The organism is Gluconobacter sp. DsW_056 (assembly GCF_002153595.1).
In the GTDB taxonomy this organism is placed as follows: domain Bacteria; phylum Pseudomonadota; class Alphaproteobacteria; order Acetobacterales; family Acetobacteraceae; genus Gluconobacter; species Gluconobacter albidus.
Window position 1 is genome coordinate 1 of sequence record NZ_JOPF01000007.1, and the last position, 57,671, is coordinate 57,671.

Genomic DNA, 57,671 nt, shown 5'->3' on the forward strand with positions numbered 1-57,671 from the left:
ACATTGGGGTCAAACCCCATCAGCAGCGGCCCCACAACGGTCGATCCCGTCATCGCAAGGACATGCTGACCGCCGAGGAGGATCGTCTGCCCCACGCCCGGATGTTCGTCAGGCGCGATCATGTCCGTCCGTTGTGCCCGACGCCAAACCGGAAGCCAGCGTTCACCCATGCTCAATGTCCTCCGTTCGCACGGATCTGAGCACGGAGCCGGGCCACATGGGCCTCCAGATCCGTCCATTCGGAACCGGCTTTACGATTTCCACCTGAAAGCTGCAACGACACGGATGACAGAGCCCACGCCTCCACAGCCGATTTGGGAATACGCGCGCATCGTCATCAATCCTGCCGCGAAATTATCATTCCATTAAAACAACAACCAAATACATGAACAAAGGTTGAACAAAATTAAAATACAATACCCCACTTCGAAATTATAAATTTCCATAATTTCGGTAATAACTTCCGTTTCATTTCGTAACAAATGACCAGAGTCAGGTTTTCATGCAACACAACGATATTAAATTTATATTTAATACGTTTTGGCCCGACTCTCCAGTTCTTCAGTCAATAAAGCCAAGCTATCAGATCATTATGTTATTTTTACGGAATGACATCACCCGGTAACGAATCCCCAAGTTTTCTCTCCCAGCGTGAGGATTGTGTTTCTATGAAAGCCAGATCAGCACCACGTCGAAACATCATGCTTTTCGCCTTTTCCGCGCTGACCGGGGCCGCTGTAACAGCACCCACCGGCTCGGCGCAGGCCCAGGCCGTCAGCGCCTCACAAGACAGCACTGCCGTTCCGAAACAGACCAAGCCCCAAAGCCGCACTGCCACGGGAAAAGCCTCGGCAACCACATCATCCCGCAAGGCCACGCTGCAAAAAGCCGCCGCAACAGGCGTCAATTCAACCCGTGCGGAAAGTGTTGTCGTCACGGGAACGCTGTTCCACGACAAGAACCTGAGCAGCGCGTCCCCGATCGAACAGATCACGGCCAAACAGCTCCAGCAACGCGGCATCAAGACCGTGACCGATGCTCTCCAGCTTCTGTCATCCAACGGTTCTGGCAACCTGACCAACGCTTTCTCTGCAAATGGCGCCTTCGCGGGCGGCGCGTCTGCCCCCTCTCTTCGCGGCCTCCAGACCTCCGCAACACTCGTGATGATGGACGGCATGCGCCTGTCCTATTATCCCGCAGGCGATGATGGCGCGCGCAACTTCGTTGATACGAACTGGATGCCGGCGTCTCTGGTGCAGACCATCGACGTGCAGCAGGATGGCGGCTCCGCACTGTACGGCGCTGACGCCGTAGCCGGCGTCATTAACATGATCACGCGCGAACAGATCAAGGGCTTCGAAGGCAACGCCGAAGGCGGCCTCAATCAGGGCGGCTATGGCGGCCACCAGCGGCTCTACGCCAATTACGGCGTAGGCGATCTGGAGAAGGACGGCTACAATTTCTATGTCAATTCGGAATACCAGTCCGATGACATGATCACCAACAGCCAGATCGGCTATCCCTACAACACCAGCAACCTGACAGGCATCGGTGGCGGCAACGCGGATGGAAACATCCTCGGCTCGGACGGCACATTCAGCAATGCCGTCACGCAGACCACAGGCGTCGTGGCCAAGGCCGTCGACAGCAGCGGAAAATCCCTCAGTGGCTATCAGTTACTCAATCCGACCTCGGGCTGCAACGGTCTGTCTGGAGCGCATTCGGGCTATGTAACCGGCACGCCAACAGGGTCCGTCAGCAGCCTGTGCCAGCAGGACACAGTCTCGAAATACAGCGTGATCTCACCGTATGACCGCCGTGTGGAAGCCACCGCGCATCTCACGGTCAAGCTCGGCCCGCGCGCCAAGCTCGTCAGCATGTTCACCTACTCCCAGAACCTGTCCTCCTACAGCGGCACACCCAGCGCGTTTTATGCCAACACACAATCACAGCTCGGAACGAGCAAAGGCGTGCTCGCCCCGGCCTATCTGCCGGACGGTTCGCTGAACCCGAACAACCCCTATGCATCCCTCAACGAAAGCGCACAGCTTTACGGACGCTTCATCGACCCCACGGAAGTCACGCAGTTCTCACAGAACTACCGCGGATCCATGCATCTGACAGGCTGGGAACCCTCAAGCTGGGGCGGTGACTGGAACTATGATTCCAGCATGGTCGGCATGAATACCGATCTTTCGACAAAATACGGCAACTACATCAATATCGGCGATCTCAATAATGCGATCGAGAACGGCACCTATAATTTCGTCGACCAGAGCGCCAATTCCACGGCAGCAAAGAACGCCATCGCGCCGACAGAAATCGTCCATTCCAAGACAGAAGAATATTCCTGGCAGGCCTCCGTCACCAAAGGGCTCGTCCGACTGCCCGGCGGCATGCTGAACCTCGCGATCGGAACAAACGTCCGCTACGAAGGCTTCAGCGCCCCTAACGCCAACCCGGTCGACACCACTGACGTCAACAACCAGTACGAAAGCATCAACCCGTTCAGCGCGATCGGCCATCGTTACGTCTATTCGGGCTATTTCGAACTGAACGCGCCCATCGTGAAAATGCTGAACGCCGACTTCCAGGGACGTTACGACTCCTATTCTACGGGTTTCAGCCATTTTTCTCCAAAAATCGGCGCCACCTTCAAGCCGAGCAAAGAGTTCATGCTCCGTGGCACCTGGTCGCAGGGCTTTCAGGTTCCGAGTTTCTATGAAACCAACGGCACCACCATTGGCTATACGTCCTACGGCCCGTCGAACCTGACCTGGATCAACCAGCATCTGGATTCCAACGGCAGCAAGGACAGCTACGCACAGGCCTATAGTCTCGGCGGCCAGAGCGTCGGCAACCCGAACCTCAAGCCCATGACAAACAACACCTTCACGGGTGGCCCGGTCTTTCACCCCTTCCCGTGGATGACGTTCAGCGCGGAATACTGGTACATCCGCGAGAAGAACGTCATCGTCTCCAACCCGACCCCGGCAGCAACCGTGGCGGCAGCCTACGAGGCCATGAACACCAACCAGACGGTCATGATCGACGGCAACACCGTGGTCCCGGACATTGCGGACCCGCTGCATCCTGACGCACCCCGCCGTGCAGGCATCATTGAATCGTCTTACATCAACGCCAACAGCATGATGACCGACGGCGTTGACCTCAACCTGTCGATCACCCATCGCCTGCCCGGCCCGCTGAAGATGATCAACTGGTACAGCAACGGCCATGCAACATGGGTCCACCGCTTCAACCAGACCATCCCCGGCGTAGGCGTCGAACGTTTTGCCGGAACCGAAGGCCCGTGGAACACGACCTCAGCCTCGGGAACGCCCCGCTGGCGCGCCAACTGGCAGAACACCTTCACCTGGAACAAACTCTCGACGACTTTCACGGTTTATTACACCAGCGGCTATCACGGCACGGCAGAAGACAATGACGGCCCGGGCACGGCCGGAAACTGCAACTACGCCCTCTATCAGGATGTCAGCAGCTTCTATCCGTCCCAGTGCAATGTCCGCCATTTCTGGGATCTCGACATGACCGTGAACTACCAGTTCAACAAACAGTGGGCCGGCTACGTCAACATCTACAATCTGGCCGGTTTCAAGGCGCCATATGATTTTGGCACCTATGGGTCCTATCTTTACAACTCATCCTGGGCGCAGAGTGGTGCCCTGGGGCGGGCCTTCCGCTTCGGAGTTACGGCAACACTGTAAGGCGTGATGCACCACACAATCAGGCGCTCCTCTTCGCGCACGGCATTCCTCATGGCGATGATCGCCATGGGGGTGCCCCGAGCCTTTCCGGCACCCCCCGCGCCCTCCGGCAGAACGGAGGCGCCTGTGCCATTCACCCTCCAGCCGGGCTCCGGCCCGGACTGGAGCCTGACCAGTGCAGACGGCCCCACGAAAGACGAAGTTCTAACGGCCCGTGCCGGAAGCGGCCTGACCAACCTCCGAACCCTTCGCCTCGACACCACTGCAACAGACCTGCGGACGGTCATCGCAAAACCCGGTTCCGCCTTTCGCATCGCCCGACAGTCGCACCTCACCTACACCATCTTCCCTGTCGCCGACCCGCTCTCCCTGACGGACGACGCCACATACACCAGCCTCGACATCCTGTTCACCGATGGCACCCGCGCCTCCACACTCGGCGCCCATGATCTTTCCGGCGCCGACCTGACAGCACAGGGTCAGGGCGCAGGACGCGCACTCTACCCCAACCAGTGGACGCTCGTGGACGTGCCTCTCGGCAACATCGCCGCGGGCCGGACTGTTGCAGCCCTCGAACTGACGTCCCACGCGCCAAATAGCACAACACGCCGCGTGTATCTTGATGCAGCCTTCATCACCAATATCCCGGATCAAACCAGCCTGACGCCCGCCGACCTCGTGGACACGCGGCGCGGCACCAATGCGAACGGCCATTATTCGCGCGGAAACAACTTCCCCGCCGTGGCCGTGCCGCACGGGTTCAACTTCTGGACACCCGTGACGCGGGGCAATTCCAACTGGCTTTACCAGTATCAGGAACGCAACGGCCCCGATAACCATTCGCGCCTCGAAGCCCTGTCCCTCAGCCACGAACCCAGCCCGTGGATGGGCGATCATGATACCTTCCAGATCATTCCAGCCCTCGGCCCAGACACGCCTTCCGCAGACCGGACCGCACGCGCCATCGGCTTCACGCACGACCACGAAACCGCCTTGTCCTACCGCTATGCCGTCACACTGGATAACGGAATCGCGGCAGACATGTCCCCGACCGACCACGCGGCCATCCTGCGCTTCCGCTATCCCGGCGGCACAACGCGCGGACAGATCGTGTTCGACAACATTACCAATCAGGGCCGTCTGAAAATCGCTCCGGACGGACGCAGTGCAGACGGCTACACGGATGTCGCCAGCGACCTCTCCACCGGCGCAAGCCGGATGTATGTCCATCTCGAATTTGATCGCCCCGCCGTCGCACAAGGCCGCCTGACCGGCCAGAAACGCGACGATGTGCAAGTCTGGGCCGCGTTCGACACCACAGCCAACCCCACGGTCACGGTCCGGATTGCAACCTCGCTCATCAGTCTCGATCAGGCGCGACACAATCTTGCGCTCGAACTGCCACACGGCGCCACACTGGAAACAGTCGCACAGGCCGCAAAAGCCGCCTGGAACAGCAGGCTGAACCGCATCCAGATCCCCGGCGCACCTCCGGATGAGCAGCGCACGCTCTACGGCAACCTCTACCGCCTCTATCTCTATCCCAACAACGCGGCTGAAAATGTCGGCACAATGGAGGCACCGCATCTGCGACATGCCAGCCCGTTCCAGCCGAGACAGCACCCCGACGGCCCAACGCAGACCGGCGCTCCGGTTGTGGACGGCCCGCTCTACGTCAATAACGGTTTCTGGGACACATACCGCACGGCATGGCCCGCCTATGCACTGCTGACACCCGAAGAAGACGGTCAGTTGATCGACGGTTTCGTCCAGCAATACCGCGAAGGCGGCTGGATCGCGCGCTGGTCCTCGCCCGGCTATGCCGACCTCATGACCGGAACAAGTGCAGACGTCGCCTTCGCGGACGCCTACGCCAAACATGTCCGCAACTTCGATGCCGCGGCCTTCTATCGCGCAGGCCTGAAGGACGCGACCGTCATGCCTGACAATCCGGGCGTGGGCCGCAAGGGCCTCAACCGTTCCATGTTCAGAGGCTACACCGACACCGATACGGACGAAGCCCTGTCATGGTCCAATGCCGCCACGCTCAATGATTTTGCTCTGGGTGAAATGGCGGCCTCCCTGTCCGCCTCCACGCCCGATGCGACAAAAGCCGATTACGCGGCGGAAAGCTGGTATCTGCACAACCGGGCCCTGAACTACGTCCATCTGTTTGACCGGGATGTCGGGTTTTTCGTCGGCCGCCGCCCGGACGGACAGTGGAGAGCCACGAAAGAACAGTTCGATCCGCTCGCCTGGGGTGGCGACTATACCGAGACAAACGCCTGGACCATGGCCTTCGACCCCGTTCAGGACGGGCAGGGACTTGCCAGCCTCTACGGCGGACGCGACGGACTGGCGCGCAAGCTGGACGCCTATTTCGCAACGCCCGGCGTCTATCACACCGGCGCCTATGGCGGCGTAATCCACGAAATGCGGGAAATGCACGACATCCGCATGGGCCAGTACAGCCACAGCAACCAGCCCGCACATCATATCCTCTATCTGTACGACACCGCCGGCCAACCCTGGAAAGCGCAGGACAAAATCCGCGACGTCATGAACCGGCTGTATCGCGGCACGGCGATCGGCCAGGGCTATCCGGGCGATGAGGATAATGGCGAAATGTCGGCCTGGTGGATCTTCAGCGCGGCGGGGTTCTATCCGCTGCGCATGGGCACACCGACCTACGCCATCGGCGCGCCGCGCTTCGAGACCATGCGGCTGACGCTCGGAAAAGGACATGTCCTGACAGTCCGGGCGCCCGGTATCAGCGACCGCAACCGCTTCGTCCAGTCCGTCAGCCTGAACGGCAAACCGCTCACGCGCTGGTGGCTGGGCCATGACGACATCGCGGATGGAGGCGACCTGCTGTTCCGCATGGGGCCGCATCCGTCGCACTGGGGAACCGCGCCAGAAGCGTCGCTGCCCTCCCTGACCCCGGCCGGACACAGCCCTGACCCCGCGGTCGATCTGGCCGATATCGTCGGGGCAACCCATACCGGACCGGACGCGCTGTTCGATAATGACGCTCTGACCTCCGCTTCCCTCAAAGGCGCAGATGTCATGGTCACACTCCCCGCCGCAGCTTCCGCGCTGGCCTATACGCTCACCTCCACCGACATGCCCGGCCATGCCCCGTCCGCATGGGACGTACTGGCTTCGGATGACGGAAAGACATGGCAGAAAATCGACCATCGCGAGAACGAAACATTCCCCTGGAAACACCAGACACGCCCGTTCCTTCTACCCGACCATACGCCGCACAGACTGTATCGCTGGCATGTGCTCCAGCCCGCTTCTGCCGAGGCCGGAGAGTTTGAACTGCTGGGCCACGCTCACCCCCCGTCCCCCTGACCGTTTATTTCCCGGAGTCCCAAGCCCTTATGTCGCTTTCCACACTCGCCCGAAGCCTTCTGGCCGCAACCCTCCTGTCCGGAACGGCTTTCCTGCCCGTCCATGCCCAGACCACACCGCAGCAGCCCCCAAAGCCGGACGCCTCTCCCGCCTCTGCTGTAGATCCGCGCATCGGAACCGGAGGCGCCGGACATACCTATCCCGGCGCCACCATGCCATTCGGAATGATCCAGCTCTCCCCCGATACCGCGATGACGGATTTCCATCACGCCTACGCCTGGGCGGCGGGCTATCAGTATGACGATCCGACGATCCTGGGCTTCTCGCACACCCATTTCTCGGGCGCAGGCCATTCCGATCTCGGCGACGTTCTGATGATGCCGATTACGGGCGACGTACGACTGGAGCCTGGCGACGCCGCCGTGCCGGAAAGCGGATACCGCTCCCGCTTCCGCCACGCCACGGAAGTGGAAACTCCGGGCTATTACGCCGTCACGCTCGACGACTATAAAATCCGCGCCGAACTGAGCGCCTCCCGCCGTGTCGGATGGCACCGCTATACGTTCCCTAAAGGCAAACCCGCCCATCTGCTGCTGGACCTGCGACCCAGCATCTACGACTATCCGGGCAAGGTTCTGTGGGCGCGCCTGCATGTTGCCACCGATGGCACGGTCTCGGGCTGCCGGACCACGCGGGGCTGGGCGCCGGGGCGGACCCTGTGTTTTGCCATGCGTTTTTCAAAACCCATGACGGAACGCACACTGTATAACCGCGAAACGAAAGTGGCCTATCGCGGCTTCGGCGGCCCCGGGAACCACCCTGTCGATCATGAGGCCCAGAATGGCCGCGAACTGGAAGGCGTGTTCGATTTCGGACGCCTGAAAGAGCCGCTCCTCGTCAAAACATCCATCTCCCCGGTCAGCGAGGAAAACGCCGTCGCCAATCTCGACAGCGAAGGACAGGGCTGGGATTTCGATGCACAGCACAACAAGGCCCTGGGCGCATGGAACAAGGCCCTGTCAGTCATCGACATGCAGGGCACGGCGGAGCAGCGGACGCAGTTCTATACCGCGCTCTATCACGTCATGCTGGCCCCCACGCTCAGCATGGATGCCAACGGCGACTTCACCGGCCCGGACTATCAGCGCCACCGCGCGGATGGGTTCGAGTTCTACTCCACATGGTCAATGTGGGACGTCTACCGCGCGCAACAGCCGCTTCTGGCCATCCTGCGCCCCGATATGAGCTCACATTTCATCCGCTCGCTCATCGCATCCCAGCAGACCAGCCCGTTCGGCCTGCTGCCGGTCTGGGCGTATCAGGGCCTCGAGACCTGGTGCATGATCGGCTATCACGCCGTACCGGTCATTGCGGATGCGTATCTGGCGGGCGTGCGCGGCTTTGATGCCGAAGCCGCGCTCAAGGGCATGATCCGCAGCGCGACCTACGGACCCTACGGCGATCTGACCGACTACATGAAAATCGGCTACGTCCCGATCGACAAGGAGCCCGAGGGCGCTTCCAAGACACTGGAATACGCCTATGACGACTGGGCACTGGCCCGCATGGCGCGCGCGATGGGCAAAACCGACGTGGCGCGCACGTTCGAAAAGCGCTCCGACAACTGGCGGAAAGTCTGGGACCCCGAAACGCGCTTCATGCGCGCCCGCACATCCTCAGGCGCGTTCCACACGCCCTTTACCCCCGCCGCGGCCGCTTATGGAAGCGACTATACCGAAGGCAATGCCTGGCAGTATTCGTGGTATGTGCCGCAGAATATTCCGGGCCTGATCAAGGTCCTGGGCGGCCGCGAAAAATTCACGTCACGGATCGACGAACTGTTCGACACGAAGGTCGATCCCGCGATTTTCAAGAACGTCGAGGATATCAGCGGTCTGATCGGCTGGTACGCACATGGCAACGAACCCGACCATCATGTCGCCTATCTCTACGACTACGCAGGTGCCCCGTGGAAAACGCAGCAGCGCCTGACACAGATCATGCAGACGCAATACGCCCTGCGCCCCGACGGTCTGGCGGGCAATGACGATCTGGGCCAGATGTCCGCATGGTATCTGTTCACGGCCATGGGTTTCTACCCTGTCGCTCCGGCCAGTCAGGAATATGCAATCGGCCGGCCCTTCGTCTCCCGTGCCACCATGCATCTGGGCAACGGACATGATTTTACGGTCACAGCCGACAATCTGGACGACGCTCATCCCTATGTCGGCCAGATGACGCTCAACGGTCAGCCTTTAAGCACCCCGTTCCTGCATCAACAGGACGTTCTCGCAGGCGGCGAACTGCACTTCGTCATGCAGGCCCAGCCACCGGCATAACGTCTGATAAAAGGGAAGACCCGCAGTAACACGCGGCCTTCCCGACCGGAACCTGAAGCAGAACTATACTCCGCATTAAAGGACGAGAACCTATTCTGAAAAATTATTTACTTCTTCATAATATTTATGAAACATATTTGTCATGAAACTATTACACGACATCACAGATACGCGAACATAATGTTCGCCGCGTTATCACCGCCCAGATTTTATCTTCTTGATGCCGGGAAAACGCGAAATGAAAAAGAATGGTGTCCTGCTCACCACCTGTCTGAGTTCGTTGGTCTTCTACAGCGCCCATGCGGCTCCAGTCCCTGCAAAAACACCCTCCCACGGAGACGATGCCCAGCACAGGACACCCCGGCCAGCCCCCCAGAAGGCTGCCGCCAGAAAAAGCAGCACACCGGACGCTGCCATTTCCAACAAATCAGAATCCATCGTCGTTCTCGGCTCGGGCGCCTCGCGCGAAACCCAGACCCTTTCGCATCTGGCGCTACAGGAAGTCGCCCCCGGCACCAGCCCGCTGAAAACGCTCTCGAAACTCCCTGGCGTCATGTTCACGTCTTCAGACCCGCTGGGCGCTTACGAATGGTCGCAGCAGATCATTATTCGTGGCTTCGACCAGAGCCGTCTCGGCTTTACGATGGATGGCATCCCGCTCGGCAACCTCGCCTATGGCAACGATAACGGTCTGTCGATCGGCCGCGCCCTGCAGACCGAAAACAACGGCCCCGCAACACTCGCCCAGGGTGCAGGATCAGTCGGTGTTGCCGCCTCGAACGACCTCGGCGGCGCACTCGAATTCACGTCCATCGACCCCACCACCAAATATGGCGTGGACGTCGCCGGAACGGTTGGATCCTACGGCACATGGCGCACATTCGCCCGCGTCAATTCCGGCACGCTGCCGGGCGGCGGACGACTGTACGTCTCATACGATTATCAGGACGCCAACAAATGGAAAGGCGACGGCATCCAGCAGCAACAGCAGGCAAACGCCAAGTTCATCCAGCCGCTGGGGGAGAAGGTCAAGCTGACCCTGTTCGGCGATTACAGCCAGCGCGCGGAAAATGATTATCAGGATCTGTCCCTGCAGCTGATCCACACCCGCGGCTACAATGTCGATAACGTCACCAACGACTACGGACTGGCCAAGCAGATCGCCCGGGCCTACCAGAACGGCACGGCCTTCCCGCAGGGCATCACCAATCAGGACCAGTCCTATTACAACTCCGCCGGCCTGCGTCAGGACGCGCTGGGCTACGGACGATTGGACTTCGATATTACCAGCCGCCTCAAAGGCTACGCCACGGTCTACGGCCATACCAATACCGGCGAAGGCATTTACGCCACACCCTACGAACCCACGCCTGACTCACTGGGTGGCTCGCCCATTTCGGTACGAACCACCGAATATGACATCCACCGCGAAGGCTTTATCGGCGGCCTGACCTACAAAATCGCTCATCACACGATCGACGGCGGCTTCTGGTTCGAAAACAACGACTTTGAACAGGCACGCCGTTTTTATCCGCTGAGCGAAAGCGGCTATACCGGCAGTTCAGTTCACTGGTTCCGCAACAATCCGTTCGCCACGCAGTGGCAGAGCGCGTTCAATACCAAGACATACCAGTTCCACCTTCAGGACACCTGGCAGATCACTCCGGCCTTCAAGCTGAATTACGGCTTCAAGTCGCTGGTCGTCGACAATCACGCCCGCCAGCTTGAAGGCAATTACATGGGCACGCCGGTCGCCAACACCTATGCCGGAGGGTCCATCACATCAGCCAACGGCTTCCTGCCGCAGCTTGGCGGCAATTACCGCATCAATCGTCACAACGAAATCTTCGCCGATTTCGCCCGTAACATGGCGGCCTTCGACAATTCCACAACCGGCGCCACCAGCCCGTTCGCCATGACAACCGCAGCGTATGCAGCGGCCAAGAATTCGCTGCATCCTGAAATGTCCTACAGCGAAGAAATCGGCTACCGCTATCACGACCACCGCATTCAGGCGTCCCTGACCGGCTATTACATTGAATTCGAAAACCGCCTTGCCTCCATCTCGCCTGTGTCCAGCGGCACGAACGTTCAGGGCTATGCCAGCATCCTGAGCAATGTCGGCGGTGTCACGGCACGCGGCATCGACGCTGCCTTCAACTACCATTTCACCGATAACTGGTCGATTTACGCCTCCTACGCCTACAACCAGTCCACCTATGACGACAACCTGACGACCGGCGGCGTGACATACGCCACCAAAGGCAAGAGCGTTGTCGCCATGCCGCGCAATCTGGCCAACGTACAGCTCAGCTACGACGACGGCTCGATCTGGGGCAATGTCGGCATGCAGTATCAGGGCCGCAGAACCTACACCTACACGAACGACCAGTGGATCAAACCGAACGACATCTTCAACCTGAATGTCGGCTATCGCTTCCACAGCCATAACTGGGTGCTGCATGGTCTGGATGCCCAGATCAACGTCACCAACCTGTTCGACAAACGCTATGTCGCCACCGTCGGCAGCACGGGCTTTGCCGTCAGCGACCCGACCGGAAGCCTGCAGACCCTTCAGGCCGGTGCCCCCCGCATGGTGTTCTTTACCCTGCGCAAGCACTTCTTCTGATCGCTGACCTCTTCACGGATGACGCCCTGATGCCACGTTCCCCCAGCCGTCGACAGTTTCTCCGGTTCGGCTCCGCCATCGCGGCGGCAGCCCTCCTGCCCGAGAACCTGAAGCGTGCTCTCGCCATCGCGCCGCATACCGTCACAGGCACGATCCAGGACGTGGAACATGTCGTCATCCTGATGCAGGAAAACCGGTCTTTCGATCATTATTTCGGCTGCCTTCAGGGGGTGCGCGGCTACGCAGACCCCCGCGCCGAACGCCTGCCGGACGGCAGCAGCGTCTTTGCCCAACCTGACGGAAAGGGAGGCACCGTCCTCCCGTTCCTGTTCAACACAGCCCACACCTCCAGCGCCTGCCTCGCCAGTCTCGATCACAGCTGGAAAGGCACCCAGGCCGCATGGAACGACTGGAACACATGGATCTCCCACAAGGGGCCCATGACCATGGGTCATTTCACCCGCGCTGAAATTCCCTATTATTACGCCCTCGCCGACGCTTTTACGATCTGCGACGCCTATCACGCCTCCCTTTTCGGCCCGACCAATCCCAACCGTCTCTTCCTGTTTTCCGGAACGAGCGGTCTGGCCGTTAGCCATTCCGGCAAACAGGCCGTCGAGAATGTGGATGACGGGAACTGGTCGGCCGACATGGCCCATGACCACCCCGATTTCACGCCGTTCCGCTGGGACACCTATCCAGAAAAACTTCAGGACGCGGGTGTCTCCTGGCGCGTCTATCAGGAATACGACAATTTCGGCGACAACCCGCTGGCGTCCTTCGCACAGTTTCGCAACCTCGACCCGGCATCCTGGCAGTATCGCAGGGCGCGTCAGATCGTGCCCGGCTCCACCGAAGCCGACATGCACACAACCGAAGGCCGCTATCTTGTGGCCGAATTCGAACGCGACATCTCGGAAGGACGCCTGCCTCAGGTCTCATGGATCGTCCCGCCCACAGCCCTGAGCGAACACCCCAACGCCCCACCCGGCTACGGCGAACACCTCATTTCCCAGCTCATGGACGTCTTCGTCCGCCATCCCGACGTCTGGTCACGCACCGTCTTCATCCTCAATTACGATGAAAATGACGGGTTTTTCGACCACGTCCCCGCCCCGGTCCCCGCACTGACACCTGAGCAGGGCGGCGGGACGGTTTCAACACAGGGAGAGTCCTATCACGATGTTCCGGTCGGACTCGGCCCGCGCGTCCCCGCCATCATCGTCTCGCCCTGGACAAAAGGCGGCTGGGTCAATTCGCAGGTGTTCGACCACACCTCCGTTCTGCGCTTTCTTGAAGAGCGGTTTGGCGTTAAATGCCCGAACATCACGCCGTGGCGTCGCAGCGTATGCGGCGACCTGACATCCGTGTTCGATTTTGTCCAGACAGACCGGACATGGACCGCAAGCCTCCCAAACACGGACGACTATCTCCCCGAAACGCGACGCTCCTGCGTGCTTCCCCATCCGGTCGTCCCGACAGTCCAGAAACTGCCCCGACAGGAAACTGGACAACGCCCGGCCCGCGCCCTGCCCTATCATTTACAGGCCGATTTCCTCGCCCCCGAAACCCTCAGACTGACCAATACGGGCCTACAGGGCACCGTCTTCCGGGTCCGTTCCAACGGCACCACCCGACATTACACCCTCGATGCCCGCACCAGCCTGTCCGTTCCGGCAAACCCTTCCGATCAGAATCCCGTCACGGTTCACGGCCCCAACGGCTTTTATCGCGCCCTGCGCGGACAGGAGCTTCCCGAAGCCACACTCCAGTACGATCCGCAGCGTGACGTCCTGCTGCTGTCGCTTCGTAACGGGACGCCCAGGCTCCAGAACTTCCACATCACGGAAAAACACAGCGCCAGAGATCGCACAATTTCCCTGCAGCCCGACGAAACCCTGACGACCCCCTGGGCCATTGCCCCGGCTTCATACTGGTACGATCTGCTCATCCAGTCCGCCGAACGGCCCCACACAACCCTGCAGCTGGCGGGGCACATCGAAAATGGCCAGCCGAGCCTGACAGAGCCTCACGCGAAGCCATAGCATCTGACCACCTGGCGGAAACTCAACCGCGATACTGGTTCTCGGAAACCTGCTCCAGCCAGTCCACCGGAGAGCCATCCTGCTTTTCCTGAATGGCAATATGGCTCATCGCCGTGGTGGCCGTGGCGCCATGCCAGTGCTTTTCATCAGGCGCGAACCAGACGGTATCACCCGGACGTATTTCTTCAACCGGTCCACCTTCGCGCTGCACCCAGCCACAGCCAGCAGTCACGATCAGCGTCTGCCCGAGCGGATGGGTGTGCCATGCAGTCCGCGCTCCCGGCTCAAAAGTGACAAGTGCCGTCGTCACCCGCGCCGGTTCAGGAGGATTGAAAAGCGGGTCAATCCGCACCGTCCCTGTAAACCAGTCAGACGGTCCCTTCACGGAAGGCTGAGATCCAATGCGCGTAATTTCCATGACCGATACTCCTGTATATGCCGCAAAACCGTTGAGTTCTGTTTTTTTCATGAAGGCTGCCGCATCATTGCGCGCGCTCAACCCGGACATTACGATATATTTTCGTAATGAATTTTTCTGGCTGCCGCGCAGGACATAGGGGGCGCCTTTTACGCGCCTGTCTGTTTCAGCCATCGCGGCAGACCTGCTCCGGAATGCGTCAGACCTGCTGTTTGGTCGGACGGAAAAGAATTTCGTTGATGTCCACATCTTCGGGCTGACTGATCGCAAAAGCCACACACCGGGCAAAAGACTCAGCACTGATCGCAATACCGGGTACGAAATTCCGAAGCTGTTCCGCAGTCGCTTCGTCATGAATGCCGTCGAGCAGTTCCGATTGCACAGCGCCCGGAGAAATAACGGTCGTACGCAGATTGTAGGGCTTCACTTCCCCCCGCAGCCCTTCGGAGAGCGCCCGCACGGCAAATTTCGTGGCGGAATACACGGCACTGTTTTCAAGAACGCGATGGCCAGCAACCGAAGACACATTGATGATATGGCCGCTTTTTTTCGCCTTCATATGCGGCAGAGCTGCGGCAATTCCATACAGAACACCTTTGATATTCACATCAATCATCAGGTCCCACTCATCGACGCGCAGATTTTCCAGCGGTGAGAGAGGCATGACACCCGCATTATTGAGCAGAACGTCAATCCGGCCATAGGTCCTGACAGCAGTATCGACAAGGTTCTGAACCGAAGCGCGGTCCGTCACATCAGTTTCGACTGCAAGCGCCGTTCCACCCTTGGCGGTAATCTCTTCCGCAAGGGCCCTGATCCGGTCTTCACGGCGTGCGCCCAGCATTACAGTCGCACCCTGCTCCGCAAGACGCAGGGCAGCCTGCGCTCCCAGACCGCTGCTCGCACCCGTAATGACAACAATCTTGCTGGCAATAGCCTTGTTCATGATCCGGCTCCGTCTTGATCAGTGTGCAATTTTTTCAAATTTGAGGACAAAATTATCCCCCTCGCCTATGGCCGCATATTTGGCGTGGTCCCTGTCCTTGAGGGCAAAGGTCGGCGGCAGCGTCCACACACCTTTGGGCCAGTTGGCCGTATCCTTTGGATTGGCGTTGATTTCCGATGATCCAACCAGCCTGAAACCCGCTTTTTCAATCAGCCCAATGGCGTAAGACTGGCGGACATATCCGTCCTTCGCGCTGGGGTCCTGCGGAGCCGTCGTATGACCCCGATGGTCTTCGACGCCAAAAATCCCGCCCGGCTTCAGAACCCGATGAATGGCCGCAAGCATCTGCGGGGCATTCCCCGCTTCCATCCAGTTGTGAAGATTGCGGAACGTCAGCACCAGATCCGCACTGTCAGCCGGCGCGAAGTCGAGATGCCCCGCATCAAACTGCGTAGTTCTGAAACTTCCCTCAAGCGCGGGATGCGCCGCCAGCATTTTGCTGAATGCCGAGCCCGCCTTGTCCTCCGGCCCAAGAGCCAGCGTATAGGTGCCTTTATCATGCAGATACGGGCCAAGGATCTGTGTCCAGTACCCTCCGCCCGGCCAGATCTCGACAACATTCGCATCCGGCCGCAGTCCGAAAAACTGCAATTCCTCCAGAGGATGCCGCACCGGATCACGCGCCACGAACCGCTCGTCCCGGCTTGTGGACTGGATCGCCTGATTCAGATCAGCCGCCCTCAGCGCCGGGCCTGACGCAAGCATAGTGAGCGCACAGATGACAGGATAAACCGCTTTCATGATCTCTTCCCTCGTCGCTGCGTGAAATGCCCGACATATGTTCATGTAGGGTCTCATTGCCCGCACGATTAGCCCCTCAAAACTGCATAAAGTCTTCGGCTTTGCTCATGAATGCGAAACTCAGCCGCCCCCATGCCGTATTTCTTCAACAAACAGTGAGAACGGCATCGTATTCTGATGATGGTGCGGGAAGCAGAGGTGATATCCGGTCCAATACGGGCACCAGTCTTCCAGCACCTGAACCAGACGTCCTTCAGCGACATATTTTTCCGCGACCATTTCCGGTAAATGCGCCAGCCCCAGCCCGTCCAGACAGGCATCGCGAATGGAAAAAACGTTGTTGAAAATCAACGGCCCATCAACACGGACCCTGACATCGCGCCCGTCTTTCTCAAATTCCCAAGCATAGATTCCGCCATGCGTCGGCAGGCGGATCGTAATACAGGAATGCTTCAGAAGATCAGGCGGGACCTTGGGTTTCGGGTTTTGCTTGAAATAGGACTTTGACCCTACGACCACAAAACGGATATCCGGCGTCAGCGGAACCGACGCCATTTCTTTTGTCACCTGCTCTCCCAGACGGACGGCCGCGTCAAAACGTTCCGATACGATATCAATCAGCCTGAGATCAGCATTGATTTCGATTTTCACATCAGGATATTTTTTCAGAAAGGCCTCGATCTTCGGACGCAGGATATAGGCCGTGATGTCATCCGTCGCAGTGATGCGGATCATACCGCTTGGCGTGCCTCGCAACTGCCCCAGTGAGGCAAGCTGCACCTCGATCTGATCAAAATGCGGACCAATATTGCGCAACAGATACTCGCCCGCAGTCGTTGGCGTCACGCTGCGTGTCGTCCGGGTCAGAAGGCGCAGGCCAAGGCGCTCCTCCAGAAGCCGGATCGTATGACTCAGCGCCGACTGCGACACGCCCAACTTCGCGGCGGCGCGCGTAAAACTCTTCTCACGGGCCACGGCCAGAAACGCGAGCAGGTCATTCAAGTTCTCGCGCGACATCTATGAGCGTTCCTCATCAAAATTCTCACATTATTTTAGGCAGCACACGACCAGCCGTCCAGACACTCCCTCAATGCGCCGCAGACCCTGTCGTCTTCCCGAAACGGATCGCACAGCATAATGACACTGATAATCTTTCAGAAATTCATCATCATATTTGGAATATACCATCTAGTTTCATGAATCATTTTTTGAGAGAGAAGATGAAGCTTACTGCGACGCGGATTGCAGACATGAATATATGAGCGCAGCGATCGTATCTGGTTGCAACACCTCGCCAGCTTTTCAGTTCTGCAAACGACAACCTGATCCGGGTGCGGTCACGGCCTCTGTCCCCAATGACTTCTTCTGTCTCGTCGGGGAAATCTACCCGCAGCACGTCTGTGCTTTTAAAATCACGATCTGACCCGCTATCAGATGCAGGCGAACAGGCTGACCGTGACCCTTATACATGGCATGCAGCTTTGATTTCAGGGCGCCTTTTTTCCGTATGATTGGCGGAGAAGCCCTCTCAGGATTTCCGGGAGGCAGACGGAGTATGATTCCCGGACACCTCGTCCAGATAACGAATCAGAGCGTCCCGCCCTTCCGACACGCGGCCACGCAACGTCATGACCCCCACTTCGCGTGTAATACCCGTTTCCCCCAGAGGCAGCACGCGAATGTTCGGAACAACACTGACTGCCCCAATCTGGGGCATGATCGTACAGCCCATATTGTTGGCGACCATCTGGAGGATCGTATGCAGGTCCTCGGTCTCGATGACCTGACGCGGAGACAGGCCCTGCATTTTCAGGAAACGGTCCAGAGTGCGCCCTCCAAAGGAGCGGCTGTCATACCGGATAAAGGGCTGCGTCTCCAGAATCTGGCGCCAGTCCTCATTCTCCAGGGGCGCAGGCACCACCATGACATAATCCTGACTAACCACAGGATGCCACTGCATATACGGCATCAGCCCGAATGGTGGTCGCACGATCACCGCAGCATCCAGCTCCCCGGCATCCAGCCGCTCCAGAAGCCCCATTGAAAGCCCCGGAACGATCCGGATTTTCAGGTCCGGAAATTCCACATGCAGCCTCGTCACGGCCGGAGCCAGCAGGCTGGTCTGAACGGTGGAAATAGCCCCGATCCGCAAAAGCGCGGTTTCGGGCCTGCCACGCGTCGCACTGCGAAGCGCATCGAAAGACGACAGCAGGTCCTCGACCTGACAGAGTATGGCCCGCCCCGCCGCCGTCAGCATCACGGACCGCCCCGAGCGTTCAAAGAGCCCGTAGCCCAGTTCGTCTTCCAGTCGGCGGATCTGGGCACTGATAGCCGACTGGGTCAGCCCGATGGTTTTTGCAGCTGCGGCAAAACTTTCCATCTGCGCGGCGACAACGAATGTGCGGAGTTCGGAGATCACAGGCGAAGGATCATAAATATTCTTCCTTTAGATCATCATCAGACATTTTATTTTGAGATTCAACAACTAAAGTGTACGAAACCCTGTCCCGACACAGCCAGTTTCCCAAGCCTGAAACAGGGTTTTTCAGTACGCAACGGAGGGAAACCGACTCCGTTCTCTGAGGGAAACATTTTAATTGCAGGATCGTTATATGTATGATTTGTTCATGAAAAGCACATAACACCAGCCGCCCTTCGAGACCCGGAGGACATTGAGGAAATGCCCATGCACAAGTGTTTTGGTCCCAAGGCTTTCTTGATGTGCGGCGCAGCCCTCAGCACAATCGTATCACTCAGCCCGGCTGCACTGGGCGCGACGACGCGGGCCAGAACGCCAGTACATTCCTCCCCCGCCAAGAGCCGCAAACAGATCACGGCGCGCCCGGCCGCAAAGCCCCCCCAGGCGCCCACACGCCATTCAATCGTTTCGAAATCCGCTCCTGAAGAAATGCGCGTTACCGGCACGGCAACCACCGGCCAGTCCGTGATGAACACCTCGACGCCGGTTCACAGCACCACACAGGTCACAGTCGTTTCGGGCGCGCAGCTTCTGGCCACCGGCCAGACAAATGTCATGCAGGCACTGGCTCAGGCATCGGCATCCATCACGTCCCCACCCCAGTCCGGCGTCGGAAACAGCGGCTTTATCCAGACCATGCAGCTTCGCGGCCAGTCCGCCGACGATACGCTCATCCTCGTCAACGGACACCGCCGCCATATCGGTGCGAATTTCAACGCCAATGCCGGCCCCAACTGGGGCACCGAACCCACCGACATCTCCCTGATCCCGATTTCGGCAATCGACCACATCGAGGTCATTACCGAAGGTGCCACCGCACTCTACGGTCAGGACGCTCTGGCAGGTGCGGTCAACATCGTCCTCAAGCAGCGCACGCATGGCGGCTCCATCAATTTCCAGAACAGTGGTTTTTACGCCGGTGACGGGCAGGCGCTGAACGGTTACGCGGATTGGGCCACAGCACTTGGCAAAAACGGCGGCTATCTCGACCTGGCGGCGCAGGTTACCCACCAGCTTCCCACCAACCGCAGCGGCCTTTTCGTGGGACAGCTGTATCCGGTCGGCGATTCCCGCAACGAAACAGCCAGCCGCGATGTGCAGCGCGGCCTCGGTATTCCGAAATCAACGCTGGAAACCATCAGCGAAAACATGGCGATCCCGCTGAACGAAAACCTCAGCCTCTACAGCACTTCGACTTTCAGCCACCGCAAGGCTCATGTGGCCGAAACCTACCGCAGTGCCGGAAACAGCCTGACCAACATCAATCTCTGGCCCAATGGCGCACAGCCCTATATCGGCATGGACCAGTACGACTTCGAAACAGACAACGGCATCAAGGCGCATAAATTCGGCTTCGCCTGGGACGCTTACGTCAATTACGGCCGTGACGATCAGGCCTATTCCACCCTCGACAGCAACAACATGTCTCTCGGCGATGCCAGCCCGCGCGATTTTTATGACGGCAAAACCATCACTTCAGAGCTTTCGACCGGCCTGCGCGGCTCACGCTTCTTCAACACGTCATGGCTGCCAAAGCCGATTGCCCTGCGCTTTGGCGGCGAATATCGCCGTGACACCTTCCAGATGACCGAAGGCGAAGAAGCCTCATGGGTCGGCCTCGGCGCAACCGACCACGCCGGCAACGTCCCGCTCGCCGTCACCAACCGTGGACGCGACATCTATGACGGCAACGTCAACCTCGATTTTTACGTCACGAAAAAATGGGAATGGTCCCTCGGCGGTCGTGCCACGAGCTACAACCATCTCGCCACCGTCACGACCGGCTCGATCGGAACGCGCTACAACTTCAACAAACACTGGGCCATCCGCGCCAGCATCAACACAGGTTATCGCCCGCCAACACTGGGCCAGACCTATTATTTCTATAACGCCCCCTTCGCCAACTACGCCGTGGACCAGCTTCCCAACAGCAGCGCCGCCGCAAAGGCGCTCGGCGCAGGTCACATCAAGGGTGAATATTCCCGCAACTACAGCATCGGCATCGACGCCACGCCCCTCAAGGACTGGAACGTCACCGCAAACCTGTATTACATCGCGATCAATGACCGTCTGGCCAGCACCACGACCCTCGGCGGCGCAGGTGTGGCCGACATTCTCGAGGCTTCAGGCCTGAACAACGTCACCTACGCCTCCTATTACACAAACCCCGTCAACACCCAGACCTACGGCGGTGACATCGACACCAACTACACCCTGCACACGAAACGCGCCGGCACGTTCCGCTTCGACTTCACATTCAACTACTCCGACAACGAAATCCGCAGCCGCAACAAGACCCCTGCCGTCCTGTCAAACATGGGCCTGTCCACGTTCAACACCTATGCCGAAGAAATGCTTCTGCACTCCGCGCCAAAGAACCGCGAAAACCTCACGGTCAACTGGAATTACGGCAAGTGGAACGTCATGGTGCAGGAACAGCGCTACGGCTCCATCATCTTCCTCGCCAGCCCCACGGCGGCCCCGATGGAACAGCGCCCGGCTTTCCTGACCAACATGTCCGTCAGCTACAAGATCCTGCCGAAATGGAGCGTCACGGTAGGCGCGAACAACCTGGGCAACAAATACCCGACCCGCGTCCCCAAGGCGACCGCAGCACCGCTCTTCAACGAATACAAATATGCCTACTATTCGCCTTACGGCTTCAACGGCGGCATGTACTATGTCCAGACCGGCCTGACTTTCTAAGATTTTTCCAAAGACAGACCGACTGAGATCCACCGGAAAGAGGCGCATTTCTTGCAGACAGTTCCAGAAGATCGCCGGCCTTTCCGGTTCGTCATATACGCCCTCACCATCACCATGTGCGTGATCTGCTACGGAGACCGGGCCGCCCTGTCCGTGGGCATGCCCCAGATCGCCCATGAATTTGCCCTCACACCGGGGGAGACGGGCTGGGTCCTCTCCAGCTTCCTCTGGTCCTATTTCATCCTGAACCTGCCCAGCGCGATCCTTCTGGACCGCTTCGGCGTGCGGATCATCGGTGCGGCCGCCGTAGCCCTGTGGTCGCTCGCCATGATCCTCGGCAGCCTGACCGCCACCGTCCCGGCCTTCATCGCCACCCGCATCCTGCTGGGCGTCGGAGAAGCCCCCACCTTCGCACTCGGCAACAAGGTCGTCCGGGCCTGGGCGCCGCTACACGAACGTGGGCTTATGATGACCGCCTTCATCTGCGGCATCCCCATCGGGCTGGCCTGCGGTGCCGCCTCGGGCGGGTGGCTGATTGCCCATTACGGCTGGCGCCCGGCATTTTCGTTGCTCGGCGCGCTGGGGCTGGTCTGGTCCGTGGTCTGGCTCCTGACCCACCCGCGCCCCGCACGCGGCACACAGGCCACGTCCTTTTCCCTGATCTCGGTGCCGACCCTGTTCCGCTCCTCGGCTTTCTGGGGCATCGTGATCGCGCAGTGCTGCGCCAATTATGCCAACTTCCTGCTGATGTCCTGGCTGCCGATCATCATGCGCCAGACCCTGCATCTCGGCACCGAACAGTCCGGAGCCTATACGGCCTACTGCTATGTCGGCGCGGCCATCCTCTCGATCACGGCTGGAAAAATCGGCGAAACGCTCGTTCGCGGATCAAACCTTTCTCTGGGAGGGCGCCGAAAGGTCGTGTGCCTGTACCTCGTTCTGGCCTCTTCCATGGGGTTTCTGCCGCTCTGCGGAACGGCCGCGACCATCATTCCGCTCCTCGCCGTCTCCATGGCCTTCATGGCAGGCGGAACGGGGGCCAACATGGCCCTCCTGGCGGACCTGCTTGTGGAAGACGAAATCCTCGGCTCCGTGACCGGCCTGACCCTGACCTTCTCCAACGGCCTCGGCATTCTGGCCCCGGTCATGACGGGATATCTGCTTCAGGCCACCGGCAATTTCCACGGCGTTTTCTACATCACAGGCATCATCATCCTGTGCGGCGCGCTGGCCGCTGCCCTCCTTCCCCGGCGGCCGTTCCATGGCCGCACCCAGCCGGATCAGACTGCATGACCCGTATTCACATGGCAGGCGCGGGCGGCCTCCTGCTGGACGCCGCCGACGGCCCGTTCAGCGACACGACACAGCGGCGCATCTGGGCCACCAGCCGCGAACTGAACACCCGGCCAGACGTCCTCCAGACAATCCCCGGCGTCAACAACCTTCTCGTCACGTTCGACGCCGTACAGACTGACCCTTCCGCCATGGAAGAGCTTCTCCGGACCGTCTGGACACAGGCCTCTGCCGAAGAGGTGCCGTCCCGCGAGATCGTGGTGCCGGTCGTCTATGGCGGGGCATTCGGCGAAGATCTGGCGCTCGTCGCCCGCTTCGCCAACCTGACGGAAGAGGAAACCATCGACGCCCACATGGCCGGTCGCTACAGCGTCGCCGCCATCGGCGCCATGGCAGGTTTCGTGTACCTGACCGGACTGGACCCGCGTCTGGCCATCCCCCGCCGCGACTCCCCGCGTCTGCGGGTGGAGGAAGGGGCTGTGGTCATCGGCGGCGGCCACGCAGGCATGATGCCCTGCACCTCGCCGTCGGGCTGGCATATCCTCGGCCGGACGGATCTGTGCCTGTTCGACGCCTTCCGTCCCGAGCCCGGCCTGCTGCGCCTGGGCGACACCGTCCGTTTTGTGAGGGCCTCATGATCGAAATCCTGACCGGCTCCTCCCTCAACACCATTCAGGATTTCGGCCGTCCTCACGCCATGGCCATGGGCGTGGCGCAGGGCGGCGCCATGGACCGTCTGGCCCTGAGCCACGGCAACCTGCTTCTCGACAATCCGGTGGATGCTGCCGGGATTGAGATCGTATTTTTCCCCTTCCGCGTGCGCTTTCACGCCGAGACGTCCTTTGCCGTCACCGGTGCCGCCTGCCCCGCCACGCTGGACGACCTGAAACTCCCGCGCGACTGGGCCATCACCGCCAGACCCGGCCAGATCCTGACCCTTCGCGCGCCGGAACAGGGCGCCCGCGCCTATCTGACATTCCGGGGCGGTCTGGACGTGCCCCCGGTTCTGGGCGCGCGTTCGACGGATCTCAAAGGCGGCTTCGGCGGCCTTGAGGGGCGCGCCCTGCAGAAAGGCGACCGCCTCTCCTGCCTCGCAGCCTCCACACTGCGCATGCCCGCCGCAGGCTACGGTCTCACGCGTCCCTGCCCGCTTCCCCCCGCAGACCGCACCCGGATCCGCGTCCTGCCCGCAGCCGAACACGACGTCTTCACGCCCGAAAGCCTGCAAACCTTCCACTCCGCAGCCTGGACCCTGACCCCCAGCGCAAACCGCATGGGCTATCGGCTCGAAGGGCAGAACGTTCTGAAACTCTCACGGCCGCTCAGCCTGTTTTCCCACGGCATCCTTCCCGGAACCGTTCAGGTGCCGCCCGCGGGCCAGCCGATCATCCAGATGATGGATGCCAATACCTGCGGCGGCTATCCCAAGATCGCCACCGTCATTGCGCCGGACCTGCGCCTGCTGTCCCAGACAGTCGTCGGCACACCTGTCCATTTCGAAACCATCACGCGCGATGACGCGGTGCAGATCATCCGGCGGGAAGCTGCGGAGTTGAGTCGGCTTGCTGCCGAAATCGCCACACTCCGCACACAGCTCGTTTTCTGATGCCCCATCCTGTTTTCACGGCCCTGTTTTTCCATGTCCGGGAGTTCTGACACCATGACCGCCAAAACCATCGACCTGAACGCCGATCTGGGCGAGAGCTTCGGCCATTACACAATGGGCAATGACAGCGCGATGCTGGACATCGTGACCTCCGCCAACGTCGCCTGCGGCTTTCACGGCGGCGACCCGGAAGTCATGGCCGAGACCTTCCGCATCGCACGCGAAAAAGGCGTGTCCGTCGGCTCCCATCCCGGCTTCCCGGACCTGTGGGGCTTCGGACGCCGCGTCATGCCCTTCACACCCGCCCAGATCGAACGGATCGTGGCCTACCAGATGGGCGCGGCCCAGGCCCTCGCCACCTATTCCGGCCACCGTATGACCTACATGAAAACCCATGGCGCGCTGGGCAACCTGACCGAACGCGATCCCGCCGTTGCCGAAGCCATCGTCAATGCGGTCAAGGCTGTTGATCCGAACCTCCCCATCATGGCCATCGCCCTGAGCCATCTGGACCGCATCGGACGCGAGCGGGGCCTGACCGTGTTCTCGGAAATCTTCGCGGACCGCGCCTATACGGAAGACGGGCATCTCGTCTCGCGCAAGGAGCCGGGAGCGGTCCTGCATGATGCCGAATTCGCGGCCGCCCGCGCCGTGCGTATGGTGCAGGTCGGCGCCATCGAAACCATCTCCGGAAAAATGCTGCCGACCCGCATTGATACGATCTGCGTGCATGGGGACAACGCGGAATCCGTGGATGTCGCCCGCAAGGTCCGCGCGGGCTTCGAAGCCGCGGGCATCACTTTGCGCGCCCTGACCTGAAGCAGACCGGAAAGCCAACCGCCCCATGATCCCCGATCTCAAGATCCTCGACGCCCTGATGGCCCGGATGCAGGCGCTGGGCATTACCGAACTCGACTATTCCCGTGACGGCGAGCATATCCGTCTGGTGCGCGGCGCACAGGACAGCAGCCCCCAGCCGACCAGCCCGGCCCCGGCGGCCGCAGCCTCCACGCTTTCTGTCCTCGAACAAGCCTCCGCTTCGGCCAAAACCGAAACCACGATCAACGCCCCCATGCACGGCCAGTTCTACGCCTCCCCGGCCCCGGATGCGCCGCCTTTCGTCAAGCCGGGCGACATCGTGGCGGAAGGACAGCCGCTCTATATTCTCGAAGTCATGAAAACACTCTCGCGCATCGAGGCCGAATTCCCCTGCCGGATCGTCGCCGTGCTGGCCGCGAATGCAGACGCCGTCTCCCCCGGAACGCCGCTCTTCACCGTGGAGCCACTCGATGCGTGAACCTGCAGTGTCCGTCCCCCGTCGTGTCCTGATCGCCAATCGCGGTGAAATCGCCCTGCGCATCACGCGGGCCTGCCGCCTGCTCGGCCTGCACAGCATCGGCATCCATTCCGAAGCCGATGCCAGCCTCGCCCATCTGCGCCTCGTGGACGAAACGCTCTGCATCGGCCCGGCAGCAGCATCCGGCAGCTATCTGGACGCCGCCCGCGTCCTGCGCGCCGCCGAACTCACGAACGCCGACATCATCCATCCCGGCTACGGCTTCCTGTCGGAAAACGCCGGTTTCGCCGAAGCGGTGGAACAGTCCGGCCGCACGCTGGCAGGCCCAACCGCCGCCATCATGCGCCTGATGGGCGACAAAATCAGCGCCAAACAGCAGATGCGCCGCTCGGGCGTCCCCTGCCTGCCCGGTACGGAAGACGCCCTACCGACCGACCTGTCCGAAGCACAGACGATCTGCGACGCCATCGGCTATCCGCTGATCGTCAAGGCGGCAGGCGGCGGCGGCGGGCGCGGCATGCGCGTGGTCATGACCGCAGCAGACCTCCGCGACGCCATTGAAACGGCTCGCGAAGAGGCCGGACGCGCCTTCGGCAATCCGTCCGTGTACGCCGAACGGTTCCTCCAGCACCCCCGCCATATCGAAATCCAGGTTCTCGCCGACCGGCAGGGCAATGCCGTCTGGCTCGGCGCCCGGGACTGCTCCATCCAGCGCCGCCACCAGAAACTGGTCGAGGAAGCCCCGGCCACTGGCATCGACCCGCAGGCCATCGCCGAACTGGGCGAGCGCTGTGCAAACGCCTGCACCCTGATGGGCTATACCGGCGCGGGCACGTTTGAGTTCCTGTACGAAGACGGCGCATTTTCCTTCATCGAAATGAACACCCGCCTTCAGGTCGAACACCCCGTCACGGAAATGACGACCGGCATCGACATCGTCCGCGAGCAACTCCTGATCGCAATGGGACAGCCCCTCTCCTTCACGCAGGCCGACATCCGCACGCAAGGCCATGCCATCGAGTGCCGCATCAACGCCGAAGATCCTGAAACTTTTCGCCCCGCCCCTGGAAAAGTCCTGAACTGGCGCGCGCCCGGCGGCCCCGGCGTCCGTATCGATACACATCTCTATGACGGCTATGTCGTGCCCCCGAATTACGACTCCCTGATCGCCAAGCTGATCGTCCACGGCACGGACCGCACGGATGCCCTCAACCGCATGCATGCCGCCCTTTCGGAAATGCAAATCACCGGCATCGCCACCACCACGCCCCTGCATCTGCGCCTGATGAACGAGCCCGGCGTGCGCGAAGGCAGCGTCAGCGTGCACTATCTCGAAGCCCTCATGCGAAAGTCCGGATCATGACTTTTCTTGAAGACCTTCTGAACGACCTTCCCGAACTGGTTGGCCGGATGAGACATCACGATGTCCGTCATGTTTCTCTGAAAAACGGGACAGGCGCGCTTGCCCTGACACTGTCGGAGAACCCCGGTCAGACGCCTCCGGCGCACCCTGTCGCCCCACCCGCAAAAGCGGAAAACACGCCCGTTCCCAGCCCCGAAATGGGCGTATTCCGCTCAAACGGGCTGGGTGAAAACCACCCCGTTCGCTCCGGCGAGATCGTGGGTTTTGTCGAGGCAGGCCCCCTCCGCCTGCCCGTTACCGCCACGGCAGACGGCACGCTCGGCCCCGCGCTGATCGGGGATGGCTGCGTCGTGGGCTATCATGACGTGCTCTTCCGGATTCACCCGGATGGCTGAGACGCCGCGTTCAGAGAGATGCGGCGGACCGCGACGCCTGCTCGTAAAAGCCCGTCAGCACACGCAGCGCCTTGGCAACCTCGGCGATCGTGACGCCGCCGACTTCCCGGTTCTGGGGAATATGCTCCAACAGGCAGATCCGGCGCAGACGCGCATATTCCATGCAGACTTCCCGCCCCTTCTGTGTGGTGGTGACGAAGACTTCCTTGCCATGCCGCCTGCGCCGGATCAGCCCGTGTTCGTCGAGCTTCTTCATCGCGTAGTTCAGGTAATGCCGCTCGGACAGGTTCAGGGTGAACATCAGGTCCGCAATGCTCTTCTCGCGGTTCCGGTGATTGACGCTATGCAGAATGAGCGTGTCGAGCGCCGAGAGATCCGGCAGACCCGCCGCCGCCATCCCCCGAGACATCCAGCGATGAAACGCATGATTCACGACAGTCAGGGCAAATTCGAATTCGCTCAGATCCTCGTTGCCCGGCACCGCCAGATGCGACGAGGACACGATGAAGGCCCGTTCCATATCCGCAACATCCGGCATCGCCGCAGGGCTCTCGGTTTTCCCGTCCTTCATGGTTCGTCCTCTCCGTCAGCGAACATCTCTTCCCGATATCCTATTGCACTCTAACCCGATACGGAAAACACAGGCATGGTCGACAGCACACAAATCCGTCTCGCCGCTGATATCGGTGGCACATTCACGGACGTGGTCCTCCAGACCCCGCAGGGACGTCTGACACGCAAGGTCCTCACCACCCCCGCCGCCCCCGAAGAAGGGGTCATGAGCGGCATCAGCCTCGTGATCGAGGACGCCGGACTCCGCTTTCCGGATGTGACGGTGTTCGTGCATGGCACGACGCTCGCGACCAACGCCATCATCGAACGCCGGGGCGCCCGCACGGCCCTCATCGGAACGCAGGGCTTCCGCGACATTCTGGAAATCGGCACTGAAAGCCGCTTCAACCAGTATGACCTGATGCTGCAAAAGCCCAGCCCGCTCGTCCCCCGCGACCTGCGCTTCACCGTTCCCGAACGCATGGACGCCCGCGGCACCGTCCAGCTTCCCCTGGATGAAGCCGCCGTTCTGGCGCTCGTGCCCCAGCTTCGCGACGCTGGCGTCGAGAGCATCGCGGTAGCGTTCCTCCATGCCTATGCCAATCCGGCCCATGAACGGCGCGTACAGGCGCTTCTTCAGGAGGCGATGCCGGACATCACCATCTCCATTTCAAGCGACGTCTGCCCCGAAATCCGGGAATACGAACGCACCTCCACCACCGTCGCGAATGCTTACGTCCAGCCCCTGATGGCGGGCTATCTGGGCCGCCTGCGCGAAGCCCTCGACGCCAGGGGCTTTGAAGGCGCACTCTATCTCGTCACCTCCGGTGGCGGCCTGACCGCGCTGGAAACGGCGCGCCAGTTCCCCGTCCGCCTGGTGGAATCCGGCCCGGCGGGCGGTGCGATTTTCGCCGCCCAATGCGCCGAGCGTTTGGCCGAAAACCGCGTCCTGTCCTTCGACATGGGCGGCACAACCGCCAAGGTCTGCCTGATCGAAGACGGCGAACCCGCATCGTCCCGTTTCTTCGAAGTGGACCGCACGGCCCGCTTCATGAAAGGCTCCGGCCTGCCCCTGCGCATTCCCGTGATCGAAATGGTCGAGATCGGCGCTGGCGGCGGCTCCATCGCCCATCTGGACGCCATGAAACGCGTTGTCGTCGGGCCGGAGAGCGCGTCTTCCGTTCCAGGCCCCGCCTGTTATGGACTGGGGGGCAAGCGCCCCGCCGTTACGGACGCGGACGTGATGCTCGGCCTGATCCGCCCGGAAAACTTCGCGGGCGGCAGCATCCAGCTCCAGCCGGATCGCTCGGCCGAAGCACTCCTGACCGATATCGGCACCCCGCTGGGTCTGTCGGCGGAAATGTCCGCCCATGCGGTCTATGAAATCGTGTGCGAAAACATGGCCAGCGCAGCGCGCGTCCATGCCGCCGAACGTGGCGCCGTTATCGGCGACCATACCATGATCGCCTTTGGTGGCGCGGCCCCGCTCCATGCCGCGCGAGTCGCGGAAAAGCTTGGAATCCGGCGTCTCGTCATTCCTTCGAACGCAGGCGTCGGCTCGGCCGTGGGCTTCCTCGCCGCCCCCGTCTCGTTCGAGCTGGTGCGCTCCTTCCCCATGCGTCTGGACGACAGCTTCAGTTCAGCGGAAGTCTCGGCCCTGCTCGACGACATGACGCAGGCCGCCCACGGCATGGTGCAGGACGACGCCCGGACGGAAACCCTCCACACAAGGCGCGCGGCCTTCATGCGCTATGTCGGACAGGGACACGAAATCATCGTCACGCTGCCCGACGGCGCCATCAGCAGCGACCATCTTTCGGCCCTGCGGGACGCCTTCGAAGCGGAATATGCCCGTCAGTTCTCCCGCGTCATCCCCCATGCCGCCGTCGAAATCCTGAACTGGTCCGTCAGCGTTTCCACCACCCCGCGAAAATATCCGCCCTTCGAGGCCGCCCCGGCCTTGCATGACGCAGTCTCCGCCGACATCCGGAAACTTTTCGACGGCGCAACCGGCACGCATGTCGCCCTCCCGGTCTACGAACGTACGGACATGGGACCAGGCAGCCGCGTTCCCGGCCCTGCCCTAATCGCCGAAAAAGAAACCACGACCTACGTTTCCTCCCGCTACACCGCCCATCTGGACGGCAGCAGCAACATCATTCTGGACATGAAGGACGCCGTCTGATGAGCGCGCACTCCCATAAGGAAATCGACTTCCAGATCATGTGGAACCGCCTGATTGCCGTGGTCGGCGAACAGGCGCAGGTTCTGATCCGCACGGCATTCAGCCCCATCGTCCGCGAATGCGAAGACATCTCGGCCGGCATTTTCGACCTGCAAGGCCGGATGATCGCGCAGGCCGTGACGGGCACACCCGGCCACGTCAATTCCATGGCGGAATCCGTCGGCCATTTTCTGCGTCACTTCCCCGTCTCGACCATGAAAGAGGGTGACGCCTACATCACGAACGATCCGTGGATGGGAACGGGGCATCTCAACGATTTCGTCATCACGACCCCGGCGTTCCACAAAGGCCGTCTGGTCGGACTGTTCTCCTGCACCAGCCATCTGATGGATATCGGCGGCCTGGGCAACGGGCCGGAAGCAACGGACGTCTTCATGGAAGGCCTCTCGATCCCGATGCTCAAGCTGATTGATCAGGGACAGATCAACGAGACGTTGATGGCCATGATCCGCGCCAATACGCGCCTGCCGGTGGATACGGAAGGCGATACCTACTCTCTGGCAGCCTGCAATGATGTCGGCGTCCGCGCCCTGTGCGACATGATGGACGAGTTCCACCTCGACAGTCTCGAACCGCTGGCCGATTTCATCATCGAACGTTCCCGCCAGGCCGTCCTCGACAAGATCGCAGCCCTCCCGCAGGGCACGTGGTCCCACGAGATGACCATCGACGGCTACAATGCGCCACTCACGCTCAAGGCAAAGCTCACGGTTGGCGAAAGCCGCGTCAGCGTCAGCTATGACGGCTCACCGCCTGCTGTCGGACGCGGGATCAACGTCCCGATGGCCTATACCCGCGCCTATACGGTCTTCGGGCTGGCCTGCGCGATCTCGCCAGACGTCCCCAACAACGCAGGCTCACTGGCTCCCTATCACGTCGAGGCACCAGAAGGTTCCGTCCTGAACGCAATGCGTCCCGCCCCCGTCTCCTCCCGGCACGTCATCGGACAGATGCTGCCGGACATGGTGTTCGGATGCCTCCGCACGCCCCTGCCCGAGCGCGTTCCAGCAGAAGGCACATCCTGCCTGTGGAACATTGCCGTGCGCGGACAGTGGTTCCCGAAAGGAGCAACCACGCCCCAGACCTACGCGCTCGCCATCACGACCAATGGCGGTACCGGGGCCCGCCCCGGCCTGAACGGCCTGTCCGCCACGGCTTTTCCATCCGGCGTACACGGCACCCCGATTGAAATCGCGGAAATCCAGTGCCCGCTCATCTTCTGGGAAAAAGAACTGCGCGAAAACAGCGGCGGGCTTGGCCTGACCAAAGGCGGCGACGGGCAGATCATGAAGATCGGCACCACCCAGAAACAGCCCTTCGAGCTGCTGGCCGCCTTTGACCGCGTCGATCACCCGGCCCGTGGCGCACTCGGCGGACAGGACGGCGCGGCAGGCCGGGTCGAAACCGCCTCAGGCCGCAAGCTCGCCGGCAAGGGCCTTCAGGTTCTGGAAGCGGACGATGTGCTCGTCCTCCTGACACCGGGCGGCGGCGGCCTCGGCACCCCCTGACTGTCTCCCGCGCCCTTCCCGAAACGGAAGGGCGCGGAACTCAACTGTTCAAAGACAATGCGGCGGCACACGCCCCGCAAGCGCGTCCTGAACCTGCGACGCACACAGCATCGCCATACGGCGCAAGGCCTGTTCCGTCGTCGCGCCGATATGCGGCGTCAGAACCACATTCGGCGCCCGCAGCAACGGATCATCCGACAGCGGAGGCTCGGGCGACATCACGTCCAGCCCCGCTCCGCCGACATGCCCCGTCTCCAGAGCCTTCGCCAGCGCAGGACCATCCACCTCCCCGCCCCGGCTGGTATTGATCAGAACTGCGCCTTTCTTCAGGCGCGACAGCGCCTGAGCGTCAATCGTGGGCTGACCGCTCCCCTGCGCCGGACGATGCAGCGACAGCACATCCGAGACGCCCAGAAGGTCCTCAAGGCTCTGCGCCCGCTCCACGCCCGCGGTCTCGAACACCTCCGCCGGAACGCTCGGAGACCACGCCACAACGCGCATTCCCAACCCCTGCCCCGCAATCTGCGCGACATGCCGGGCAATGGCGCCAAACCCCACAAGCCCGATCGTCCGTCCGTGCAGTTCCGTGCCGTTATTTGTATAACGAAACGCCCAGTTCCCCTCCCGCACGGCACGATCTGCCTCGCACAGACGCCGCATGACCGCCAGCAGAAGCCCGATCGTCATTTCCGCAACGGACCGACTGTTGGTATTGGGCGCATTCGTCACCAGAACGCCCCGCTCCGCTGCAGCAGCCTTGGCGATCCGGTTCGTGCCCGAACCGTGACAGGAAATGATTTTCAGCTTCGGCGCGGCGCGCAGCGCCTCTTCGCTCAGTCCCAGATCGCGCGTAATCACCGCATCCGCGTCGCCGATTTCGCGAATCACCGCCTCCATCGAAGGTTCCGTAGCATAACGGGTCGTGATTCCGGCCTCGTTCAGACAGGTTACGGCATCGGGATGGATCTGTTGTGTAATGAAACACAGACTCATGGTGCTGGTTTTCCACAGTAAAGAAGCGCAAGGAGCGGAATGATGGCATACCCTTCCCGCTTGTCCATGCCCAAAAGCCCCTTCACGCAACCACGGGAAGCTCCCGGATGGCGTAATGGTGCGACAGCACACTCCCGGTCCGCGGATCAGACAGCTCGACGGTAAGGCTCTCGGTCCGGACAATGCCATTGAGCGTAGGAACTGTTCCACAGAACATCAGGCTCCCCGGCCCAAAGACCCGGCCCTCCCGCTGCTCCCAGCGCGCCACCAGATCCAGCGGATTGAGCAGGGACGCCGCAAGCCCTTCCTGATAAGGCGTTCTTTCAGCCGTAAAGGACCGCAGCACCATCTCGTCCCACCGATCCGCCACATCCGCAAACCGCCAGAACGCCCGACCGCTGACCTTGGGACAGACCTGCTTGGACAACGCCACACTATAGGCTTCGCTTTCACGATCCGTATGGTCGGACCCCACGCCCACCAGCAGATCGCTCTGTGTACGCAACAAAACCGGCTCGACCTCGCCCGAAGTCTGGCCGCCCAGCACATCAATCACAGGCGCCGTGCTCAGGGTTTCATGCCCGACCCGGTAAAACAGCGGCACGTCCGAAGGCGGCGCCACCCCAAGGGCCGCCAGCTCGTCGATATGATGCTGCACATCCGCCGCATCCCGCCCGGCCCAGCCAGCCACAATGACCTCCCTGACCGCAGTCAGATCGGGATAGAAAATTTCCATATTTCAGCGTTCCTGTTGGAATCAGTCAGCCACACTCAGCGCGTCCCGCGGGCCAGCATCGCGCCCGCGCCAGAAACGAGAAGTGCCACGACCACATAAAGAGAAATGGACAGTTCGAGATGCGTCGCCCGGAACAGCGTCACCATGATAAGCGGCGCAAAAGCCCCACCCCCCGCAAGACTGCCGCAGGTATAGGCGATCGAAGAGCCGGAATAGCGGACCTCGACCGGAAACTGCTGGCTGATCAGAGCGCCCTGAACCGCATACATGATGGCGTGAACCGACAGACCAAGACAGATTCCTAACCCCAGCAGGAGCGCCTGATGGGAAGCCGCACACCAGAAAAACACAAACGCGGCAGGCAGGGCACAAACCGTCCCCACAAGGAAAATCCGTTTCGCCCCCCAGCGGTTGCTGAACCGCCCCGCCAGCAGCGTGACGATCACCCCCCAGGCCGATCCCGCAAACACGGCCATCAGTGCCGCAGACCGCGTATGCTCCCCCGTCTGGGTCACATAGCTCAGGCTGAAAACCGTCAGCAGCGCATACAGAACATCCGGCCCGATCCGGGTACTCGCAGCGATCAGCAGGGAGCGCCCATGATGACGCAGGACCGCGCCCACCGGGTTGGCCAGAACCTCACCCCGCGCTTTGCGTTCGGCAAACTGGGGCGGCTCTGAAAGGGAAGACCTGACCACCCATCCCGCCGCCAGAAGCAGCAGACTCAGAAACAGCGGCAGACGCCATCCCCAGTCCTGAAAAGACGCGGCATCCATGGAGCGCGTCACCCCCCAGATCACCCCTGCGGACAGGACCGTTCCAAGCCCCGGCCCAAGCTGGGACCATGTCGCACCCATGCCCATCGCCGTTTCCGAATTCTGTTCCGCCGTCAGAAGGAGCGCGCCAGCCCACTCTCCACCCAATGCGATCCCCTGCAAAAACCGCAGCAGAACAAGCAGAACCGGACTGATCGCCCCAAGCCGCGCATAACCGGGCAGCAGTGCAATCAGACCCGTCGTCAGCCCCATAAGCGCCAGCGTCAGCATGAGAACATGCCTGCGCCCGGTCCGGTCCCCGAGCCAGCCGAAGATCACACTGCCCAAAGGCCGCGACACATATCCCACGGCATAGGTCGAGAACGCCAGAAGGGTTCCCATCCACGGCAGCGCCTCGGGAAAAAAGACATGGTTAAACACGAGCGCCGCAAGCGTGTTGTAAACCATGAAATCATACCACTCGAACGTGGTCCCGATCGCGCTCCCCAGAGCAAGGCGCACAGGTGACGTCGTCATGCGCCAGAACATCCGCTCACGGAAGATCCAGCCTGCCGGGCGCCTGAGAACCGGTTCGTTTCATGATGCATACAATATCCAAAAGCGTCGGATTTTTATTCCGGAGCATTCATTCTGAACATTCCAATGCAATGCCGTCAAAAGATTTAAGCACAAAAAACGCCCATAACGGATATTTATACCTCAACATTTATTTTGATGATTTGAATCCCGAACGCAACGACTGTTAGCCTTCCGGAACCATCACTGTCATCGCCCGGCCTGTCTGCCGCGAACAAGGACGCAAACGATGTCTGAATCCGCTTTGCCGATCCCTCCCCTTTTCCACACATCGCCCGAAGACGTCCGCGCGCTGTGCCGGTCCAACACGGCCGGAACCGTCACCGCAGGCATGGCCGCAGGTTTCATCCAGGCCAATCTGGTCATCCTCCCCAAAGCATATGCCGAGGATTTCGCAGAATTCTGCCGCCTGAACCCCAAGCCCTGCCCCCTCGTCGGCATGTCCCAACCCGGCGAATATGATACCCCGGCGCTGGGACGTAACCTCGACATCCGGACCGACCTGCCGCTTTACCGCGTTTGGCGGGATGGAGTTTTAACAGACGAAGTGACGGATATTCTGTCGTTCTGGCAGGACGATTTCGTCGTTTTTGCGCTGGGATGTTCCTTTTCCTTCGAAAACGCCTTCATGGCCTGCAACGTCCCCATGCGGCATTTCGAAACGGGTCTGGGCGTGTCGATGTACCGCACGAATATTGCCTGCACACCCGTCGGACCATTTTCCGGCCCAGTTGTCGTCTCGATGCGTCCTTTCCGCTCGCCAGACCTGATCAAGGCCACGGAAATCAGTTCCCGCATCCCTCTGGCTCATGGCGGACCAGTCCAGATCGGCTTTCCCGAAGAAATCGGCATCATCGACATCGAAAAACCCGATTACGGCGCCCGCACCGAAATCTGCTCCCATGAGCTCCCTGCCTTCTGGGCCTGCGGAGTGACACCCCAGGCCGTTCTGGCCGCAAGCCGTCTTCCCTTTGCCATCACACATGCTCCCGGCGCCATGCTCGTGACGGATATTCCCATTCCCGATTATGAAAATCTTGTCTCGGAACATTCCGGGAAAATAATATAAACCAGCGTTATGCCTCCACACGCTCAGGATGATTCCGTGCCCTCTGATCACACGCTCTTCCGGGTGGCCGTCCGGCGCATCATCCCGCTGCTGGTCGTCTGCTACATGTTTTCCTATCTGGATCGCATCAATCTCAGCTTCGCCCGCGCGGCGATGGAACAGGACCTCCACTTCTCGGATGCAACCTTCGGGCTGGGCGCCGGACTGTTCTTCGTAGGATACATCGTCTTTCAGGTCCCCTCCGCGCTCCTGCTCGAAAAATTCGGCCCCCGCCGGACGATCGCCACGATCATGATCGCATGGAGCCTGATTTCCTTCCTGTTCGTCATCATCAGTACGGCCTGGGAATTCTGCGCCCTGCGTGTCCTGCTCGGCGCCGCGGAGGCAGGCTTTTATCCGGCCGTTTTGTACTATCTCGCCCTCTGGTTCCCGGACTCGATCCGCGCCCGCGTCACCACGGGATTCCTGATCGCCATACCGCTCTCTGGTGCCATCGGTGGCCCGGTTTCCACCTATCTTCTGGGCGCCTTCGATCAGGTCCTGTCAGTGCCCGCATGGAAATGGATGATCCTGATCGAGGCAATCCCGCCCCTGCTGCTCGGACTGACCGTTCTGAAACGCCTAGACGACGGACCGGCCTCAGCCTCATGGCTGGATGCCCCCACGAAACAGGCCATCCTGACCCGCCTTCCGCCCCAGAACATCTCCACAAACGACACGACATCCGTATTCGCCGCGCTGAAACAGCCTGAAGTCCTGCTCCTCGTCGTCATCTGTTTCTGTCAGGCCGTCTGCAATTACGGGATCGTCTTCTGGGTACCGACCTTCATCGAGCAGGTTATCGCTCCCGCTCCCGGACAGCTCGGCTTCTATACGGCCATTCCCTTCGCCGTCGCCGCCCTGGCCATGGTGCTCAACGCCCGCAGCTCCGACAGACATAACGAACGCTGCTGGCATCTGGCCGGCCCCTTCCTGACAGTTGCCCTCTGTCTGGTCCTGACTTTCCTGTTGCAGTCCCACGGCGCAATCGCACTGGTTTTCCTGACCATCGCACTCGCAGCAGCCCTCTGCGTCACAGCCATGATCTTCACCGTAACGCCCCATGTGCTCGAAAAACGCACACTGGCGACAGGGCTTGCATGGATCAACAGCCTTGGCGCGATCGGCGGCCTTGTGGGCCCCTACGCCATCGGCTGGATGCGCGAGCATCTGCACTCTCCGCTCTCGGGGGTCTTTCTGGTCGCAGCCTGTGCCACCCTGGGCGCCATAACGACGGTCTACACACTTTCCTCGCCCGTCCGGCGGACCGCCTGACCCTCAGGTCACATTGGCCGACACACGTTCCGCAATGGAGATGACGTCCTCGACAATCGCCGAACCATGACTGATCAGCCGCCCTGCGACACACCGCAGCAGAGGCAGCTTCATGCCTGTCTCGAACACCCGGAGCTTCCCGCTGGCCAGATAATCCCGCATGACCGCATAGGGCAGCAGGGCCAGCCCTTCTCCCCCCAGCGTGAGCGCCAGAATGGACGGCAGGGAACTCATGGTGTCCACCCGGTGATGGACGATCCCCTCCCGCGCCAGAAAATTGCGGATCGCCGAATGGGGAATGGTGTTGCGCGACAGGGTCATGATGGAAATCGACGGCGCCTGCCCCAGATCCAGCTTGCCGTTGCTGGGCAGCGCGAAATGTTCCCTGCCAACCATCGCAGTCTCGTAGTTGCACAGCTCGCTTTCGATCAGACGCGGTGAATTGACCGGCCCCAGAAAGAAACCCACATCCAGCATCCCCTTGGTGATTTTCCGGGAGATTTCATCCGAAACCGAAATCTCCAGATCCACTGTCAGATTTGGATATTTGTGGCGGATCTCGATCAGAAGATCTGAAATCCAGGTCTGTGAAATGGTTTCAATCGCTCCGATACGCAGGATTCCGGTTGCGTCCTGATGTCCTTTGACCGTCTGGATCATTTCATCACGCAGATCGAGGATCTGACGGGCATACTGCACCACCGTCATTCCGACCGGCGTGAGCGTGATGGATTTGGGGGCCCGATGAAAAATACTGGCCCCCAGAAGCGCCTCAAGATGCGAAATCCGGACGGACACCGCTGGCTGCGTCATCCGCAGGGCATCGGCTGCCGCCCGGAAACTCCCCAGCCGCTCGATCCACAGAACCGTCTCAAGAGACTTGAAATCCATCATGAACGTCTCTGTCCTTTCCTATGCTCCGACAATGACGCCGATCTTTTTACGATACCGGAACAGGAGACCCGCCACCAACCGTACCGGCAAAAAAAATATCCTGCCCAAAAGGGCAGGATATCGCAGAACCGGCAGGACAATGGTTCAGGAACGGCCCCCTCAGAACTGGAAGGCCGTCTTGACGTAATACATGCCGCCACTGAAGCCGTAAGGCGAGTTGTTGGGATAAATAAACGCATTCTGCAGTGCCGCGCGCGAGGCCGCGTTCGCCTTGCCCGGATAATGATTCCCAAGGTTGAAAGCGCCCCCTGCGACATGCCATCGTTTGGTGATGTCATATCCCAGTTCAAGATTGGTGATGTAGGACGGCTTGGCATAGGTCCACTGGGCCTGCGTCAGAGACGGTGCCGCAACCCATGTATAAGACCCGAAACGCTGCTCCTGCACACGGGCCGAGAACGGTCCGCGATGCCAGACAACTGTCAGGTTTTCGATATTTTTGGGCGAAGAATGCAGCAGATATTCCGCATTCGTCCGGTTGAAGGACGACAGCCCAAGCTGCTGAAGGGTCGAGGGGGTCGCGTTATGGTGCGAAATTTCACTATCCGCGATATTGAGGGAGAAGCGGAAGTCGAAGTCACCAAGATGTCCCGTCTTCAGATGATAGGCCGTCGTGACGTCCCCACCATTCGTAACCGTATTGACCGGATTGCCGTAATAGGCCGCATACAGCACGTTGGGCAGCCCGGCCGCAGAGAGCAGGCTTTCCACTTCGGTCCCGCCGAACTGGGTGCTGTTATACAGACGGTCGTTGATGGAAATCCGATAGAGATTAGCCGTCAGCGTCCAGTTCGGCAGCAGCGTGGCATCCACACCAATGCTGTAGCTCCGGGACTGCTCACCCCGCAGCTTCGTTGCGCCCAGAACCTTGGCCCAGTTCGAATTCACCGGAAGCTGCGCCGTCCGGTATGTCGGGAATGTCGTTTCGGCAAAGAACCCTTCCTCCGCAAGCGTCGGCGCCCGGTATCCCGTGTTGACGTTCCCCCGGAACGCAAGGTTCTTGCTCACATTATAGCGTGTTCCGACTGAGCCTGAAGGGTGAACGCCAAGATCGTCATAGCTGACCGCATGGCCACCGAGCGTCCATTCCCATTTGGGCGTAACATAGAAATCCAGATTGACGTGCCCGTCGAAAATACCACGGTTCAGAATGCTGCCAGCCGCCGCAGGAATTCCGAATTTGTCCACCGCACCCGCAGACGCCATTTTCCCGGCATTCGGCCCATCGAGAATAGGAACCCCGCCATTCTCCACAGACGCCTCATCACCCTTGCCAACCTGATAGGTATCGAAACGATAATCGAAACCATAACTCAGATTGACCGGACGTGGCAGAAAGGACGTCTTGATGATCTTCGTGCTGTTGAACCCGGCATCCAGCTCGGTAGAGACAAACTGTCCCGTGTAAAAACTCGTCGGGCTGTCCAGTCCCATCGTGGGGTTGTCTGTATCAACAATATGGTTGATCTGCTGATTACGACCATAATTGACGAAGAAATCCCACTGCATTCCCAGAAAACTATGCGCGCGGATGCCATTATTAACCTGAAAATCCCATTCCTCGGCATGCCACATCGGCTCCATGCCATTCGGATGGAGCGCGCGCACAACGTTATCGTTGGACGGCGCACGATACGTCTCAGGCGCAATGATGTCCTTATGGGCAAAAGTCGAGGTATTGTAGACTTCCCAGTTATCCGTCACCGGATAGGCCATGTTGACGCTGGCGGTTTCAAGCAGCATCCGGATATTGCCTGCCAGACGCTGCACGTCCTTGCTGGCGGTCTCGTTGCGTGGATCCCCCGCAAAATACAGGTTGGACGGATAATCGCCCGAACGGTTGGTGGAAAGCTGGTTGTTGATCTGGGCCGCCACGTTCAGATAACCGCCATGATGCCCCAGGGCGAAGCCATAATCGGCATTGCCATCGAAGGACTGCCCGTCTCCCGCATAAAAGCCGCTGTTCTGGAGATTGATCGAGCCGCCCTTGCTGTCTTTCTTCAGAACAATATTGACCGCACCGGCCTCGGCATCCTGACCATACAGCGCACTCGCGCCTTCAGTGATGATCTCGACATGGTCAATCGCGCTGACCGGGATCAGGGACAGATCCGCCGGGTCCGTCCCGTAGTTCGGACCGGCCTGATAATAATTGAAATTGGCGTCCACATGCCGGCGCTTGCCGTTGACCAGCATCAGCGTCTGATCCGCGCCAAGGTTTCGCAACTGCATCGTCTTGTTGAAGCCGTTGCTGCCCATGCCGCCGAAAGGAGATGACGTCACGGCAGCGGAAAGCTGGGACAGCGCGGCGAGGATGTTGGTCTGACCGGTCTCCTTGAGCTGCTGCGAAGAATACCGGAAAACCTGTACCGTACTATGCTCCCGCGTGGAGGCCGAAAAAACGCTTTCTCCCGGAACCTGCGTCCCGCGAACGGCAATGCTTTCCGTGTCCTTCGCGCTGACCTGTGTCACTTTCCTGCGATCCATTTTTTTAACGGAACGAGAGGAGGTGTCAGCAGGATGAGCAACATGGACGGTCTTTTTCCCGGACGACGAAGTCACGTCCCTGCCCTGTAATGTTCCCTGTGCCAGTGCAGCATGACACAGCGACGTCGTCAGAAGACACGCCGTGCTCAGGGAGAGAGAGCGGGAGAGGTATTTCAAGGCGAACATTTTCACGCACTCCTGGGATCTGGGGATCAAAAGGCAGCTTTCCGCCGGAATTTCTTCATATGAGACGCGATTACCTTCCCTCCGGCAGTGTTCGTTCCGCCCGGTCAGTATTTTCGCTTTCATTTCCAGTTGATAATACGAAAACTTGATACGTTATTGGAACGTTTATCTTGTTATCCGCGCCAATAAATTTCTTTTATACCCCTCTGGGGGACGGTCACAGCCGACCGACCGGACAGGAATCAGTCGATTTTGAACATGGCTTCCACCTCGACCGCCATCCCGGATGGCAGCGAGGAGGTCCCGGTCGCGATCCGCACATGGCATCCTGCGTTCCCCAGAACCTCTCCGAACAGATCGGAGGCACCGTTCAGGACTTTGGCCTGCTGTTCGAAGTCTTCCAAACACCGTACCACCCCCGCCACCCGGACGAGCCGCCTGATCCGGGACAAATCTCCCTCAAGGAAATTCCAGACATGCGCCAGGATGTTGAGCCCACACAGCCGCGCCGCCTGCTGCCCCTCCTCGACGGAAAAATCCCTGCCCACGACCCCCTTGTAGCGAAGATCGTCTCCCCAGCGTGGCCCCTGCCCTGAGACGAACAGAAAACCGTCACAGGAGAGGATCGGCGTATAATTGCCCCGTGGAACACTGACGGGCGGAAGAATTACGCCCCCCTCAAGCACAGCCCCCCCCCTCACGCACGGATCTGCCTCCAGTCCCCGGACTGGCCCTGCCAGTTGGTGACCATCCCGAGATGACGTTGCAACGTTTTACGGAATACCTGAATCAGACCGCGCCATTCCTCCGCAGCAATTCCGTCCGTCGCAGGCTCCGGCCCCATGAACATCCCGTCCACACCGCCACTCGCCACACAGGCTTCAATACAGCGGACTTCCAGCTCCGGCTCGTGAAAAACAGCCTGATTTTCCACCAGACAGGCCAGAGCCGCCACAAGACCGGTCGCCCCCCAGTTCGAGACATTCGCGACGATAAGATGGTCCGTTGCCGTCTCAGCCGCCACACCACCCCGTCCTTCAATGCCGCAGTCACGGGCCTTGGCGATCTTCTGTTTCAGTTCCGCAGCGATCACACCCATGCCGAGTTCATTGCCGCCATCCCCGATCCCGATGGAACGCAGCCCCCGCACCCGTGCCTGTGCGAACAGGTAGTCCAGATCCGCAACCATTCCATCCAGCGGACGGCCACCCAGACCATGATACAATCCCCTGTCATTGACGCCAGGCCGTTCGATCGCAATCAGGAGGCTCGGCTGAACCTGATCGAGCAGTGCATCGCACGTTTTGCGACTGCCGGCGTCATCCTTGGGCACAGTCGCAACATAAACCGGCCGCAGATAGGGAACCGGCACGATCTTCCCGTCTGCGGGCAGATCGAACGGTGCAAGACCCGCGCCGCGACAGGTCGCAAACATCATCTCCCGCCAGTCCTCGTCCACGACAATGACCGTTTCGCGCGACAGGCCCAGAAAGATCGAGCGCGCAATAAATGCAGCGCCCACAGGCCCATCCGTTTCCGGAACGCCGCCGCCTTCGGGGAAACCCGTAGCGATCAGAACAGGCCCCGGACGCTCCGCCACCTGTTTGACGATCATCTCGGCGGCAGCCATGCACATGCTGCCAGGCTGACGCTTCTGGAGCGCAGCGTAAATCATGCCGATACTGCCAACACCCGTATAATCCAGCACCATGAAGTCATCAATGGTTGCAGACAGACGTTCATACAGCGCTGTTCCACTCTTCAACATCCTGAATACGCCTTTTCTTTACAGTATTGAAGAATAGACAGACGGATCGACATTCCCGCCACTCAGCACCGCCACCGTCACCTTCCCCCGTACATCGAGCTTTCCCGAAAGAATGGCCGCAAGCGGTGCGGCTCCGCCGGGCTCGGCCACAAGTTTGAAATGCTCGAAGCAGTTGGCCATGCCGACCCGGATTTCGGCATCATTCACAACCAGACCGTCCGCCAGCAGGGCGTGATTGGTCGGAAAGGTGAGTGCGCCCGGCGTAGGCACCATCAGCGAATCACACAGCGTGTTCATGCCACCCGCATTCTCGACCCGATGCCCGGACGCCAGCGATCTGGCCAGATCGTCAAACCCTGCGGGCTCCACGGAATAGATGGACGTTTCCGGACGACAGGTGCGGACAGCCGTCGCAATCCCCGCCACCAGTCCACCGCCACTCGCACTGGAAAGCACATTGTCGGGCATAACACCCAGCTCCCGGCACTGCTCCATGATCTCAAGACCCACCGTGCCCTGACCCGCCATGACGTTGAAATCATCATAGGGCGGAACAATGACGGCGCCCTCGGAGTCCGCAATCTGCGCGCCGATTTCCTCGCGGTTTTCCGTCGCGCGGTCATAGAGCCTGACCTTGGCGCCATAACGGCGCGCACCCTCGATTTTCATCTGCGGGGCACTCTCGGGCATGATGATATGAGCCGGAATATCTAGCAGCGCACAGACCGCCGAAATCGCCAGGGCATGATTTCCCGAAGACCACGCCACCACACCGCCGCGCCGTTCGCCCGGCGTGAGTTGCAGAATACGGTTACAGGCCCCGCGAAACTTGAACGAACCCGTTTTCTGAAGCATTTCCGGTTTAACCAGAATACGCCCCCCCAGCCTTTCATTCAGCACGGGACTTTCAAGAAGAGGCGTCCGGACCACATGATCGCGTATGCGACACGACGCTGCGAATATTTCGGAAAAATTCAGCGTTCTGTTTTCAGACTGTATCACAGATACTTTCCCCACTTCTGATGGGGTCATCATTCTTTTCAAACGTTTCTCAAATCAAATATTATCTTTGTATAACCCGCCATAAAGAACGCTTATGCCTGCCGCCCCTTCGCGCCCGATGCGGCCTCGTGTTTCGCCTGAAAAATCCCGTTTTTAAAAAATCTCCAGTTGACAATGATTCTCATTATCGAAATAGGAAGGGTAAATTTAGTTTTAATGAAGGCGCTCCATGAGTTTCTCCCGGCTTATCTGTGGTACGGCGTCCTGCCTCGCCCTGAGCGCACAGATCGCATCCGCAACCCCCTCTGATCCGCAGGACAAGCGCACGGGGAAAACCACGTCCGGCCAGACCGCCGGGCCTGCGCAACCGGAAGCGACGGGTTCGCCTGCCGAAATCATCACCGTCACCGCAACGGGCCTGTCGCAGGCCGGAGCCTCGACCAAAACCCGCACACCCATCATCGAATCTCCCCAGACGATCTCGATCGTCAGCCGCGACGAAATCGAACTGCGCTCCTCCCCCACCATCGCCGATGCCCTCGCCTACACCGCAGGCGTCCAGGCCGAACCACAGGGCATCGACAACCGGGTTGACGAAGTGTCCGTCCGTGGATTTGGGGCGGGCGGTTTTTCATCGAACAACAATTTCGTGGACGGCCTGCGCCTCCCCGCCGGTGGCCAGTGGACGCGCACATCGTTCGATCCGTTCGCCCTCCAGCAGATCGACGTCCTGAAAGGCCCCTCCGGAGCATTGTACGGCCAGACGGCGCCCGGCGGCGTGGTCAATCTGGTCACGAAACGTCCGACGGAAAAAAGCGAAGGCGAGTTCTTCCTCCAGAGCAGCGGATATACCGATCTGGAAAACTGGCAGGGACAGGCTTCCGGCGATATATCGGGAAAACTGACCCATAGCGGCAGCCTCACGGGCCGAATGGTCGCTCTGGCGAAATATGGCGGCACACAGGTCAATGATGTCACGGCAGGCCGCTATTATGTCTCGCCCAGTCTGACATGGAAATTCGCCCCCCATTCGACATGGACACTGCTTGCGCAATACCAGCGCGATGTCGGCGGCTCGACATTCCAGTTCCTGCCCGCAACAGGCACGCTTTACGCATCCAAAGGCCGCCATATCGCCAATGATGCCAATATCGGTGAACCCGACTGGAACACATTCGACCGCAATCAGGCTCTTTTCGGATCGTTCCTGGAACATCGCTTCAACCGTTTCCTGACGGTTCGGAACAACGTCCGCTACACCTATCTCGACACGCTGTACCGCTCCACGGTCCTCTCAGGCGATACGCTTGCGAAATGCGCCAGTACCGTTGCGGGATGCGTGGCGGGAGAGACGGTCAACCGCCGCGCCGTCGAAGGCCGGGGGCGGTCACAGGGCGTCGCCATGGACACACAGGTCGAAGGCCATGTCCGCACCGGCCCCGTACGTCACCTCATCCTTGCCGGGACGGACTATTTCTATACGGACTGGAACCATGACCGCGATCTCGTCAGCGCGACACTGGTCAAGCCGCTTCTGAATATTTTCGATCCTGTCAGCCGCGGCAGCGCGGGTTACGAAAGCAACCTGTCCCCGCAGGTCTATACGTCCACGGTCAGCCGCCAGAACGGAATCTATTTTCAAGACCAGCTCAAGTTCGAGCGCCTGCGCGTTACAATCGGCGGCCGTCAGGACTGGGCCAATGACAACACCTACAATATCCTGAACCGCAAACGCTACATCACCCCCTCGCAGGCCTTCACCTGGCGCGCGGGCGGCGTCTATCTGTTCGATAACGGACTGGCACCCTATTTCAGCTATGCCCAGTCCTTCCAGCCGACCGTCTCCGATCCGTCCACGGCCAAGAACGGCCTGCCCTTCAAGCCGACCACCGGCGACCAGTACGAAGCCGGCATCCGCTACCAGTACGGCAAGAGCATCTATGTCACGTTCGGCGGTTATCAGATCACCCAGAAGAACATGACAACCCCCGACCCCGACGGCGAAACCTGCGGCACCGCGACCTGCCTGATCCAGACAGGCAAAGGTCGCGTCCGCGGCCTCGAACTCGAAGGACGCGCCACCCTTCCATGGGACATGGCCGTGATCTTCACCGGAACGCGCAGCGACGCCCGCATCCGGCAGTCCAACACGGCAGGACAGATCGGCAACTACCTGCCGCAGGCTCCGAAATGGATGGCCTCGCTCTTCATCGACCAGCGCATCCGCTACGGCGCTCTCCGCGGTCTGGGGGTCGGCGGCGGCGTGCGCTACACCGGCACAAGCTACGGCGATACGGCCAATAAACTGGCCATCCCCGACTATACGCTGTTCGACACCTTCCTCCGCTACGATGTCGGCGATGCCCATCCCGCCTATAAGGGCCTGATGCTCTCGCTCAACATGCGCAACGTCGCCAACAAGCGCTTCGTCGCAACCTGTACGGCGGTGGCCGCCTGCTATTACGGACAGGGCAGAAACCTCACCGCCCGACTGGAATACCGCTGGTGAGTCCGGCCCTGTCCTACGCTCTCGCAACCCTGTTCATCGCAGGGGGCGGAGCACTGCTCTATGCATGTTCCACCAACCAGAAACTCCTGAACCGCCCCCTGCAAGGCAACATTCCGGTTCTGCTCGGGGTCGGGTTTCTGCCTGCCGGAACGGCCATCCTGACAACCACAACGAGCTTCTGCACCGCCTGCCTGATGGGCATGACCCTGCTCATGATCGTCTGGTGCCTGCTGCCACTGGGCGCATCTCTTCTCGCTGGCAGATCCCGGCCATGACGAAGCTGCCCCAAACCCTCGACAACCGGCACTGGATCGCGAAAGTCTCCGCCGCCGTCCTCGCGGGCGGCGGAATGACGTTCGCCATCATGGCCGACCTCGGACGACTCATCGGCGCCAATGGCGACCCCAGAAGCCTCTCTGCCCAGGCTCTGATGTGGCTGACGGCCGTTCTCTGGGTGCTGGTGCTGGGAACCTGCTTTCTGTTCCCCACGGGCCGCCGGGCCTGGGCAATGTTGGGCGGGGGCTGCGTCGCCTTCTGGGGTCTCTTCCTGCTCCTGAGAGCATTATCCTGATGAAAATCCGCTCCGACATCCTGCGCGTCTACCGCGAGGTCCATAGCTGGGTCGGGATCTGTGCCGGACTGCTTCTGTTCGTGGCGTTCTTCGCCGGTGCGATCAGCATGTTCGAACAGCCCCTCCAGAACCTGACCTCACCCCAACTCGACATGCCGCCCCCGGTGCCTTTGTCCAAGACACCAGACCTGCTCGAAAAGGTCTTCAGCGCCTATCCGCAGGCCCGGCAGACCTACACAATCCTGCTCGCCCCGGACCGCAGCCTTCCTGGCCGCGTGGCATGGCCTGTACACCCGCCCCATGGCCACGACGCAGGGCCGATGTTCGTCGCAACGCTTGCCCCCGACGGCGCGCTGGTCGTCCGTCAGCAGGCCATCACCCCGGTCGCGCATTTCATCGACATGCTGCATCAGGAACTGGGCATCCCCCTGCCCCATGCAATCAGCCGACCGTTCATGGGCATCATCGCGCTGCTCTACGGCATGGCCCTGATCTCAGGCGTGCTGCTGTTCCTGCCCACGCTGGCCCGCAATCTGTTCGCGTTCCGCTTCCGCGAGGGACCGCGCAAACTCTGGCTGGACCTGCACAATCTGCTGGGTTTCTTTTCGCTGCCCTTTCACATCGTCATGGCCCTGACCTCGGTGGTCTTCGCATTCCATGACCCCATTTTCGCAGTGCAAAGCCGGGTTTTCGCCACACCCCACGCCTCCCAGCATCTTCCGACGCACACAAGGCCTCATCCCATTACTGCGGACCAACACCCCGACGCACCGCTCCTCACCCCGACCGAACTTGTGACGTCCCTCGGAACACAGACCCCGGGCTTCGTCCCCACCACACTGGCCTATAGCCAGGGCCATGGCGGCATGATGCTGCGTGTCAGCGGGCAGGACAGCCGCTACAGCATGCGTGGCCCCACGGCAGGCTTCGCCACGGTCGATCCCCGCAGCGGCAAAATCCTGTCTGCGGATTACCTTCCCGGCCATCAGAAAACCGGCTTTGCCATCCTGACGGTTTTCTTCGCCCTGCATTTTGGCAGTTTCGGCGGCAATGCAATCCGCTGGGGCTATGTCGTTCTGGGTCTTGCAGGGGCCGGCATGTTCTATACCGGCAACCGGCTCTGGATCGACGCCCGCCGCCGCCGCGAAAAAGCGGCAGGCCTTCCCCATGACAGCCTCCCCACCAGCATTCTGGCCCGCCTGACCCCCGGCTGGACCGCAGGCTGCATCAGCGGAACCGGCGTGATCCTTCTGGCAGGACTACTAAAGCCGGATCTCATGACCGAAACCGTCGTGACCTCCGCATATTACGGCGTTTTCCTCGGATGCATCGCGGTCTTCCTGTTCAAACCCCAGAGACCCCGCTCAACGCCCCAGTCAACGTCTCAAATGTCCTGAACGCAGCGCCCCTCAAAAATACGACGCGTGGGGCGCAGACCGCCCACCCAGTAAGACAGTTCATGCGGGCCCGTCACATCCCACAGCGCCATATCCGCCCGCATCCCCTGCCGCAGCATACCCACCTGCTGCCCCAGCCCCAGAGCCCGCGCGCCCACGGACGTCACCGCCCGGAAACTCTCTTCGGGCGTCAGACGAAACAGCGTGCACCCCATGTTCATGACGGCCGTCAGCCCCAGAACAGGGGACGTCCCCGGATTGCAGTCTGTCGCAAGCCCGATACCCACGCCATGCTCACGCAGCAATGCGACAGGCGGGAGCTGCTTTTCTCGGATGAAATAGAATGCGCCAGGAAGCAGCATCGCAACCGTCCCATGACGCGCCATGCTCATGACAGCCTGCTCATCCGCATATTCCAGATGATCCGCAGACAACCCGTGATACCGCGCGGCCAGAACCGTCCCTCCGCCCAGAGAAAGCTGCTCGGCATGAATGCGGACGGGCAGTCCGAGCGTCTGGGCCGCCTCGAACAGGATTTCCGTCTGGGCGGGTGAAAAGGCGATCGTCTCGCAGAACGCATCCACGCTATCAACCAGCTTTTCTTCATGAAGGACCGGCAGAACCTCTTCGACCAGGAACGTCACATACGCGTCCGCACGCCCCCGATATTCGGGCGGCACCGCATGCGCGCCCAGAAACGTCTTGTGCACACGGACCGGCAGTTGCTCGCCGATCGCCCGCGCCACCCGCAACTGTTTGAGCTCGTCCGCAAGGGTCAGTCCGTAGCCTGACTTCACTTCCAGAGTCGTGGTGCCTTCGCGGATCATCGTGCGCGCCCGCTTGAGGGACGCCTCCAGAAGCTCCTGCTCCGATGCCGCGCGCGTCGCCGCAACCGTCGAGAGAATACCGCCGCCCTTGCGAGCAATCTCCTCATAGGACGCCCCGTTCAGCCTTTCCGCGAACTCACGACTGCGATCGCCCGCAAACACGACATGCGTATGCGCGTCGATCAGCCCCGGCGTCAGCCAGCCGCCGCGCCCGTCCTCGATCCGGATGGCCAGATTTTCCGGCACATCCGGCAGATCCGCCTGCGCGCCAATCCAGCAGATCGCCCCGTCGTGCACGCCCACTGCACCATTGCGGATACATCCATACCCATCCCCGGCCGTGACGAGAGCCTCGTCACCCGTCGCAAGATGGACATTGAGCCAAAGGACGTCCCACATGGTTCTTCTCCGAATTGTTCCGGTTACGGTGATATATGTATATACATATCAGTCAATCCCATTATGATCCTGCCCGGAAAACGGAACCCGCTTGCCCAAAGCGCCTTCCTCTCGTGCAACCTGGAATTTCGTTATGACCGAAGTGTTTGCAAAACAGGCCCTCCTGCCACAGGGGTGGCGCCGCAACGTCCAGATCACCATCGCCGCTGACGGGACGTTCACCTCCGTCACCCCCGACAGCACACCCGGCCCGGATATGCAGCTTCTGGACATGGTCGTGCCCCCGCAGATCAGCCTGCATTCCCACGCCTTCCAGCGCGCCATGGCAGGACTGGCAGAGCGCCGACAGAACCCGGACGACACCTTCTGGACGTGGCGCACGCGCATGTACCAGCTCGCGCATCGCATCTCCCCGGAGCAGATGCAGGACGTGGCCGCCTTCCTGTATATGCAGATGCTCAAGGCCGGCTACGCGCAGGTCGCCGAATTCCATTACCTGCACAACGCCGTCGACGGACGCCCCTATGCGTCCCCGGCCGAAATGTCCTCACGCCTCGCCGCAGCCGCCACCGATGCAGGCATCGGCATCACGCTCCTCCCCACCCTCTACGCCCGTGGCGGGTTTGACGGCAGCCCGCTGAACGACGCCCAGAAACGCTTCGCCAGCACCCCGGACACGATCGCCCGCATCCTGTCCGACCTCCAGTCCGACTGGTACAGTTCGCCACTGGTGACGGCCGGGGTGGGCCTGCACTCCCTCCGCGCCGTGAACATCCACACCCTCGGCGACCTGCTCCGCGCAGCAGGCCCCGCCGCCCCGATCCATATTCACATCGCCGAACAGCAGCGCGAGGTGGAAACCTGCCTCTCCGTCACGGGACAACGCCCCGTAGAGCATCTGATGAGCCATCTGCCCGTCGATGCCCGCTGGTGCCTCGTCCACGCCACCCATCTCTCGGCCGCGGAAGTCACCGCCATCGCCCGCTCCGAGGCCGTGGCCGGTCTCTGCCCAATCACGGAAGCCAATCTGGGAGACGGCATTTTCCCGTTCGAAGCCTATGTCGCGCAATCAGGTCGCTTCGGCATTGGCAGCGACAGCAACGTCCTGCTCAGCCCGTGGGAAGAGCTCCGCCTTCTGGAATATGGCCTGCGCCTGCAAAGCCAGAAACGCTGCGTGGCCCTCCCCCCGGACCACAAGGGGTCAATCGGTGCGTGGCTGTATCGCCAGAGCCTCGCCGGGGGCGCGCAGGCCAGCGGCCTGCCCCTCAGCGGCCTGCAACCCGGCGCCCGCGCCGATCTGTGCGTCCTCGACGAACAGGCCCTGTCCCTGCCCGACCTTCAGAACGACGATATTCTCGACTCCGCCATTTTCGCGACCTCAAGCCCTCCGGTCCGGCACGTCATGTGCGCCGGACAATGGCGCATCACCGATGGCCACCACCCTGATGAAGCCCGCCTGACCAAGGCTTTTCATGCAACCCTGCGCACCCTGATGGCTGCCTGAGATTTTCCGGATCACAACCATGACGACCGTTTTCTCCTTTACTCCCGGCACCCTCCCAATCCTGATCACAATCCCCCATGCGGGCGACCGTCTGGCGCAGGGCATGGAAGAACGCATGACCCCGCGCGGCAGAAAACTGCCCGATACCGACTGGTACATGGAACATCTCTATGCCTTCGCACTGTCAAAAGGGATCGGCATCCTGCGCGCAAATTTCTCCCGTTATGTCGTGGACCTGAACCGAGGCCGGGATGACGCCGCCCTCTATGCCGGACGGCCCAGCACGGGTCTGGTGCCGCTGCTGGGCTTTGACGGACAGCCCATCTATCAGGACGGTCAGGCGCCGGATGCCGACGAAATTGCCGCACGGACAGAGCAGTACTGGCAGCCCTATCACGACGCCGTACAGGCTGAACTGACGCGCCTCCGGGAACAGTTCGGATGGGCGATCCTGTGGGATGCCCATTCCATCTGCTCGGAAATTCCCAGACTGTTCGAAGGGCGCCTGCCGGACCTGAACTTCGGCACCAACAGCGGGGCCTCCTGCGCACCCTCACTGGCCAAAGCGCTTCTCGCCCGCGCAGAAACGCTCACCGCCTACACCCATGTCCGCGACGGCCGATTCAAAGGCGGCTACACAACGCGCCATTACGGCCAGCCAGCGGACAACATCCACGCCATCCAGCTCGAAATCGCCCAGTCCACCTATCTCGCCTCAGAGCAGGCCCCCTGGCCCATCGACCTTCAGGCCGCCGCCAGCCTCTCGGCCGCCATCGAACCCCTGCTGGCAACTGCCGCAGACTGGCGCCCCGAAAGCTCCTGAACGTCAGCCGGGAGCAACGCAATACAAAAGGCCGTCCCCGTCCGATTCCAGCCGCCCGCCACTCCCTTCCGGCAGCACCAGATACGCCCCGGCCACGCAGGTCCGGGGCTGCCCCGACGCCCCCTCAAACACCCAGCACCCCCGTGCGACAACCACCGCGCGCGCCGCAGACACTTCGAAACCCGAAGCATCCCCGCCCCGAACCGCCTCCATCCGCCACGGGCGGTCCGCAGGATGCATCAGGTTCACCACCTGAACCGGCCCGTCCACAAGAATGGCCTCCACATCCAGATCGCCGGGAAACGCCAGAATTTCCCCAACCCGGACGACTTCCCGCTCCGTCCCGTCCGAAAGACGAAGCCGCACGCCCTGCCCCGTCAGCAGCGCAATCTGCCTCGAAATCCCCGGAAACCGCGAGAAAGCGCCATCCTGCGTAATCTCCGCAACGCTCAGACGCCATTCTTCGCCAGAAACAATGACCCGCGTCAGGCCACCACCGTTTTTCCACGCCTGCGCGACAAGGTTTTCAACCGGCTGCGGCCCACGGGACAACGGGAAAAGATTGTCATTTTCCGGATCCGGCTTCATATGGTCATACGCCTGCTTAGGGGTGTGTCTCATATGTAAGTACAACAACCCGGCAGGATCAGAAATGCTCTCCCGCCCACAGAGGGCAGACCAGTCCTCAAGAGAAGAAAAGGCAGCGGGCGCCGTGTCGCAGATCCTGGACAAGACGAAGACCATCGCACGTTACGAGCAGGTGAAAGCCTTCATCATCGAGCGGATCGACTGCGGGGAATGGAAAGTCGGCCACCGCCTCCCCTCCGAACATGAATTCGTCGAACAGCTCGGCATTTCCCGCATGACGATCCACCGGGCGCTGCGGGAACTGACAGCCGAAGGGATCGTCCGCCGGGCACAGGGGGTCGGCACCTTCGTGGCCCAGCCCGCCAAACGCGTCGAACTTCTGGAAATCCGCGATATCATCGACGACATCGTCGCCAGCGGCCACCAGCACCGCGCCGAAGTCATCGCCGTGGAGACGGTGCGCGCCGACAGCGATCTGGCCACGGCGTTCGAACAGCGCCCCGGCACACGTCTGTTCCGCTCCCTGATCGTCCATTACGAAGACGATGTGCCCCTTCAGCTTGAAGAGCGCTACGTCTCTCCGCATTTCGCCCCGGATTATCTGGAACAGGATTTCACCCACATCAATCCGCACCGCCATCTCTACGGAATCGCCGGACCGGAAGAGATCGAACATGTGGTCTTCGCCGTCACGCCGCCGCAGGAGATCTGCACCCTTCTGCAACTCGACGAACCGGAAGCCTGCCTGCAACTGATGCGCCGCACATGGGTCGACGGCCGCGTCGTCATGAAGGGCATCTTCACCTATTCCGGCAACCGCTACAGCTTCGGCGGGCGCTACCGCCCCTAAAGACAACACCCTGAAAACAACGCCCGGCGGATTGACGTCCCCGACACGCCGCCTCTAGAGTTCTCTCTTGTATAGACAACCAAGAGACCCGCCGTGACCGAACTCCTGCTCGATCAGCCTTTCTCTCCGCAGGACATCTGCGACATTGCCCGGAACAGAAAAACGGTCCGGCTGTCGCAGGCGGCGCGGCAGCGGCTTGAGGACGCCAACCGGCGCCTGCGTGTTCTGGTCGAGAGCAAGTCCGCCGCCTACGGCCTCAATACGGGCGTGGGCGGCCTGTCGGACACACGCATCACGCCCGAAAAACAGTCCACTCTCTCCCGCAAGATCCTCTTCAGCCACGCCACGGGGCTTGGCCCGCCCCTGAGTGCCGAAGCAACGCGCGCCATCATGGCCTGCGCCGTCAACCAGTATTGCCTGGGCTATTCCGGCCTGCGCGCGGAGATCGTCGACCGCCTCGTCGCTTTCCTCAACCACGATTGCCTGCCGATCGTGCCAAGGGATGGATCGGTCGGATATCTCACACACATGGCCCATATTTCCCTGACCCTGATCGGTCACGGAATGCTCCGGACCAATGGCACGGAACAGCCCGCCGCCGAGGTGCTGGAACGGCTCGGTTTCACCCCGCTCGTTCTTGAAGCCAAGGAAGGGCTGTGTCTGGTCAACGGCCTCTCCTGCGCCACCGGAATTGCCAGCCTCGTCACGGAAGAAGCCGCCGCCTGCCTCCACTGGGCAGATCGGATCGCCGCCGCAACTTTTGATGTCCTTGGCGGACAACAGCGCGCCTTCGATCCACGCTCTGCAAACCTCCGCATCCCGCCCGGCCATCGCGCCGTCTCACAAACCCTCAACCAGAATCTGGCAGATTCTGCCCGCCTCGCGGACGCCCGTGGCCAGCGCACACAGGACGCCCTGAGTCTGCGCGCCATCCCCCATATTCATGGATCGGTCCATGACGCGCTGACCGGCATCCACCACACCGTCACACAGGAACTGCAAAGCCTGTCCGACAACCCCGCCATCCTTGAGGACGAAACAGGCATCGGCGCATTCTCCGAAGCCCATGCCGTCGGCGCCAGCATCGCCCGCGTCATGGACGAAGCCGCCATCGCGCTGGCCTCTCTGGGCGCCGTCTCCGAACGCCGTCTGGACCGCATGGTCAACCCCCTGCTCAGCCCGTTCCCGGCATTCCTGTCGAGCGATTCCGGCACGGGAAGCGGCTTCATGATCGCGCAATACACGGCGGCCTCGCTTGTCAGCGCCAACCGCCGCAACGCCCTCCCCGCCAGTCTGGATGGCGGCATTACCTCAGGTCTTCAGGAAGACATTCTCGTCCACGCCACACCAGCGGCCCTCAAGGCACGGGACGTTGTCGCCAGTACGCGATCCATTCTCGCGATCGAACTTCTGGCCCTCTGTCAGGCCGTGGACCTCGCCGGCCTCACCGGAAAAATCGCCCCCCGCACGCTGGAGCTTTACAACAGCGTACGGGCCGTCGTGCCCCTTTACGAGGAAGACCACCCGCTGGCGGACGATATCACCCGGCTTGAAGCCCTGATGCAGGCCGACCCTCCGTGCCGGACGCCCGGATCTCCCTGAGGAGAACAGGCAGCCCGAACGGAAGGCTGACCACACAGGCCACACACCCGGCAATGCCAAGCATCGTGAAAGAGGCATGATCAACAATCAGCCCCCCAAGCGGTGCCCCCAGGGCATATCCCATACGGTCCATGCCGCCGCAGAACGTTCCGACCCTGCCCGTATGATCCAGCGCAGCCGCACTTCCCAGCAGCCACGCATAAGACAGCATGGAACAGTTCCAGTAGATGATGACGCCCGCCGTATAGCTCCAGGAATCCCACGCGCAACACGCCAGCAACCCGCCCACGCCCGTTCCCACCAGCGTCAGCGGCAGAATGATCTCCCGCCGCAGCCGTTGCGCCAGCGCGCCGACAATGAAGCTGACCAGAACGCTGGAAACGATACCCACCGTCGAGAGAAAAACGATATAATCGGCTGACAGATGAATGGCCCGTCCGACCCGCTCGGCAAAGGACCACGCCATGCTCGATCCCAGAGACGACCCCACCCAGATAAACAGCAGCGCCACCCCGCCACGCGTCAGACGCATCTTTTCCGTACTCTGCCGGACCGGCAATGGGGGCGCATGGCGCAGCGTTGCCATGAACGGCGCAATCACCGCAACAATAACCGCGATCCCGACAAAAACCCCCAGTTCGCCAAAACTGCGCGTGGCGTAAGGGATGGCGTCGATCACCGCCACCAGAACGATCAGCCCCCCGCCATTGGAAATGGCATACATCCGGTCAGGGTTTTCACTCGCCGACGCCGCACAGACATAGGACCGCCCCAGCAGCGCCTCCCCCAGACCAAACAGAAGCGCACAGCCCCACGTCCATGCCGAAGAAGACAGGCCCGTCGCCGTCAGCAGGGACGACAGAACCGCCAGCCCCGCACCCAGAGACGCCGTCATGACCACCGAAACGCGCCCCGTCAGACGGGACAGCACCACCATGAAAACCGCAAAGGACATGATTTCGAAAAAGCCGAACATCCCCGCCCGACTGGCGGACTGATGCAGCCCCAACATCAGCGCATCAATCTGAAAGGGCATGACGGACGAGCCCAGATACGCACAGCCGGAGCAGATGCTGAGCCCCAGCGCCAGAAGCAGAAGCTGCCGCCCCGGAAGATAACGGACAGCCTGTATTCCTGTCATGATGATCGCAGTTATCCTGTCAGAAGCAAAAAAAGGCGCATCCCCGAAAAGATGCGCCTCCGAAACCTTATTTCCTGGTCGTAATCATGGGCAGGTTCAAGCCCTTTTCATGCGCACAAGCCACGGCAATGTCATAGCCCGCATCGGCATGCCGCATCACGCCCGTGGCCGGATCATTCCACAACACGCGCTCCAGACGGGCAGCGGCACCGTCCGTACCATCGGCCACAATCACCATGCCCGAATGCTGCGAGAAACCCATGCCCACACCGCCACCATGATGCAGCGACACCCAGGTCGCGCCCGAGGCGGTATTGAGCAGCGCATTCAGCAAAGGCCAGTCGGAAACAGCATCGGACCCATCGCGCATGGCCTCCGTTTCACGATTGGGGCTGGCCACCGAACCACTGTCCAGATGATCCCGTCCGATCACAATCGGCGCCTTCAGCTCACCCTTGGCCACCATCTCGTTAAACGCCAGACCCAGCCGGTGACGGTCCCCGAGCCCCACCCAGCAGATCCGGGACGGCAGACCCTGGAACTGGATTTTCTCCCGCGCCATATCGAGCCAGTTGTGCAGATGCTTGTCGTCCGGCAACAGTTCCTTGACCTTCGCATCTGTCTTGTAGATGTCCTCCGGATCACCCGACAGTGCGGCCCAGCGGAACGGACCGATCCCCCGGCAGAACAGCGGGCGGATATAGGCCGGCACAAATCCCGGAAACGCAAAGGCATCTTCCAGCCCCTCTTCCAGCGCCATCTGGCGGATGTTGTTGCCGTAATCGAAGGTCGGCACCCCCATCCGATGAAACGCCACCATTGCCTCGACCTGAAGCCGCATGGACTCCCGTGCGGCCTTCTCAACCGCCGCCGGGTCCGTAATCCGCAGCTTCTCGGCCTTCTCCAGCGACCATCCAGCCGGGAGATATCCATTCAGCGGATCATGCGCGGATGTCTGGTCCGTCACACCATCCGGACGGATGCCACGTCGCACCAGCTCCGGGAAGACTTCAGCCGCATTGCCCAGAAGCCCCACGGAAACCGCCTCGCCCTTGGCGCAGGCCTCATGAATGATCTGCAACGCCTCATCCAGATCCTGCACCTGCCGGTCCAGATAGCCCGTCTCCAGACGCTTCTGAATGCGCGACGGCTCACATTCCACCGCCAGCATGGACGCTCCGGCCATCACGGCGGCCAGCGGCTGCGCACCGCTCATGCCCCCCAGACCACCCGTCAGAATCCAGCGGCCCTTGAGGTCGCCACCGTAATACTGGCGCCCCATCTCAACGAACGTCTCATACGTCCCCTGAACAATCCCCTGACTTCCGATATAGATCCAGGACCCGGCCGTCATCTGGCCGTACATCATCAGCCCCGCCCGATCGAGCTCGTTGAATTTTTCCCAGGTCGCCCAGTGCGGCACGAGATTGGAATTCGCAATCAGAACCCGCGGTGCATTGGCGTGCGTCCGGAACACACCAACCGGCTTGCCGGACTGAACGATCAACGTCTCCTCATCCCCCAGCTCCCGCAGGGCTTCCACGATCCGGTCATAGCAGTCCCAGTTCCGCGCTGCCCTTCCAATTCCACCATAAACCACAAGCTCCGATGGCTTCTCCGCCACCTCCGGATCGAGATTGTTCATCAGCATCCGCATGGCCGCTTCGGTCTGCCACGACTTCGCACTGATCTCGGAGCCATGGTCGGCACGGATCACACGATCATTCGACAGACGGGACGACACGGAAGGAGAATTGACCATGAGTAAGGTCTCCATTTTCAGAAAAACAGAAAGAGGTTTGGAAAAGTTCAGAAGCCCGCAGCCACGGTCATCGCCGTCGTAAATCGCGGCGCGATATAATATCCGGGGGAGCTTCCATCAATGGATGTCC

At 60.8% G+C, this 57,671-nt stretch carries 44 protein-coding genes (1 of these 44 running past the window's edge); 25 read left to right on the forward strand and 19 right to left on the reverse strand.

Going from position 1 to position 57,671, the window contains the following annotated elements; genetic code table 11:
- Positions 1 to 668: 668 nt before the first annotated feature.
- The 5 genes from HK22_RS05760 (at position 669) to HK22_RS05780 (ending at position 14,098) form a co-directional block, all read left to right on the forward strand.
- Positions 669 to 3,728 carry a TonB-dependent siderophore receptor gene (locus HK22_RS05760; RefSeq protein WP_086648640.1) on the forward strand — a complete coding sequence of 1,020 codons (3,060 nt, stop codon included), beginning with the start codon at positions 669 to 671 and terminating at the stop codon, positions 3,726 to 3,728.
- Between the two features lie 126 nt (positions 3,729 to 3,854).
- Positions 3,855 to 7,085: a GH92 family glycosyl hydrolase gene (locus tag HK22_RS05765; RefSeq protein WP_233142435.1), complete on the forward strand. Its 3,231-nt coding sequence runs from the start codon at positions 3,855 to 3,857 to the stop codon at positions 7,083 to 7,085.
- Between the two features lie 29 nt (positions 7,086 to 7,114).
- Entirely contained in the window at positions 7,115 to 9,424 is a 2,310-nt protein-coding gene (locus HK22_RS05770) for a GH92 family glycosyl hydrolase (RefSeq protein ID WP_086648642.1), read from the forward strand.
- A 238-nt stretch (positions 9,425 to 9,662) separates the two neighbouring features.
- Complete coding sequence (locus HK22_RS05775) at positions 9,663 to 12,053, forward strand: TonB-dependent receptor (RefSeq protein ID WP_233142437.1); 2,391 nt, start codon at positions 9,663 to 9,665, stop codon at positions 12,051 to 12,053.
- A 29-nt stretch (positions 12,054 to 12,082) separates the two neighbouring features.
- A complete protein-coding gene (locus tag HK22_RS05780) occupies positions 12,083 to 14,098 on the forward strand; it encodes a phosphocholine-specific phospholipase C (protein WP_086648643.1) in 2,016 nt (671 codons plus the stop codon).
- A gap of 22 nt (positions 14,099 to 14,120) precedes the next feature.
- On the opposite strand, the gene HK22_RS05785 is transcribed toward HK22_RS05780, so the two are convergent.
- From HK22_RS05785 to HK22_RS05805, 5 genes are all read right to left on the reverse strand, one after another.
- Positions 14,121 to 14,516, reverse strand: coding sequence for a cupin domain-containing protein (locus HK22_RS05785; protein WP_086648707.1), 396 nt, complete (start codon positions 14,514 to 14,516; stop codon positions 14,121 to 14,123).
- Positions 14,517 to 14,715: 199 nt separating this feature from the next.
- Entirely contained in the window at positions 14,716 to 15,462 is a 747-nt protein-coding gene (locus tag HK22_RS05790) for an SDR family oxidoreductase (protein ID WP_086648644.1), read from the reverse strand.
- A gap of 18 nt (positions 15,463 to 15,480) precedes the next feature.
- Positions 15,481 to 16,263 (reverse strand): class I SAM-dependent methyltransferase, encoded by a 783-nt coding sequence (locus HK22_RS05795; protein WP_062027890.1) that lies wholly within the window; start codon positions 16,261 to 16,263, stop codon positions 15,481 to 15,483.
- A 120-nt stretch (positions 16,264 to 16,383) separates the two neighbouring features.
- Positions 16,384 to 17,280, reverse strand: coding sequence for a LysR family transcriptional regulator (locus HK22_RS05800; RefSeq protein WP_062108164.1), 897 nt, complete (start codon positions 17,278 to 17,280; stop codon positions 16,384 to 16,386).
- 511 nt (positions 17,281 to 17,791) lie between these two features.
- Positions 17,792 to 18,682 (reverse strand): LysR substrate-binding domain-containing protein, encoded by an 891-nt coding sequence (locus HK22_RS05805; RefSeq protein ID WP_086648645.1) that lies wholly within the window; start codon positions 18,680 to 18,682, stop codon positions 17,792 to 17,794.
- A 267-nt stretch (positions 18,683 to 18,949) separates the two neighbouring features.
- Between HK22_RS05805 and HK22_RS05810 the strand changes: the two genes are divergently transcribed.
- Genes HK22_RS05810 through HK22_RS05845 form a run of 8 tightly spaced genes read left to right on the forward strand, consistent with a single transcriptional unit; the run spans position 18,950 to position 27,402 of the window.
- Positions 18,950 to 21,448 (forward strand): TonB-dependent siderophore receptor, encoded by a 2,499-nt coding sequence (locus HK22_RS05810; RefSeq protein ID WP_062027899.1) that lies wholly within the window; start codon positions 18,950 to 18,952, stop codon positions 21,446 to 21,448.
- A 51-nt stretch (positions 21,449 to 21,499) separates the two neighbouring features.
- The gene (locus HK22_RS05815; RefSeq protein WP_086648646.1) at positions 21,500 to 22,741 is read left to right on the forward strand and encodes an MFS transporter; all 1,242 of its coding nucleotides are present in this window, start codon (positions 21,500 to 21,502) and stop codon (positions 22,739 to 22,741) included.
- The gene (gene pxpB, locus HK22_RS05820; protein WP_062108170.1) at positions 22,738 to 23,379 is read left to right on the forward strand and encodes a 5-oxoprolinase subunit PxpB; all 642 of its coding nucleotides are present in this window, start codon (positions 22,738 to 22,740) and stop codon (positions 23,377 to 23,379) included. The genes HK22_RS05815 and pxpB overlap by 4 nt, the downstream gene beginning before the upstream one ends.
- Positions 23,376 to 24,347: a biotin-dependent carboxyltransferase family protein gene (locus HK22_RS05825; protein ID WP_086648647.1), complete on the forward strand. Its 972-nt coding sequence runs from the start codon at positions 23,376 to 23,378 to the stop codon at positions 24,345 to 24,347. The genes pxpB and HK22_RS05825 overlap by 4 nt, the downstream gene beginning before the upstream one ends.
- A gap of 54 nt (positions 24,348 to 24,401) precedes the next feature.
- On the forward strand, positions 24,402 to 25,166 hold the full coding sequence (locus HK22_RS05830) for a LamB/YcsF family protein (RefSeq protein WP_086648648.1): 765 nt from the start codon (positions 24,402 to 24,404) through the stop codon (positions 25,164 to 25,166).
- 25 nt (positions 25,167 to 25,191) lie between these two features.
- Positions 25,192 to 25,644, forward strand: coding sequence for a biotin/lipoyl-containing protein (locus tag HK22_RS05835; RefSeq protein WP_086648649.1), 453 nt, complete (start codon positions 25,192 to 25,194; stop codon positions 25,642 to 25,644).
- The gene (accC, locus tag HK22_RS05840; protein ID WP_086648650.1) at positions 25,637 to 27,007 is read left to right on the forward strand and encodes an acetyl-CoA carboxylase biotin carboxylase subunit; all 1,371 of its coding nucleotides are present in this window, start codon (positions 25,637 to 25,639) and stop codon (positions 27,005 to 27,007) included. The genes HK22_RS05835 and accC overlap by 8 nt, the downstream gene beginning before the upstream one ends.
- Complete coding sequence (locus HK22_RS05845; RefSeq protein ID WP_062108180.1) at positions 27,004 to 27,402, forward strand: hypothetical protein; 399 nt, start codon at positions 27,004 to 27,006, stop codon at positions 27,400 to 27,402. The genes accC and HK22_RS05845 overlap by 4 nt, the downstream gene beginning before the upstream one ends.
- A gap of 10 nt (positions 27,403 to 27,412) precedes the next feature.
- Here the strand turns inward: HK22_RS05845 and HK22_RS05850 are convergent, their stop codons facing one another.
- Complete coding sequence (locus HK22_RS05850; RefSeq protein ID WP_086648651.1) at positions 27,413 to 27,973, reverse strand: winged helix DNA-binding protein; 561 nt, start codon at positions 27,971 to 27,973, stop codon at positions 27,413 to 27,415.
- Positions 27,974 to 28,048: 75 nt separating this feature from the next.
- Here HK22_RS05850 and HK22_RS05855 point away from each other — a divergent pair, with 75 nt between their 5' ends.
- A complete protein-coding gene (locus HK22_RS05855) occupies positions 28,049 to 30,139 on the forward strand; it encodes a hydantoinase/oxoprolinase family protein (RefSeq protein ID WP_086648652.1) in 2,091 nt (696 codons plus the stop codon).
- Positions 30,139 to 31,707, forward strand: coding sequence for a hydantoinase B/oxoprolinase family protein (locus HK22_RS05860; protein ID WP_086648653.1), 1,569 nt, complete (start codon positions 30,139 to 30,141; stop codon positions 31,705 to 31,707). The genes HK22_RS05855 and HK22_RS05860 overlap by 1 nt, the downstream gene beginning before the upstream one ends.
- A gap of 48 nt (positions 31,708 to 31,755) precedes the next feature.
- Here HK22_RS05860 and HK22_RS05865 read toward each other — a convergent pair whose 3' ends face one another.
- From HK22_RS05865 to HK22_RS05875, 3 genes are all read right to left on the reverse strand, one after another.
- Positions 31,756 to 32,700 (reverse strand): hydroxyacid dehydrogenase, encoded by a 945-nt coding sequence (locus tag HK22_RS05865; RefSeq protein WP_086648654.1) that lies wholly within the window; start codon positions 32,698 to 32,700, stop codon positions 31,756 to 31,758.
- Positions 32,701 to 32,782: 82 nt separating this feature from the next.
- The gene (locus tag HK22_RS05870; protein WP_086648655.1) at positions 32,783 to 33,436 is read right to left on the reverse strand and encodes a DUF2848 domain-containing protein; all 654 of its coding nucleotides are present in this window, start codon (positions 33,434 to 33,436) and stop codon (positions 32,783 to 32,785) included.
- Between the two features lie 35 nt (positions 33,437 to 33,471).
- Entirely contained in the window at positions 33,472 to 34,728 is a 1,257-nt protein-coding gene (locus tag HK22_RS05875) for an MFS transporter (protein ID WP_198945492.1), read from the reverse strand.
- Positions 34,729 to 35,017: 289 nt separating this feature from the next.
- Here HK22_RS05875 and HK22_RS05880 point away from each other — a divergent pair, with 289 nt between their 5' ends.
- Positions 35,018 to 35,857, forward strand: coding sequence for a putative hydro-lyase (locus HK22_RS05880; protein ID WP_086648657.1), 840 nt, complete (start codon positions 35,018 to 35,020; stop codon positions 35,855 to 35,857).
- Between the two features lie 36 nt (positions 35,858 to 35,893).
- A complete protein-coding gene (locus tag HK22_RS05885; protein ID WP_233142439.1) occupies positions 35,894 to 37,171 on the forward strand; it encodes an MFS transporter in 1,278 nt (425 codons plus the stop codon).
- 3 nt (positions 37,172 to 37,174) lie between these two features.
- Here HK22_RS05885 and HK22_RS05890 read toward each other — a convergent pair whose 3' ends face one another.
- From HK22_RS05890 to HK22_RS05910, 5 genes are all read right to left on the reverse strand, one after another.
- On the reverse strand, positions 37,175 to 38,065 hold the full coding sequence (locus HK22_RS05890; protein WP_231865414.1) for a LysR family transcriptional regulator: 891 nt from the start codon (positions 38,063 to 38,065) through the stop codon (positions 37,175 to 37,177).
- A 159-nt stretch (positions 38,066 to 38,224) separates the two neighbouring features.
- Entirely contained in the window at positions 38,225 to 40,798 is a 2,574-nt protein-coding gene (locus HK22_RS05895) for a TonB-dependent siderophore receptor (protein ID WP_233142441.1), read from the reverse strand.
- Positions 40,799 to 41,040: 242 nt separating this feature from the next.
- Positions 41,041 to 41,499: a RidA family protein gene (locus HK22_RS05900; RefSeq protein WP_086648659.1), complete on the reverse strand. Its 459-nt coding sequence runs from the start codon at positions 41,497 to 41,499 to the stop codon at positions 41,041 to 41,043.
- Complete coding sequence (locus tag HK22_RS05905) at positions 41,496 to 42,566, reverse strand: DUF4392 domain-containing protein (RefSeq protein ID WP_086648660.1); 1,071 nt, start codon at positions 42,564 to 42,566, stop codon at positions 41,496 to 41,498. The genes HK22_RS05900 and HK22_RS05905 overlap by 4 nt, the downstream gene beginning before the upstream one ends.
- Before the next feature lie 18 nt (positions 42,567 to 42,584).
- Complete coding sequence (locus HK22_RS05910; protein ID WP_369827206.1) at positions 42,585 to 43,601, reverse strand: threonine/serine dehydratase; 1,017 nt, start codon at positions 43,599 to 43,601, stop codon at positions 42,585 to 42,587.
- A gap of 196 nt (positions 43,602 to 43,797) precedes the next feature.
- Here HK22_RS05910 and HK22_RS05915 point away from each other — a divergent pair, with 196 nt between their 5' ends.
- From HK22_RS05915 to HK22_RS05930, 4 genes are read left to right on the forward strand one after another with little or no spacing between them, the layout of a single operon-like run.
- Complete coding sequence (locus tag HK22_RS05915) at positions 43,798 to 46,077, forward strand: TonB-dependent siderophore receptor (RefSeq protein ID WP_086648661.1); 2,280 nt, start codon at positions 43,798 to 43,800, stop codon at positions 46,075 to 46,077.
- A complete protein-coding gene (locus HK22_RS05920; protein WP_086648662.1) occupies positions 46,074 to 46,352 on the forward strand; it encodes a hypothetical protein in 279 nt (92 codons plus the stop codon). The genes HK22_RS05915 and HK22_RS05920 overlap by 4 nt, the downstream gene beginning before the upstream one ends.
- A complete protein-coding gene (locus HK22_RS05925; RefSeq protein ID WP_086648663.1) occupies positions 46,349 to 46,648 on the forward strand; it encodes a hypothetical protein in 300 nt (99 codons plus the stop codon). Before HK22_RS05920 ends, HK22_RS05925 begins: the two co-directional genes overlap by 4 nt.
- On the forward strand, positions 46,648 to 48,045 hold the full coding sequence (locus HK22_RS05930; protein WP_086648664.1) for a PepSY domain-containing protein: 1,398 nt from the start codon (positions 46,648 to 46,650) through the stop codon (positions 48,043 to 48,045). Before HK22_RS05925 ends, HK22_RS05930 begins: the two co-directional genes overlap by 1 nt.
- On the opposite strand, the gene hutI is transcribed toward HK22_RS05930, so the two are convergent.
- Positions 48,033 to 49,271, reverse strand: a complete 1,239-nt coding sequence (hutI, locus tag HK22_RS05935) for an imidazolonepropionase (RefSeq protein ID WP_086648665.1) — start codon at positions 49,269 to 49,271, stop codon at positions 48,033 to 48,035. The genes HK22_RS05930 and hutI overlap by 13 nt on opposite strands.
- A gap of 133 nt (positions 49,272 to 49,404) precedes the next feature.
- On the opposite strand from hutI, the gene HK22_RS05940 reads away from it, so the two are divergent.
- Positions 49,405 to 50,775, forward strand: a complete 1,371-nt coding sequence (locus HK22_RS05940) for a formimidoylglutamate deiminase (protein ID WP_086648666.1) — start codon at positions 49,405 to 49,407, stop codon at positions 50,773 to 50,775.
- Between the two features lie 19 nt (positions 50,776 to 50,794).
- Entirely contained in the window at positions 50,795 to 51,598 is an 804-nt protein-coding gene (hutG, locus tag HK22_RS05945) for an N-formylglutamate deformylase (protein ID WP_198945493.1), read from the forward strand.
- A gap of 3 nt (positions 51,599 to 51,601) precedes the next feature.
- Here the strand turns inward: hutG and HK22_RS05950 are convergent, their stop codons facing one another.
- Positions 51,602 to 52,219, reverse strand: coding sequence for a HutD family protein (locus tag HK22_RS05950; protein WP_158093540.1), 618 nt, complete (start codon positions 52,217 to 52,219; stop codon positions 51,602 to 51,604).
- A 91-nt stretch (positions 52,220 to 52,310) separates the two neighbouring features.
- On the opposite strand from HK22_RS05950, the gene hutC reads away from it, so the two are divergent.
- Complete coding sequence (hutC, locus tag HK22_RS05955) at positions 52,311 to 53,036, forward strand: histidine utilization repressor (protein WP_062032547.1); 726 nt, start codon at positions 52,311 to 52,313, stop codon at positions 53,034 to 53,036.
- Positions 53,037 to 53,129: 93 nt separating this feature from the next.
- Positions 53,130 to 54,638 (forward strand): histidine ammonia-lyase, encoded by a 1,509-nt coding sequence (hutH, locus tag HK22_RS05960; protein WP_086648669.1) that lies wholly within the window; start codon positions 53,130 to 53,132, stop codon positions 54,636 to 54,638.
- Here hutH and HK22_RS05965 read toward each other — a convergent pair.
- From HK22_RS05965 to HK22_RS05975, 3 genes are all read right to left on the reverse strand, one after another.
- Positions 54,577 to 55,779: a hypothetical protein gene (locus HK22_RS05965; RefSeq protein ID WP_086648670.1), complete on the reverse strand. Its 1,203-nt coding sequence runs from the start codon at positions 55,777 to 55,779 to the stop codon at positions 54,577 to 54,579. The two genes, hutH and HK22_RS05965, sit on opposite strands and share 62 nt — an antisense overlap.
- Before the next feature lie 67 nt (positions 55,780 to 55,846).
- Entirely contained in the window at positions 55,847 to 57,523 is a 1,677-nt protein-coding gene (gene hutU / locus HK22_RS05970; protein WP_086648710.1) for a urocanate hydratase, read from the reverse strand.
- 65 nt (positions 57,524 to 57,588) lie between these two features.
- A protein-coding gene (locus HK22_RS05975; protein ID WP_082780135.1) for a TonB-dependent receptor crosses the window boundary here: on the reverse strand, positions 57,589 to 57,671 show its 3' end. It continues 2,308 nt past the right edge of the window; only the last 83 of its 2,391 coding nucleotides appear in the window; its start codon lies beyond the right edge, outside the window; it ends in the stop codon at positions 57,589 to 57,591.

Bases quoted from the DNA above. Each gene is read 5' to 3' on its own strand.
- HK22_RS05880 (WP_086648657.1), top strand. From the start codon at position 35,018: ATGTCTGAATCCGCTTTGCCGATCCCTCCCCTTTTCCACACATCGCCC.
- HK22_RS05950 (WP_158093540.1), bottom strand. From the start codon at position 52,219: ATGAGACACACCCCTAAGCAGGCGTATGACCATATGAAGCCGGATCCG.
- HK22_RS05835 (WP_086648649.1), top strand. From the start codon at position 25,192: ATGATCCCCGATCTCAAGATCCTCGACGCCCTGATGGCCCGGATGCAG.
- HK22_RS05895 (WP_233142441.1), bottom strand. From the start codon at position 40,798: ATGTTCGCCTTGAAATACCTCTCCCGCTCTCTCTCCCTGAGCACGGCG.
- hutG (WP_198945493.1), top strand. From the start codon at position 50,795: ATGACGACCGTTTTCTCCTTTACTCCCGGCACCCTCCCAATCCTGATC.
- hutI (WP_086648665.1), bottom strand. From the start codon at position 49,271: ATGTGGGACGTCCTTTGGCTCAATGTCCATCTTGCGACGGGTGACGAG.
- HK22_RS05890 (WP_231865414.1), bottom strand. From the start codon at position 38,065: ATGATGGATTTCAAGTCTCTTGAGACGGTTCTGTGGATCGAGCGGCTG.
- HK22_RS05930 (WP_086648664.1), top strand. From the start codon at position 46,648: ATGAAAATCCGCTCCGACATCCTGCGCGTCTACCGCGAGGTCCATAGC.
- HK22_RS05965 (WP_086648670.1), bottom strand. From the start codon at position 55,779: ATGACAGGAATACAGGCTGTCCGTTATCTTCCGGGGCGGCAGCTTCTG.
- HK22_RS05850 (WP_086648651.1), bottom strand. From the start codon at position 27,973: ATGAAGGACGGGAAAACCGAGAGCCCTGCGGCGATGCCGGATGTTGCG.
- pxpB (WP_062108170.1), top strand. From the start codon at position 22,738: ATGACCCGTATTCACATGGCAGGCGCGGGCGGCCTCCTGCTGGACGCC.
- HK22_RS05860 (WP_086648653.1), top strand. From the start codon at position 30,139: ATGAGCGCGCACTCCCATAAGGAAATCGACTTCCAGATCATGTGGAAC.
- HK22_RS05905 (WP_086648660.1), bottom strand. From the start codon at position 42,566: ATGTTGAAGAGTGGAACAGCGCTGTATGAACGTCTGTCTGCAACCATT.
- HK22_RS05795 (WP_062027890.1), bottom strand. From the start codon at position 16,263: ATGAAAGCGGTTTATCCTGTCATCTGTGCGCTCACTATGCTTGCGTCA.
- HK22_RS05830 (WP_086648648.1), top strand. From the start codon at position 24,402: ATGACCGCCAAAACCATCGACCTGAACGCCGATCTGGGCGAGAGCTTC.
- HK22_RS05855 (WP_086648652.1), top strand. From the start codon at position 28,049: ATGGTCGACAGCACACAAATCCGTCTCGCCGCTGATATCGGTGGCACA.
- HK22_RS05925 (WP_086648663.1), top strand. From the start codon at position 46,349: ATGACGAAGCTGCCCCAAACCCTCGACAACCGGCACTGGATCGCGAAA.
- HK22_RS05770 (WP_086648642.1), top strand. From the start codon at position 7,115: ATGTCGCTTTCCACACTCGCCCGAAGCCTTCTGGCCGCAACCCTCCTG.
- HK22_RS05825 (WP_086648647.1), top strand. From the start codon at position 23,376: ATGATCGAAATCCTGACCGGCTCCTCCCTCAACACCATTCAGGATTTC.
- HK22_RS05940 (WP_086648666.1), top strand. From the start codon at position 49,405: ATGACCGAAGTGTTTGCAAAACAGGCCCTCCTGCCACAGGGGTGGCGC.
- HK22_RS05845 (WP_062108180.1), top strand. From the start codon at position 27,004: ATGACTTTTCTTGAAGACCTTCTGAACGACCTTCCCGAACTGGTTGGC.
- HK22_RS05785 (WP_086648707.1), bottom strand. From the start codon at position 14,516: ATGGAAATTACGCGCATTGGATCTCAGCCTTCCGTGAAGGGACCGTCT.
- HK22_RS05775 (WP_233142437.1), top strand. From the start codon at position 9,663: ATGAAAAAGAATGGTGTCCTGCTCACCACCTGTCTGAGTTCGTTGGTC.
- HK22_RS05800 (WP_062108164.1), bottom strand. From the start codon at position 17,280: ATGTCGCGCGAGAACTTGAATGACCTGCTCGCGTTTCTGGCCGTGGCC.
- HK22_RS05760 (WP_086648640.1), top strand. From the start codon at position 669: ATGAAAGCCAGATCAGCACCACGTCGAAACATCATGCTTTTCGCCTTT.
- HK22_RS05810 (WP_062027899.1), top strand. From the start codon at position 18,950: ATGCACAAGTGTTTTGGTCCCAAGGCTTTCTTGATGTGCGGCGCAGCC.
- HK22_RS05870 (WP_086648655.1), bottom strand. From the start codon at position 33,436: ATGGAAATTTTCTATCCCGATCTGACTGCGGTCAGGGAGGTCATTGTG.
- HK22_RS05915 (WP_086648661.1), top strand. From the start codon at position 43,798: ATGAGTTTCTCCCGGCTTATCTGTGGTACGGCGTCCTGCCTCGCCCTG.
- HK22_RS05875 (WP_198945492.1), bottom strand. From the start codon at position 34,728: ATGACGACGTCACCTGTGCGCCTTGCTCTGGGGAGCGCGATCGGGACC.
- HK22_RS05865 (WP_086648654.1), bottom strand. From the start codon at position 32,700: ATGAGTCTGTGTTTCATTACACAACAGATCCATCCCGATGCCGTAACC.
- HK22_RS05780 (WP_086648643.1), top strand. From the start codon at position 12,083: ATGCCACGTTCCCCCAGCCGTCGACAGTTTCTCCGGTTCGGCTCCGCC.
- accC (WP_086648650.1), top strand. From the start codon at position 25,637: ATGCGTGAACCTGCAGTGTCCGTCCCCCGTCGTGTCCTGATCGCCAAT.
- HK22_RS05910 (WP_369827206.1), bottom strand. From the start codon at position 43,601: ATGATGACCCCATCAGAAGTGGGGAAAGTATCTGTGATACAGTCTGAA.
- HK22_RS05790 (WP_086648644.1), bottom strand. From the start codon at position 15,462: ATGAACAAGGCTATTGCCAGCAAGATTGTTGTCATTACGGGTGCGAGC.